This window comes from Brasilonema angustatum, assembly GCF_059505445.1.
Genome location: NZ_JCACKO010000155.1, coordinates 57672 through 114253, shown reverse-complemented (window position 1 = coordinate 114253; position 56582 = coordinate 57672). Strand labels below are relative to the sequence as shown.

The following is a 56582-nucleotide window of genomic DNA, read 5'->3' as shown; positions in this document are numbered from 1 at the left end:
GCTCGGATCTAACAGAGAGGTGCGCGGGATAATACCCGCCATCGACTCTAACCAGTTTCAATCCCTAATAGGGAGAAAGAGAAATTTCAACGGAGTTACGGTCAAGGTACTGCTGGGGGAAAACTCGTTTCAATCCCTAATAGGGAGAAAGAGAAATTTCAACGCCCCACAAGACATTAAATCAGAAAGGACAGGAAAAAGGTTTCAATCCCTAATAGGGAGAAAGAGAAATTTCAACCTAAAACCAGGTGAGACAGTAAATGTAACCATGATGTTTCAATCCCTAATAGGGAGAAAGAGAAATTTCAACTCTCTCTGTTCCTGCTCAAGCTTTTTCAACCTGTTTCAATCCCTAATAGGGAGAAAGAGAAATTTCAACTAATACTGTCTTCCAATAAAAACCCTATATCTGCCGTTTCAATCCCTAATAGGGAGAAAGAGAAATTTCAACTTCACGGTGCGCGTTGTAATAGTTGACAGACCTGTTTCAATCCCTAATAGGGAGAAAGAGAAATTTCAACATTTCTTTGCTTGATTCTGAAGCAGCAATCATTCGTGTTTCAATCCCTAATAGGGAGAAAGAGAAATTTCAACAAAAGTAGCGTTCCCTTTCCCGTATCCTTCCGACCAGTTTCAATCCCTAATAGGGAGAAAGAGAAATTTCAACAGCGGGTCGGTCGCCAATGTACGAGCAAGCCAGATGTTTCAATCCCTAATAGGGAGAAAGAGAAATTTCAACTTTTTTATGTCGTCAAAATCATAAATAGAACGTTTCAATCCCTAATAGGGAGAAAGAGAAATTTCAACGTAAAGTTTGGATGGAACCGAATACGATCGCCGCGTTTCAATCCCTAATAGGGAGAAAGAGAAATTTCAACAAAGCTGGCTGTGATCGCCAGTGCATCCGGCTACCAGTTTCAATCCCTAATAGGGAGAAAGAGAAATTTCAACCTGAGAACATGTCACCGCCGTTTATCACTACATTGTTTCAATCCCTAATAGGGAGAAAGAGAAATTTCAACATGACTAGTGGAATTGAGTTTGCTAAGTTTATTCAGTTTCAATCCCTAATAGGGAGAAAGAGAAATTTCAACGGTCAGGAATACACCCCTGAATTCATCCCACAAGTTTCAATCCCTAATAGGGAGAAAGAGAAATTTCAACCGAAGGTGTTATTACTGCGCTTGAATTACTTGATAGTTTCAATCCCTAATAGGGAGAAAGAGAAATTTCAACACCTCCTTCAAGCGTTATACGACTATCAGTAAAGTTTCAATCCCTAATAGGGAGAAAGAGAAATTTCAACTTATGACAGTCACTTCAGCAAGGGATTGCTAAAAGCAATTGTTTCAATCCCTAATAGGGAGAAAGAGAAATTTCAACCAGGTTAGGGTCATACACCGCAATATTGCAACTTGTTTCAATCCCTAATAGGGAGAAAGAGAAATTTCAACAGGAGAAAAATAAGTCGAGGATACCTTTTGAAAAGTTTCAATCCCTAATAGGGAGAAAGAGAAATTTCAACTACTGATTGAATTGACCAAAGCCAATACTGATGATGTTTCAATCCCTAATAGGGAGAAAGAGAAATTTCAACATCCAGCCAAGGACTTCTTCAGAATTAACCTCAAGTTTCAATCCCTAATAGGGAGAAAGAGAAATTTCAACTGCTCAGACTGAATCCGGCGAAACCTTATATTTCGTTTCAATCCCTAATAGGGAGAAAGAGAAATTTCAACGCACTCAATTGGTTGACCATCCTTAAACCAACCTGGTGACAAGTTTCAATCCCTAATAGGGAGAAAGAGAAATTTCAACAAACAATGGTAGTCGAGTTCAAAAGAGGTATTTTGTTTCAATCCCTAATAGGGAGAAAGAGAAATTTCAACGGGGAATTCGGCGATCGCCTGCGGAAAGCTTCAGCTGTTTCAATCCCTAATAGGGAGAAAGAGAAATTTCAACTTCAACAAACCCGCACCCCAAGTACCGCAACAAGAAAGTTTCAATCCCTAATAGGGAGAAAGAGAAATTTCAACATACAATAAATAAGGGTTGGGGTCGCATGACCTCGTTTCAATCCCTAATAGGGAGAAAGAGAAATTTCAACTTTGGTCGCGGGTTGGTCCGTCTTAAGCAAAACTATCAGTTTCAATCCCTAATAGGGAGAAAGAGAAATTTCAACTGCGGCACTCACAAGAGTGTACCATATAAAGTTTTCAAGGTTCTAAATCGCGGATGAACTAATGATAGCAGAAAAAAAAGTAAATTGATTGACTACAAATAGCTGAAATCCTGTCTGGCTAAGGAGCGCGGATGGTTTATCATCGAATATTCCCTGAAATCCGTGTGCTGTAAGCAATCCAGTCATTTTTTTCTTAACCCTTTTTTGTACACCTACCCATCCGCGCATTCGGCTAAGAAAATCAGTCATCACGAGGTTACCGATGCGGTCAACTTTACCAAAACAGCAGACGCACAGCATGAAATTACATTGAATTTGCCGTAGGTTGGGCTTCTTGATAAATAATTTCCTGAAACTGAATCACGTCTCTAAGAGGATCAGCATGAAGGACTTTCACTAACATCTGTTCGCCTAACTTCACAGAACGTTTAAATAACATTGGCAACTGCAAGCCTAAATCTTCTAATAAAATCAGCGCTAAACCACTATCTTCTCTCAACCACATCAGCACTGTTGCTTCCCAAATTTCATCAGGCTGACGGCGCAGATACTCTAGAGCCCAATATCTATTGGTTTGCCGTTCTACCATTGTCACCTCTTGGGTGATTGAAGATACGGTCATCATGACTTGTTTCAATTGTTCCGCTGAAAAGGGCAACACTTCACCACGTAGGTGTGCTTTAAGTTGAAAGTGAGTCAGTAAATCACTATAGCGACGGATGGGAGAAGTGGCTTGGGTGTAAGTGTCTAAACCTAAACCGGAATGACGCACGGGGGTAATGCTCATTTCGCTCTTAGGCATACAACGACGCATTGCGCAAGCCCGGACAAATCCTGCTGGCATCTGTAACAATTCTTGCTCGGGAGGTAACTCCGGCTGTGGTTGACCGCGAAAGGGCAACGGAATGTTATACTTTTGACCGTAGCGAGCAGCAACTTCGCCAGCAACAATCATCATCTCGGCTACCAATTGCCGTGATGTGGAGTCTTGCAATATATCGATGCTGATACTGTCGCCTTTAACTTTAATCATTGCCTCGGGCATGTTGATGCTGATTGCTCCTTGAGCATATCGCCAAGCTTTACGTCGTCGTGCCCAATTGGCGATCGCCGCAATTTCTGATTCTGCCTGCACACCCAAATCCAACACTTCGTCAACATCTTCGTAGGTCAGGCGATATGTTGGTTTAATGAAACTTGCATGGATGCTGTAATCTTCTACTGCTCCGCTGTCATCTAAAATAATTCCAAAACTTAAGGCATAACAGATTTTTCCCTGCACCAAGCTCATCGGTCCTGTTGCCAGAATTTCAGGGAACATAGGAACCATGCCTGTCGGCAAATATACCGTACTCCCTCGCTTTCTTGCGTCTAAATCTAACTCATCTTCTGGTATCAACCAGCGCGTCGGATCAGCAATATGCACCCACAACCGCTCTCTGCCATCGCCAAGCAGTTCCCAACTTAGACCATCATCTATCTCGGTTGTACTTTCATCATCAATTGTGTACACCTTAAGATGAGTCAAATCCAGGCGGTTAATATCTCTGTCTGGTGGATGTGATTCCAATCGCTGTTGCGACACTTCTAATACCTTGCTAGCGAACTGTACCGGAATTGACGAACGACGTAAAAATAAGTTTTCATAGGGACTCCAGCAACCCAAATCCACTAACAGTTGAAATGCTCCTTGGGGAGTTGCGGGACGTCCCAGCATATTCATCGTTTCCAAGACCAATGCTGGGGGAGGATAAGCACGAGCTAGGGAGTCATAGTTTAATCCTACACGTACAATATCGGCAACTAACGCTGCATATTTTTCTAGGGCTTCTAGGCGGTGGCGATCATAGCGTTGCCACTCAACTGGTTCACCCTTGAGCGCCTGTTCTACTCTAGCCAGGAATTCTTGCTGTCCTTTAGCTTTTAGTGCCTCTATTTCTAGTTGGTGTTTCCGTTCTGCCACTTGAGCCGCACTTCGCGGTTCGTAAGCGTCTCCCTTCTGTTTGAAGTAAATTTTATCATCTGATAATAAAAGGTACGCAGCGTAACAATGAGGTGCTAAGGAAACTGAAAACAGTAGATTTGCCATCTCACAAGGCGTCACTGCTTCCCCGCCTTCTACGAGTAATTCCCAAGCGACTTCTAAACTGGAGGGTTCTAAATAAGGCTTAACTTCCTCCAAGAATCGGGGAATTTGCGAGCTTTTGTAGGTTTCCCCAGTCACTACGTAAGTGATTTGCCGAGGTGCGAGACTGTGGGATTGACCACGTTCATCTACCACAAATAAACGACTTTTGCCGTCTGGACGGTCTACTACACCCAAACGGCGATCGCTACCAAGTCGAAATTCAACTAGCGTCCCCTTCTCCACAAGCCTCGCAATGATTAGTATTTACAATTTTTTTTGATATTTCAGTTATGAGTTAGGAGTTAGGAGTCAATTACTTATTACTCTTAACTCATCACTCTTAACTATTATTAACCTTCAGCATTGATAAACGGCAACAATGCCATAATACGAGCACGTTTTATTGATAATGTCAACTCTCGCTGTTGCTGAGATGTTAGTCCTGTAATCCGTCGAGGTAATATTTTACCTCGCTCAGTGATAAACTTACGCAGCAAATCAACATCTTTGTAATCAATTGGTTCTCCCGGCTTGATCGGGGATAGACGACGACGGTAATAGCTCATTGTTACTTAATTTCCTTGTGAACGGTATGTCTGTTGCAGTTCGGGCAGAACTTTTTCAGTTCTAATCGATTGGTGGTGTTTCGACGATTTTTAGTCGTTGTATAACGCGAAACTCCAGGAGAACGCTTGTCTGAATTTGTACGACACTCAGTACATTCGAGTGTGATTATTATGCGGGCACCTTTGCTCTTGGCCATTATCTTACAAAATGTTGATTCTGACGAGAATTAGCAGTTATTCAGTTATCAGTTACCAGTTATCAGTTATTTAGTTATGAGTTATCAGGGAGGTCAAGAAATCGCTTCTTCTATTCCCTGTTCTCTATATCCTATTCCCTGTTCCCTGTTCCCTATTCCCTGATTTAACACAAATAGCAATTATCTCATATTTCGCCGCCTTTTTTCAACTAACCGCTTAATTTTTATGTCAAGGGAATAGCCACGACGCGACGAAATGACCATAGTCTTGGCATAGCGGTCATGCAAAGCTTGCCGCAGTTGGGTATCAGAAAAAGCTGCACCACAGTCTATTGCCAATGGAATAAATAGCAGTATAGCAGTGGGATTACGTATGATGTTACTCAGTGCGATCGAAACCAGAAGTGTGCCAAGCCCGATTATTCCTTCTCGCTTCAAAAGAGATTGTAAATCAGGAACTCTACCTCGTTCGATTTCTAACACCTTGAGATCAAAAGCATAGTGCCCTAAACTTTGCCCTTGATTGTTGTAAGGTACAATAACCCGCAAAATTACCCAAGCAATAGCAAAAACTAGTATTTGAACAATTTGCACACCGAGTTGAGAACTTCCCAATAAGGAACTCACTATCCAGACACAAAGGAAATCAATGCCTGATGCCATTCCTCTTCGCCCAAAATCAACCTTAGGATAGTGTTTGGGAGGAACTTGTTCAATAGACATATTTTAGATGCGTATTTAGAGGAAGTTTGGAGGTTGGTTTTTTTTCCCTCTAGTTTAATGTTAAAGTTACTTACGCATTCTTTCCCGCAGAGAGCCGATGAGATTTGTGCTTCAAACTTTGTAAATCTGAACCACTTTCAATAAGTTCTAAGGACTGCAAACTTTGATGATTCAATGAAAGCTTGACTGTAAATGTTGTCCCTACTCCCACTTGGCTTTCTAAGTAGATCTGACCTTGATGCAGTTCGACACACTTTTTGACTATCGATAGCCCCAGTCCCGTTCCTGGAATACTACCGACATTGCTGGCACGATGGAAAGTTTCAAACAAAAGTTGTTGGTCTTTGATGGGGATACCAATACCGGAATCTTGGATTTGGAACGTGACGGTATCATCTTGAGAAATGACATCAAATCGAATGACGCCACCTTGAGGAGAATACTTGATAGCATTGGAAAGTAAATTGGTCAAAATGTAACGTAACAGATTTTCGTCCAACAGAACTGGAGTACGTTTTCCCTGAAACCTAAAAATAATCTGGTGTTTTCCACTAGCACTTAATTGTAAAGTTTGTGTCAGTTCGCTACAGAAATGTTCTAAATCTAGGAGTGTAGGTTCATATTGTAGTTTGCCTGCATCACTTCTGCCCCAAAATAAGACTTCATCTAATAATTGCTGCATCTGACGTATAGCAGTTTGAATTTTGCCAAAGTATTTACTCCTTTGCGGGTCAGACAACTGATGGTTATATGATTCGAGTAGTTCTACTGCTGTGCGAATCACGGACATTGGATTGCGAAACTCATGGGAGACCATAGAAACAAAGCTAGATTTCATTTCGTTGAGTTCCCGTTCCTGTTGCCATGCTTTGATCATTTCTGCTTCAGCGCATTTTTGCTCGCTAACATCACAAGCTTCGACAATCAGTAGCACCACTTTTCCAGTTTCATCTTTTAACGGTCTGACGGAAAAGTCAATCCACTGCATCAAATCGTTTGCGCTGCGTAATTGCAATTCATGGCGGAGAAACTCACCATCAGCAGCTTTGGCAATGATACTTTTTAACCACCCTGGATTTACAGAAGATAAATTCCAGCTTTCAAGACCCCACAACGGTTTGCCAACACAATCTTGTTGAGTACGCCACAAATTCAGGGCAGATTGGTTCATTTCCACAATCATCCCCTTACAAGTAAGTAGCACTATCGATTGAGATGTTTGTTCAAAAACTCCCCGCAAGCGATGCTGACATTCTCGTAATTGATTCAGAATTTGTCGCCGCTCGATAGCATATCGAATAACATGTTCTAGTAACTTTGGCGTAATTTGTCCTTTCACCAGATAATCTTGTACACTATTAGCCACTGCTTGTAAAGCAATGTCTTCATCGTCAAACCCCGTTAGCGCCACTGTTGGGATGTTTGGTGCTACAGCAGAAAACTTTGCTAAAGTCTTCAATCCTTGAGAATCCGGTAGAGAAAGATCCAACAAAACTATATCAAAAACGTTTTTACTACAGGCATTGAGCGCATCACTTAAACGCTCCAAATGTACCACATGCCATTTTTCCTTGCCTAAATGCCAAAGTGTTTGCTGCAACAAGTTGGCATCGCTGGGATTATCTTCTACTAAAAGAATGCTAATTGATGCCTTATTCATAAAATTAAGTTATTTTATCGCTGTGATGTGAACTTGGGATAGTTCTTCACAGCGAAACATAATGATGACGTTATTATGATGTTGAACTAGATGTATGAATTGTGCTGTGTCAGTAGTCACTGTTGCTAAGGGGTTATCGGTAATAATGGCATTGCTTTATACAATCTTTATTGAAACTTTATTTAAATATGGCTCCTCAACAGCCGGGGTATAAAATAATAATCAGTGAACGAAAATTTTGAGACTATAACTAATCCGGCAAGTGATCAGCAATTAGTAAACTATTTGCTGCATTTACATTGACCTTTTCACAATGTAACTCATGTCGTCTTAAGGTGACGAGTCCAGACGCTCTTAGTATTTTGATTGTTTTAGTTTTGTGTTTGGGAAGTTTCTTGGTTAGGTTATTACGAGGACGATATTATGCTATCAGTAAGCGATGCAGAAAACATTATTTTCAATTTAGTACAACCCCTGAGTACTCAACAGGATATAGAATTGGTTGATTTGTTATCACCAGGTGATGCTCCTTTGGAGCCGCCCCCTTGGAGCGATAGCTTCGCTGCGCTGCGGAGCGCAGATCGCATTTTAGCATCAGAGGTGACTAGTCAACTGGATTTTCCCCACTGGGACAACTCAGCAATGGATGGCTATGCAGTGCGATATGAAGATGTGCACAACTGTAGTGAGCAAAAGCCAGCAGTCTTAGAGATTGTTGAAGAAATACCTGCTGGGGTTCAACCGGAATCTACGATTCAATCAGGGCAAGCAGCGCGAATTTTTACAGGTGCAGTTATGCCTGCGGGTGCTGATACAGTTGTGATGCAAGAAAGAACACGTCGGGAAGAAAACCGTGTGATTATCCTTACACCCCCAAAGCTGCAGGAATTTGTGAGAAAACGGGGAATGTACTACCGAGCAGGGACGCAATTACTACCAGCAGGTATTCTGTTGAAGGCTTCAGAAATTGCTGTATTAGCTGCATTTCAATGTACCCAACTGAAGGTTTTTCGCCGTCCCCGTGTTGCTATTTTCTCTACAGGAGATGAACTGGTTACCCCTGACAGGCCGTTGCAACCGGGTCAAATTGTAGATTCAAATCGGTATGCCCTGGCAACTTTAATTCGACACAGTGGTGCTGAACCCATAATATTAGGAATTATTAAGGATAAACCAGAAGCACTCAAAGAAGCTATTGCTTACGCTATTGCTCATGCTGATGTCGTTATCTCTTCGGGAGGTGTCTCCGTGGGAGATTATGATTATGTTGAGCAAATTCTAGAGTCACTGGGAGGTAAAATCCACGTTCGTGCTATTGCCACTAAACCTGGTAAACCCCTGACAGTTGCGACATTTGAAAACGATGTACGTCCAATTGTGTACTTTGGTTTACCAGGAAACCCCGTTGCTGCTTTGGTGACTTTTTGGCGATTTGTACAACCAGCTATCAAAAAACTTTCAGGACTTGCTCAAGGTTGGGAACCAGTGTATATCAAAGCGCTGGCGCGTCAGGAGTTATGTTCTGGTGGTAAGCGCGAAACTTATGTTTGGGGTCAGTTGTACGTCAAAAATGGAGTTTACGAATTTCAGCCAGCTGGTGGTCTTCAAAATTCTGGAAACTTAATTAATTTAGCTCAAACCAATGGCTTAGCGGTTCTACCAGTGGGTACAACACTTATTGCAGTTGGAGAACAAGTGCAAGTTTTACAGGTAGGGTCTTGAGACTTCCACAGCTTTGTTAGTAGTGTCCGACTGGCACTATTCGCCACCCGTTATGGATGAAAGAAACACCTGTTTCCCCTTACACCCTTACACCCTTACACCCCCACACCCTTACACACGCCAGATACCTACGGAGGGAAACCCTCCTATGGCACAAAGTGCCACGCTACGCTATCAGTACTGGCTCCCCTACACCCCTGTGTTTCTTGAAAAGATGCTTGCATACAGAGAAAACAGCAAAAAATCGCAAACGCTATCAGCTGTATCTTCGTAGAAGATGATTCGCTAACGCGCTACTTGCTGTCAGGCATAGGCAAATTGTGGTACCTCACCGCAAGACCTTTGATGCTTCAGGTGAATTTTGAATTTTAGGAATAGGAGCAATCATTTGCACAGACCAGTAGCTGAAAACCATGAAAATCAAACCAGATACCACGCCCAAGATTAAGCCAGTCAGTAAAGTCAGTTTTTCAGGAGAAATAGTCTGATCCTTTTCTGATGGTGGAGTAGGGGCAGACTCCTGCGTTGGTGTATAGAGTTTGGTTAGTAACTCCACCATCTCTTGTTCTGAAATATTGTTTGTTTGGTTGTTTAAAAGTGGTACTGATAGGTTGTTCTCAAAAACTTGGTTAACATTCTGCTTAGGAAAAAAATTTTGGTGCTCAAATGTAACATTTTGTGGCAGAACAGTAGGAACCCACTGTTGTGTTGATGTGTAAAGATGAGTCAGTGGCGCAAGCACTTCTAATGCTTCTTTTGCCGAGTGATATCGGTCTTTAAAGTGGTGACATACCATCTTATTGAGTATTAAAGCGAGCTTTTCATTAACTTGAGCTAACTCTTGCCAAAGAATCTCACCTGTATTACGGTCTTCAGGTAATTGTGTCGGATGGACTCCTGTTAGTGCTTGAATTGCAATCATACCTAGGGCATAGATATCACTACTAGGACGTGGTTTGCCTCGTTGTTGCTCATGGGGCATATAGCCCGGTGTACCGATCGCAATCGTTGTATATTCAAGGGGAATGAAGTTTGAAGTTTTTCCTTGATTTATAATCAATTGATTCCAAATTGGCTTGACAGCACCAAAATCAATCAAGACTAACCGATTGTCTTCCTTTCGTCTAAGAATATTACTGGGCTTGACATCTCTGTGGATCAGTCCGCAACTGTGGACAAAATTCAGGATACTCAATACCTCGCACAGTAGTTGAAAAACCTTGCTTTGGGACCAGCGATCACCAGGTGGCAATTCTACACTGAGGGCATGCCCTTCAATGAACTGTTGGACCAAGTAGAACTCAAGATTGTCTTCAAAATGAGCTAAAAGATGAGGAACCAAGTCATAGTTGTCCAGTTTTTTTAGGGCTTCTACTTCTCGGTTAAAAAGTTTTCTGCGTATTTCTACTGATATTGGAAAGTTACTACTAGGTAAGAAATGTTTGACGACACAGGTGGGATAATCCGGGAGGTGGGTATCTTGAACCAAGTAGGTTTGACCGAATAGACTTTTACCTAAAACTTGAACAACCTGGTAACGCTCCCCTTGTAACTTGGTTAACATGTTACGACATACCTGACGGTTGCATTAACTCATTTTACTTAAAAAATCTTTTTTGATCAAAATTATACGCGTGTTGCATTCATATATATCACCTTACCTCACCCCCTGCACGGGGGTGAGGTTTTTGAATTTAGTTTATGTTATAAATGCTAGAAACTGTGAAATTTTACCTTACAAAAGCTGGGGTACATTCCAATCAGGACGCAACTCTGCTGCCTGACGCAAATAAGTATGGTGGATTGGGGTGGAGATTGGCAGATAGGTGTGAACTAAAAACCGGATGCAACGTTTTAAGCTGCCATCAACTTGCATTTCCTGTACATCTAACATAGGTACACTGTCCCAGTAAGGGCGTGAACGTGCAATTGCTGCAGGAAAAGTAGCATTTAAATCGTGTGTTACGGAGAAAGTCACACTAATAATATCTGTTGGATGCAATTGATTTCGTTTTTCTAGTTCATCTAGTAATTCAATTACAGCTTCTCGCATTGCTTCAACCGTATTTTCTGGGACAGTTGTTGCTCCGCGAATAGCCCGCATTCGCCACTCCACTCAAAAATCCTCCTTTTTATAAAAGGTCATTAGTCAAACGACCAATGACAAAAACAAATCACAATTTATGGTCTATACAACCATAGGGGTAAACCACTGGTAGACACTTCGAATTCGACCCAGCCCAGACTAGCCCCAAGTCCTGAAGAAGCTTGACGGCTTCCTGGCAAAATGCGGCTCAACAAAGGTTTGGGTTCTTCAAAGGTGTAAACCGGGGCTTTTTCCGGGTCAAGACCAGCCAGTTGTGCAGCCCAACGCCGAGCATCTTCCTCAGTTCCCAAACGATCTACAATACCTAACTCTAAGGCTTGCTGTCCAGTGAAAATTCGACCATCTGCGAAACTTCTCACAGTTTCTACCGCCAGGGAACGTGCGTCAGCTACTGTCTGAACAAACTGCTGGTAACTTGTATCAATTAATTCTTGCAAAATGCTTTGTTCCGGTTCTGTCAGTTCCCGATCAAACGCCAAAATGTCTTTGTAAGGACCAGACTTTATAACTTTAAAGGAAACACCTACTTTTTGCAACAGACGTTCCAAGTTATTACCACGCAAAATCACACCAATACTACCTGTAATCGTACCAGGGTTAGCCATGACATGTTGCGCTCCCATGCCTACGTAGACTCCACCAGAAGCAGAAATGTTACCAAAACTAGCAACTATTTTTACTTTCTCGCGCAACCGCTTCAAAGCACTGTAGATTTCTTGAGAATCTCCTACTGTCCCACCAGGACTGTCTATCCGTAGCAGTAACGCCGGAAATTTTCTTTCTTCTAAAGTTTTTAGGGCTTCTAGTACTCGCTTGCGAGTCGCGCCAGCAATGACACCCGTCATTTCAATACGAGCAATTTGTTTACGAAAATTGGGCTTAAAAGGCCAAACCATGAGCAGTAAAAAAACCTCCTAACAAACTTAATCATAAAACGTTAAGCGCTCAAACCACTTGCTTTCCCTATGTTAAGAAAAACGAGCAAGTCTTGTGATTAGTTAAAATTTAATAAAAATTTAATAATGTATGTAGATATTGACCTGCTATGATACTGAAAGTAAAGAAAAAAATATAAAATATATTTCAAACACTATAAAGACAACAAAAGTTTATTATTCTTCAAGATAATCCTTAAGAATATATACTTAGAAAATATTAAGTTAGTACAGCCCACCCTACAAAGGCTAAGTCGCTTAATATTTTGTCGGTTGCCTGGAGCATACCGCAATCCAATCTTAACCTCCAGGATCTGGAAGCCCTAACAATGAAAAAGTGTATTATATAGCGTACTAGTATATGCATCACTGTAGCAGCATTCAATACAAATCGTAGTTGATTGATGCCAATTGCAAGTAACGCAGCACTACCAGCCTTTTAATTGTTAAGAAGTCTAGTTCTTAATCCATCAAGACACAAAACAAAATACAAATATCGAAATAAGTAATACAGAAGGGAACTATCGTAACATCTGATACCTATAATAAGCATAAGTATCAAACAGCGCTCCTACAAAGCTGCAAGTTGAACAGATAACAAATAATCCTCCAACAGGAGTACCACTGCCAAATACGGAGAGAAACTCCCTAATAAGACTAGAAACAACTTCTGTAACTTCTTGTAAGCCAGGAATATAGCCAGCCAGGCATAAGGCAAATAATACGCCACCAAACAATAACATGGGAGTGACGAAGCTAAAAATAATCGATAACACCAGTGATCGCAGAAAGTTCATCATAATAGTCATAGGGATAAGCTCCTTAAGTTCACAAGCCAGACAAGTTTAGTCTGGTCAGTTGTCACCTTCTACAATAAGCGCGATCGCCCTGCCTCAGACGATTGTTCAAAAATCTTAAGTTTTTATTAAAGTATATACACAATCTCCCCAGGATATGTTGCTAAATGCAAACAGGGTTTGACACAACCCAAACCCTGAAAAATCAAGCTCTAACCATATCGTTGCAGCTTTTGCTCTAGTGATAAGGCCGCTTGCTAAAGCTTAAATTTCTGAGATTTGCTTTAAACTAAGTTAATCTTTCACGAAAGTAGAGGAGTGAGGCAGTGAGGGATCTCAATAATTTATGACTAATGACCCTTCGGGTTCGCCAGATGCCTGCGGAGGGAAACCCTCCCGCAGCACTGGTCTCACTTATGACTCATAACCTCTTGCAAAAGTGAGATTTTACGAGATCCTGTTCCCTATTCCCTGTTCCTTGTTAAGCGTTCCCTACTTCTGCAACAAGTCTAATAACTAGCTTTGGAATTCGCTATGATGGCGGCAGTTACAGAGTTGAGCTTCAACATTGAGTGAAACGACATCCAAATCTGGTTTAGGAGTATGGACTCAGCGATTGCTGGCAGCAATCTTGTTGGGTGGACAAGTCATAGTTCACCTGCTACGGGGGAGAATCAATCGGCGCAATACGCTAGAGCAAATGGCTGCAGTCGGTCCAGACTCGCTGTTTATTGCCCTAGTAACGGCTGTTTTTGTTGGCGCAGTGTTTACTATTCAGGTGGCGCGAGAGTTTATTAACTTTGGTGCAGGAAACTCCGTTGGCGGAGTACTGGCGGTAGCGCTAACACGCGAACTCTCGCCTGTTTTGACAGCGGTGGTTTTAGCAGGACGAGTTGGTTCAGCGTTTGCAGCAGAAATCGCCACAATGCGAGTTACTGAACAAATTGATGCCCTTTTGATGTTAAAAACTGATCCAATTGATTACTTGGTAATCCCTCGTGTACTTGCTTGCTGCTTAATGTTACCAATCTTAACGCTCTTATCTCTGGTAACAGGTATGCTCGGGGGATTAATTATTGCAATAAATATATATAACTTGTCGGAAAATGTGTTTATAGACTCAGCCCGCAGCTTTATTGGCATTTGGGACATTGTGAGCGCCATGATTAAGGCGTGTTGCTTTGGAATTTTAATAGCCGTCATAGGATGCAGTTGGGGTTTAACGACAACGGGAGGAGCAAAAGGAGTCGGACAATCTACCACAACTGCTGTTGTCACTGCTTTATTAATTATATTTATTAGCAATTTCTTTCTTTCTTGGATTATGTTCCAAGGAAGTGGCAGTGCATCATTGCAAGGGTTGTAGGGGTTTAGGGGTGTAGGGGTTTAGGGGTATAAGGGTGTAGGTGAAGAATCTAGCCCCGATAGAATTAAGATACAAGCCGACGCATTGTCAAGGCAGCGGGAAGTACCCTGTGCAAAGGTGGCGCCCTAGAAAATGAACCAGCCAATGTGAAGGTTAAACAGAAACGGTAAGCCATATACTTATCCCTTACACCCTTACACTCCTACCCCCTTATACCCCTAATTCTTGACAGTTCTTAGTCCCTAGTCTATACACTAGCTCCTAGAATAGAAATAATGTTTACTCACACCAAGCAGGAGTTTTGACTGTGACGACTTCATATACGTCTAACCCGGCATCTACCACCGTCGAGCTTAAGCCTAGTTACAATATACCCTTGGTGTTAGTGGTTGCAGCAATCCCAGTGCTGATTGTACAACCTTGGCTGGCAGGCTTGATGGGTCTTTTTGGCTTGTTTCTCATGTTTCAAGCTGTCACACTGCGTCTGTTGTTTACTCCTACCGATTTGGATATTTACAGAGGTGAAAAATTAATTCGGCGCTTTCCCTACCGGGAATGGCAAAACTGGCGCATATTCTGGAATCGGGTTCCTATTCTGTTTTACTTTAAAGAAGTTAAAAGTATTCACTTTCTGCCGATTTTATTTGATCCTAATACTCTCAAAACTTGCTTAGAAGAACGCTGTCCGCGCATTTAGTTCAAAGAGTCATTTTAAACTTACTCAGAACAGAGCACTCATTGCTCAGAACTATTTTGGACTTAAGACTTTGATAGCAAGTAAATTATATATTGCTGAAAGCTATTTATTCGCGTCATAGGAATGACACTGTTGTTTATGAACCCAGAGGAATTTCAAACACCACAACCAACTGATGAGTCGTTGAAGCACAAAGAACAACCCAAAGTTAAACAACCAGAAAACTCTAAAGTTGAGTCAGTGGTGGAAAAAGTAGCGCAAAACTCCAAAGTTGACACACAAAATCTGCCACCGACGTCGTCGTTTTCTGCTGTGTCTGATTCAGATCCACCACCAGCAGAACAAAATATTATAGATGAGTTAACACCAGAGTCAACTGTCGAGGTTGTGACGCTTTTAGAAGAGGAAATTACCGCGCTGGGATCACAAGTAGAATCAGAATCACAAAATTATCGTCAACAAGAGGAACTCGCACAACAAGTTACACTGTTGCAAAACCAAAAAGAAGCGCTCAAAGAAGAAATAGCAAACCTGCAAGCCTCTTACAAAACTCTTTACAGCCAGTTGGGCGAAACTCAAATGACGATGACGCAACTGGTGCAAGAGGCGCTTTCTGGGCTGGAACAACGTAAAGCAACCCTGCAAATTTCTGTAGAACAGTTGGAACGACGTCAAGAACGGATTCGCAATGAGATGCGAACCACTTTTGCAGGTACTTCTCAAGATTTAGCGATTCGGGTACAAGGTTTTAAAGACTACCTCACAGGTAGTTTACAAGATTTGGCAGCAGCAGCAGAACAGTTGCAACTCGTGCCAAAACCGAAACCAGAACCAGAAAAGCTAGAAGTAAAAGAGGTTAAGCAAGCCCAAGCGCAAAGCGCAACCCCAGAATTTGCTCAACAGCAGTTTCAAGACACGACAAAACAGGTGCGCCGTTTAATTGACCAGTATCGCACGAAACCAGATTACTATGGTCCACCCTGGCAACTGCGCCGCACCTTTGAACCAGTGCATGCAGACCGAGTTTCTAACTGGTTTTTTAGCCAAGGAGGACGAGGTGCTTTGCGGACGACGGGCAGTCGGTTGCAGAATATTCTTATTGCCTCAGCAGTGATTTCGATATTACACCAATTGTATAGCGATCGCCTCCGCACTTTGGTATTAGCAAATACACCAGAGCGCTTGGGTGAATGGCGACGAGGTTTACAGGACTGTTTAGGAATTGGTCGTCCAGATTTTGGACCAGACAAGGGTATGGTATTATTTGAAACTCCAGAAGCTTTAGCACAAAAAGCAGATCGACTCGTAAAAGCCAATCAACTACCTTTGATTTTGATTGATGATTCTGAAGAGCAAATTAGTTTGGGACTCTTGCAGTTTCCTTTGTGGTTAGCCTTTGCTCCTGACCCCAAAATGATGAGAAATTATGATGATGACTATTAATTAGTCATTGGTCATTAGTCACTAGTAACAAAGGATAAAAAACTCATAACTCATAACTCTTAGATATGACTATTTGGTTAAGTTTGTGCGGAGCAATTTTGGTGTTAGCTTATCTGGTGGGTTCTACACCCACTGGATATACAGTAGCTAAACGATTGAAAGGTATTGATTTGAGGGAAGTTGGTTCCGGTTCAACTGGTGCAACTAATGTGCTGAGAACTCTGGGAAAAGGACCAGGGGCTTTTGTTTTAGTGATAGATTGCTTGAAGGGAGTGTTGGCGATCGCGCTGGTTTACTGGTTGTTCAACTTTGCTCCCAATCAAAATCTTATGCCTCCAGAAGTTAATCCCCAATTGTGGCAACCTTGGATGGTCGTTTTATCTGGATTGGCTGCCATACTTGGACATAGTAAATCGATTTTTCTGGGTTTTGCTGGTGGTAAATCTGTTGCTACTGGTTTAGGTATTTTACTGGCGATGAATTGGCAGGTTGGTTTAGCTACGTTTGGTGTGTTTGCTTTTGTCGTGGCGATATCGCGGATCGTCTCTTTGAGTTCGATTGCTGGAGCTGTTGGCGTTTCTCTTTTTATGGTACTTTTACATCAACCTTTACCTTACATCCTCTTCGGTGCTGTTGCTGGTTTATACGTCATTTTGCGACACAGTAGTAATATTGGGCGTATAGTTGCAGGCACTGAACCAAAATTAGGGCAGAACTTACAGTTGGAAGCGGCAGAAAGTGTAAACTCAGCAAGTTAGCTGATGATGAATGGGGAAGCAGCCCAACCACCGCTAACGTGTTATGTCATCTAGGTTTAAGGAGACTTGAAAGAGAATAAAGTGTTGAAGGTAGTAAAGGTCAGGTTATACCCAACAAATGAACAAGAAATATCTCTAGCTAAGTCGTTTGGTTGTGCAAGATGGTTTTACAATTATGTCTTAAATGCTTGTATTCAGCACTACGAAGAAACCGGAAAATCTTTAAAACTAAGTGTTTACAAAGCTTATTTACCTCAATTAAAGGTAGAGCATCCTTGGTTAAAAGAAGATTGTTATTCTGCTGTTTTGCAGTGTGTAGCAATCAATTTAAACAAGGCTTACACCAATTTTTTTGAAGGACGCGCTAAGTTTCCTAGTAGTCCTTAATCGTTAAAACCCGTGTTTTTGTTTTCTGTAAAACGCTTATTCAACGCAAGTTCCATGAGGGATGAAAACACGGTTTTTATAAATTATGTCCTACTAGGTTCAAGTCAAAGCACCATAAGCAATCAATCCAATATCCTCAAAACGTAAAAGTTGTGGGTAATTGTTTGGAAATTCCAAAAATTGGTGTTGTTAAGGCAGTTCTTCATAGACCGATTGAGGGGCAGATCAAGACAGTTACTATAAGCAAGACTCCTACAGACAAATACTTTGCGTCTGTTCTTTGTGAAGTTGATGGTGATGCAGATCAACCAAAAGGCGACAAAATAGTAGGTATTGACCTTGGCTTGAAAGACTTTGCTATTGTTCATGATGGCGAACAAGTTACCAAGCATTCCAATCCAAAACACCTAAAGCGTCATGAGAAGAATCTAGCTAGAAAGCAGAAAAAGTTTGCTCGTAAGGTTAAAGGTAGCAATTCAACAAACAAGTACAAAAAACTCGTAGCCAAGGTTCACGAACGAGTATTGAATTCCCGTCAGGATTTCCTACACAAGCTAAGTAGGAAACTGGTAGACGAAAGCAAAGTCATCGTTGTGGAAAACCTCAATGTCAAGGGAATGGTACGAAACCGGAAGCTATCAAAGTCAATATCCGATGTTGGCTGGGGAATGTTCGTTAACTTTCTAGATTACAAGTTGAAAGCTAAAGATGGACAGCTTGTAAAGATAGGAAGATTTTTCCCTAGTTCCAAAACCTGTTCATCCTGTGGTCATGTTCTTGATGAGTTAACGCTTGATATCCGTGAATGGGATTGTCCCAATTGCAAGACTCATCATGATCGTGATGGTAATGCAGCACTAAACATCAGGAAAGAAGGAATTCGGATATTATCAAATGACGGAGGGAACCCCGTTATTGCCGTGCCGAGGCGGAGTAAGACCAATAAGCCCAAAGGTGGAAAGGCATCTGTCGATGACGCCGGAAGCCTACACTGTACTGTACTCAGTCAGTGTAGGTAGTTCACCCTGAAATCACGGCAATACACTCAATCTCCACCAATACATCCTTGGGTAAACGCGATACCTGTACACACGCACGCGCAGGCGCTGTCGCCTCATCAAAATACTTTGCATATACCGCATTTACCGCAGCAAAATCATTCATATCCGCCAAGAACACAGTTGTTTTCACCACATCCTCAAAACTCGCCCCAGCAGATGTGAGAATTGCTTCTAAATTTGCCATCACCTGTTGAGTCTGCCCTGTTACATTCCCTTCACCAACAATCTTTCCCGTACTGGGATCAAGAGGAATTTGCCCAGCGACAAAAATCATTTCACCAGACGCGACAATCGCTTGATTATACGGTCCCACAGGTGCAGGTGCTTGATTTGTACGAATAACCCTTCTACTCATATCTCTATACTTTGCGCTTTTTGCGTCTTGGTGGTTTAACAGTTAATCCAACCTCGGACGTATCCCATAATGCCGATATCGCCAATAATCCTGCAAAATTTTATCATGGTCAAAGCATAAATTCAGTGGCACACGCCAAGACTCAAAAATTTCTATAGCCTTAGCATCATCCCCTGCTTTGGGTTCTCCCGTTGCTGTTGCCAAAAACACAACACTGAGTGTGTGCTTGCGGGGATCACGGCTGGGATCAGAATACACATGAAATTGTTCAACCAACTTCACCTGCAAGCTAGTCTCTTCCAAAGCCTCGCGCTGTGCTGCTATCTCAACAGATTCTCCGTAATCTACAAAACCACCGGGGATAGCCCAACCTAAAGGGGGATTATGTCGCTCAATTAACACTATTGGTCGATGAGGACGGTCGATTAATTCGATGATGATATCAACTGTTGGAGCAGGATTTCGGTAAGTCATGAGTTATTAGTCATTTGTCATTTAATCAAAGGCAAAGGACAATCAATGTCAGGTTACTGGATGCATCCCCAGTTACTAGTTCTGTGATAGATTCAATGCGATGCTCCCAGAAGGAGCTGCCCAGAGGTAGCATCGCGCATTTGTTCGCTCATTAACAATAGGTTCAGTATGCCTTTTCCCAGATCCAGCGGTATTTTGCTACATCCCACTTCCTTTCCCAGCCGATTTGGCATTGGGGATTTAGGAATCCAAGCTTATGAGTTCATTGATTTTCTCAGAGAAAGCGGCCAACAATTTTGGCAAGTGCTACCTCTAGGACCAACTGGGTATGGTAACTCTCCTTACGCTTCTTATTCAGCAATGGCTGGAAATCAGCTGCTGATTAGTCCAGAAAAATTGGTAGAACAGGGTATCTTATCTGAGGAGGACTTTGCTAATTTACCAGTTTTTCAGGAATCTAAGGTAGATTACGACAAGGTCACGCCCATAAAAATCGAACTGCTAAAAAAAGCCTGCGAGAATTTTAAAGAGAGGGCAACATCCTTACAGCAGAAGGAATTTGCTGGTTTTTGTGACAGCAAAGCCTATTGGCTAGAGGATTATGCCTTGTTTATGGCGCTCAAAGATGCTCATAATGGAACAAGTTGGCATACTTGGGAGCCAGAACTTGCCAAACGTGAACCGGAAGCGATAGAACGGGCACAACAGCAGTTCGGTACGGAAATTTTTTATTACAAGTTTACCCAATACGAATTTTTCCGCGAGTGGTCGCAACTAAAAAACTATGCCAATATGAGCGGTGTTCAAATTATTGGCGATATTCCTATCTACGTAGCCCATGACAGTGCTGACGTGTGGTCCCATCCCCATATTTTTTGCTTGGACGAACAGACGGGAGAAGCAGCACTGATGGCGGGAGTCCCACCAGATTACTTCAGCACCACTGGTCAATTATGGGGTAACCCCATTTATAACTGGGAGGGATTGAAAAACCAGGACTTTAGCTGGTGGATAGGACGCTTTGAGGCGATGCTGGATTATCTAGATGTGATCCGTATTGACCACTTCCGAGGATTTGAAGCTTACTGGGCTGTGAAAAAAGGGGAACAAACAGCTATCAATGGAGAATGGATCAAAGCTCCCGGAGAAGAGTTATTTGAGACAATTAAACAGCGATTAGGTAAGCTACCTGTAATGGCGGAGGATTTGGGAGTCATTACGCCAGAAGTAGAAGCGCTGCGAGATAAGTATGAATTTCCTGGAATGAAAATTTTGCAGTTTGGCTTTGGTTCTGACGCTGCTAATCCATTTTTACCTTTCAACTATTCACCCAATTGTATCGTTTACACCGGAACTCACGACAACGATACAAGTATAAGCTGGTTCAATACAGCCTCAGAAGAGGAAAGGCAAAACTTGTTGCTTTATTTAGGTTGTCAAAGTCCTGAAGGTATCCATTGGGATTTGATTCGACTTGCGATGACTTGTGTGGCGAATCAAGCAATTATTCCGTTACAGGATGTTTTGGGTTTAGGAGGTGAAGCGCGGATGAACTTCCCCAGTAAAGCTGAAGGTAACTGGGAGTGGTGCTATCAAGCGAATGCTTTGACTAAGGAATTGAGCGATCGCCTACAAAATCTCACTAAGTTATGTGGACGTGCGCCGCAACCTAAGTGAGGAGAGGAGAGAAGGAGGGGGAAAGAAGGAGGGAAGGAAGGATATTTTCCCGCACTCTCTGACTCCCTCACTCTCTCCATCCTTCCTCTGCTTAGGATCTAGTATTAGCTGCGATCGTCACTTCTTTGACTGTACCCGGTTCTCCGAGTTGCTTGGCTTGTTGCTTGTTAACACTCATCAACACGCCACCCGCATTACCTGCTTTCACTGTCAGTTGTCCCTGGGCCATCCAAGTGCGTTGAGTCCCCTGTGGGAGTTCACCCTCGTACTGGAGTTTGCCATCGGCTACCACTTTTATCCAAGATGTCTGTTTAAATGTCACACCAATTTGCACCTGCTGCGGTTCTATGGCGTTGTCAGATAATTTACTGACAGCTTGAACAAGTTGTACTTTTTGATTTTGGGTGGTTTGTTGTTGTGCTAGGGGCTGTGTTTGTTCTTTCTGGTTATTTTGGTTATAAGTTGCTTGTAATGTTGTTGCGTTGAGTAACTTAGACAAACCACTGACGGAGCAAAAAATTAAAAATACGTATAGTACATAAAGATGGACAGGGCGTAATTGACTCGCTGATGTCGTTTTCCAACCTAAGTTTTGGCTGAACTGGTCTATATCTGTAGGAAAAGTAGTGGAAAACTCTGCGCCATTCAACCCTAGTGCATCAGCAAATTGCCGTATCAAACCCTGAGTGTAAATTGGCTCTGGGAGTTTAGTCAAATCACCTTGTTCTATCGCCTCTAATAGTCGTTGGGGAATTTTGGTCAAAAGGACCATTTCCTCTAGCGATAAACCCTGTCCCAAGCGTAACGCCAACAGTTGAGCACCCATTTGGGCGAGAATTTCGGCTCTTTGTTGCTCGAATGAAGGTATTGACTCATCCTTGTCTTTCTTTGTTTGCCACGTCATATACTGTTACACTCCTTAACCACACTGAATCTTTAATAGGAAACTGCTGCAATTGCTTTTTTTAAAAAATGAATTTCAAACTCTTCTAGATGACGATACTTACCTTCACCTAAGTGAGCTTTTCCAGGCGTTTGTAATTGAATAGAACCGATAGCAGTGCGATGTAGTTCAATAACTGGGTATCCCAATTGTTGAGCAACACGGCGAATCTGACGATTTCTCCCCTCCTTCAAAATAATTTCTAAGCAGCAAGAAGAAACAAACTTTTCTATCACTCGTACTTGTGCTGGTCGTGTTTTTGTCTCCTCCAATACCACACCCTGACGCCACATCTGTAGCACTTCTTGTGAAGGATGTCCTTTGACCAAAACACGATATGTTTTAGAAATACTGTGACTGGGATGAGTTAGACCAAAAGTAAGATCTCCATCGTTTGTAAGTATTAATGCTCCTGTAGAGTCTATATCTAACCGACCTACTGGGTGAAGACCTTGACCGGAACTTATTTGTTTAGGAAGTAAGTCTAATACAGTAGGTCTGTTTAGTGGATCTTCACAAGTGGTAAGCACTCCGAATGGTTTGTGCAGTAATAAGTAAATAAGGTTAGGGCGCTGTAGGACAGACACTACCTTTCCGTCAACCGTGATAGCATCTGTTTGGGGATCAGCCTTTTGACCCAAATGTGCCAATTCACCATTGATGAGCACGCGTGACTGCCTGATCATTTCTTCAGCTTCACGACGTGAGGCTATACCCCATTGAGAAAGAATTTTTTGTAACCGTGCCTGCATGTGGGAAGTACTGATAATCAATCAAATGATAATCAATCAAAATGTTAATCAGCAAATAATTTTTCTACATTTTCTCATTAGTTGCCCAAAACGCTACATTAACATAGCGTAAAAATTCTAGGTATCTGTCAATTAGAATAATCATAAGCAAAACGGTTAGATGCAAGAGTCTCATTTACACTCGAAAAAATCACACAAAACACGTATTGTCACAAATGTGTTGACAGCAGCACTCAAGCTGTGGCTGAAAACTCAAGTGAGCCAAGTCTCTCAACTGGAAGTGGAAATCAGAGCCAGCGATCGCCAACTTCTGTCTGGTTGCATTCCTTGGGTATCTGTTTTTGCCAGTCATGCTGTATATCGAGGTCTCCATCTTACACAAATTCAACTAGTTGCAGAAAATATTCGTATCAATATTGGCTCAGTACTCAAAGGACAACCACTACGACTATTAGAAACAGTACCAGTAGTTGGTGAATTGATCCAATCACAGGAGGATCTCAATGCGTCTGTATCATCTACCTTGTTATCAACTGCTTTACATGAGGTTGTGGTTGAACTTTTACCAGAACACCACTTCAAATCCGAGTCCATAACTTGGAAAAAAATTGACCTTGACCAGAGTAAAGCAACACTCTTCGCTATTTTGGCAGACGAAGGTAAGCCTACTCATTTAGATATTAGTATGAGTCCGCAGCTAGTTAGCACACAGGAGTTGCAACTCTCATCAATTCAAGTTAAAACCGATACAGGAGGGCTACTTGAGCCTAGTCACAAAGAACTTTCTTTCAATCTGGGATCGGATGTTGATATCCAAGAATTAACTCTTATCCCAGGAAAGTTAGTATGTCGTGGAAGGATTAACGTCAACCCCTAATAATTAAAAATAGAAAAATTAAATCAGTTAATCTTTATATGTAATTATAAATTTAGCCACAAAATTTAGCTAGAAAATGTTTGGTTAATCTGAGTACAGTTTTTCCTTATTCCGTAGCACTGTGGTTTGGCTTGAGATAACCGCACCTTAGCCAATAATCGCTACGAAATTGTGCCATCCTGTACTCAGTGAACAGCGCCTAACACGGGTTCCAGAGGCAGTGCGCCCTTGTGGGCAAACGCCCGAGTTTTAGCACCTGCCGTCCGGTTGTGGCAACTGTGGAACTTTGGAGATTTTCGACAGTTGTTTCTTTAGTTATGAGAAACTACTCGATGATCCTCATCAAAGCATGAGGTCATCAGCTGTTCATCCAAAAACCACAAATGCTTGTCAATGACGCTAGAGATTTCTGCGTAGATGTACGCTGTCTCAGCATCCCCCAAAATAGCAGTGCGGTCAATATTCTCCCATAGCAAAGAGGCATAGATGGATAGACGCTCTGCTAGGGATGCTATGTGTTCTTGACTTTGTGTAAGATGAAAGGGGTATTCAGGTAAGACTGAATGTTTGACAGCAGATCGAGCTGTTCCTCTGGCTAAACCACCAAGAGTTGTTATTCTCTGAGCAAGCATATCAATGTACAACTCTAGTTCAATTGCAATTTCGTGAAATAATTTGTGTGAAGGATGAAAGTTCATGCTTTTCACATTCCAACGGGCTTGCCTGAACTGAGTCTTAAGATCAATAGTAGTTGCCAGCGTTTGGTTGAGGATGTCAATCAGTTGCGCTTGAACTTCTAAAGTTGTACTATGGCGAATAGTATCAGGGCGAGTACAGCGAAGCTTACAATTGTCGCTCATACGCTCTCCTTTATTTCTCCAGATAAGAAAAGGACGTAGTGGTAAAACGTCCAGTAAGCAGTTTTTTGCAAACGTCTCTTTGGAGATGCACCGCAACACTCATCACTCTGATTCGATTTCTCCCAATCCCTTGAATTTGGCAGGACTATTTCTGGGCACCACAACAAGAAATGCGGGGGATAAGGGAGGATGTTATCTCCCAGCTTCTTTGTTTGATCGCAAGAGTTGTTAAATAAACAACCTTGCCGACGAATTTGAGCGGCAATAAATGAGTCCTGTGTTTCCAAGGGGAACTCTTAGGAGAATCTTTTGGATCGAATACCACTAGCCGAGATTAATAGGGACATTGATGTTTATTTAAAGGTATATGAAATCCTGATTACTACTGTCTAGAAGATTCTTGCTATTTTGTGATATTCTTGCTAAATTTTTGCACGAATTTCTTTGGGTGTTACTCCCAGTACGCGCTTGAAGTGACGTGTGAATTGACTTTGATCAGCAAAACCTACTTGTGACGCCACTTCAGAAATTTTTTGTTTATTCTGTAGCAGCAGCATCCTAGCACGCTCAATGCGGCAGTGCATCACATATTGGTAGGGAGAAAGCCCAGTAGACTGCTTGAACAAGCGGCAGAAGTGGTACTGACTTATGCCTGCTTCTTTTGCCATGATGTCAAGGAGTAAATTATCTGCCAAATTGTCGATAATAAATTCAATGACTCGCTGTAGTTTATATTTCGGCAATCCTCCTTGATATTCTGGAAATTTGTGCTTAGGCGCAGAGTAATGCTGCAAGAGATGAGCTGATAGTGCAGTTGCCATTGATTCAGCATAAAGACGGCTAGGCGACCTATCTGATTCCAGTGCTGTCTTAAGGGCAAGCCCAATTTGATAAATTAAGGGATCAGGCTTGGAAAAGTGTGGTATAATCTCCACAACATCCTGATTAACTAAATCACCAGCAATATTTGAGACAAACTCAGAATTTAAGCACAAAGCAATAAATTCTGACTCTTGAGAAGAAGATACCTTGTGGATGGTTTGGGGAGGAATAATCGCCACATCGCCAGGGATAGGACTTTCAGTTTTGTGGCAATCACCAAGCGATCGTTCCAAATGTGATTGACTACGGAGACGAATAGCAAGTGTATAATGGGATGCATAATGTTCAGGGCTTTCATACTCTGGTTGAATGTGATACTCCAAATATAAGTTTTCCCATTTAGCATGGTGGCTAGATAACACAGGTCGTCTAGGAAGTATACGCCTGCCACCTTCTACTCTAGTTGCATCAATCGCTAAAGCTTTCTGCGTTGGCATTAATTTCACCTTATCTGTTGGGCTTTTGCTATTAATCGTGCTAAAAATGTGTTGGCTATAACTTGTAAGCTGTCCCGCATTTGATTTGTATACGGCTATTGGCTAGACTTTCTACAATGACTGGTTTTTTCCCTTGTACATTTTGAATTGATTAGTTACTTGGTGTTGGTAAATCTAACTTTTTGGGCGACTATTGAATTAGCGTTACTCTCTTGAATTAGCGTTACTCTCTACAAGAAATACGCTTAACAGGTGAGACGAGCCCCCGTCTTGGTGAACCAGCACTCTTCGTAGGGGAGGACAGTGCCGTGGGCGGGTTTCCCGACTTGAGACACCTGTCCGTTGAGCCACTGCGTTGGAGAGCCAGCGCTATGCAGGAGGGTCTCCCGACCTAGGCGCTGGTCTCACCTGCTGCATCGTGCTGGTCTTACTAATGACTCATAACAAGAAAATTCGCAGTTTAAATGTATGAGATCTGACAAACAAAATTGCAACCGTTTTCTTCTTAAACGCAAGATAACGGAAATATCTCCTTTGCTTATAAATTTGCCTCAAGGCTAGATACAGACAATATCTTGTTGCTTTTAGTAATGGTCATGATTACTATTGGCACAACACACGACTGCTGCTTTGGAATTCACGCATTCGCTTATCACCGTTAATGCAGGGTACCCGTTAGGGCAGCCGTACCGCAGGCATAGGGCATAGATTGGAGTCTCCTCCAAAAATGCTGCTTTGTATACCTATGGCACGCCTTACGGCTAACACATGATTGCGTGCGCTTTGCGCTTACGAAGATTTCCTGAGCGCTACAAACTTCTCTCAAAATTCAAAAAGCTTGTATTACAAGCTTTTCGTGGATTTTGAATAGTGGTTTTTTTTGGCGATCTCTACTAGGAAGAAATTAAAGTAATTGTTGCAAATACTAATTTAACTATAAATTCCACATTCAGCACCTTGAACAATAACACAGCATAATTACTCATATTTTGCTCTTTACATAGTAATAAATAATCATGCTATACTGAGTCAAATGTTCTTTAAAATACACTTTCTTAGTTGATTGAGTATTTTAGGTAGTATCCTTGCATCTTTAAAAACAGTAAAAACCGATGGTGGCAGTTGAGGGTGCATTTATAGGGGAAAAATATATTTATAAAATTTACAAATTGTAAAGATAAAATTATCAGAGGCAGTATCTGCCGAGGGGACATACGAACAAGTGTTACGCAAGCTTGGGTCTGCCAGTGGCTGTCAGGTAAAAAAACTGTTCAAGATGAACAATTATAGGGAAATATATCAACGTAGTTGTGTTGATTGTCGAGAAAGCTATGCTAAGAGCTTAGCTGCCAAAAGCTCAAATCGCTTTGATCCAAAGCACAGGACAAGCAAAGTTTTTTGTTAGGTTTTTCAATTGTGAGGAATAAACTGTGAAACAGCTTCACGCTAGTGATAGTAGTTTTGTATTAGGTGCTGCTGCAATGATTGTTTTCGCAGCTCAACCAGTATGGGCAGAGACTACTCAAATTACTGGAGTGCAGCTAAGTCCAGTTGATGCTGGAATTAACGTCATATTGAAAACTGCTTTGAGTTCACGCCCACAAATTTTTACGACAAAAAAAGGTAACTCTTTAGTCGTAAATATTATTAACACTCAATTACATTTACCAAAAGGAAATACTTTCCGTCAAGATAATCCTGCTTCAGGAATTGCTTCAGTGACAATTTATCAGCTTGATGCCAATAGCATTCAGGTGATAGTTACCGGAACCAGCAGCGCCCCCAACAGTGAACCCGTGGTGCGACAGCAGAATAACATTATTCTGAGCTTTACCTCAACACAACCAAGACAGGCGAGGACGAATACAGCACAAGCAGTACCAATACAAACTGCGTCCCCTGTTTCTCCCTCACCTCAACCTACACAACCAGCAGCACCAGATTTAGATACGAACCAAACTTCGCCTATCTTGCCAAAAGCGATCGCACCACCTGTAGGTGATATTGCTATCTCCAATCTCGATGCTTCTTTTAACAACATTGACTTAGGAACTCAAGAACGGGTGTCTCGCTTGGTATTGCGAGAAGCCCCAGTACGTGAGGTTTTGTCACTGCTGACTCGTGCTGCTGGTCTTAACCTGGCTTTCGCAGGAAGAGAGACTAAAGAGCAAGCTTCTTCTGGACAGCAAAGTACTACTAGGAGTGACGAACCAACAATCTCGCTAGATATAGAAAACGAGTCAGTTCAAGATGTTTTTAACTATGTCTTGCGCCTGAGTGGTCTTGAAGCAAACCGCAGAGGACGGACAATTTTTGTTGGAACGAAACTGCCTAATGCCGTTCGTGATGTAATTGTACGTAGTGTGCGACTCAATCAGGCAAAGGTGGACACAGCATTAAACTTTTTGGTTGGTTTAGGGGCAGAAAGTGCAGTCAGCCGCGAACGTCAAGTGACTAGTGTTAGTGCTGTACCTGTAAGTGGTATTGTCAACCCCCTCACCCAAAGTCAGACGACAACAGAAACCAAAATTGAACGTTTAAGTCTTGATGACTCCAAATATTCAACACCCTTACTCCGAGGTTTACAAGCACTAGGAGACGAACGCACCAATTCCATTACTTTAATTGGTTCTCCCAAGCAAGTTGAAATGGCGACATCTCAGCTGACTCAGCTTGATATCCGCCGTCGGCAAGTCGTCGTTAACGTCAAAATTGTCGATGTTAATCTACTGAACACAAAAGACTTTAACACTAGCTTTTCGTTTGGCATTGGTAACAACTTCTTTACTAATGATGGCGGTGCAGCAGTTCTCAATTTTGGCGGTTCTAGACCAGCGACCAGTTCTGAAGTGAGTGGAAGTGTATCTAGTTCTCCAACAATCAAAAACCCATTGCCAGAAAATCCGCTTAAGTTTCCTAAACGTTTGCTTGTTAACTTACAAGCTCAGGTACAAAATGGCAATGCTAAGATTTTGACTGACCCCACCTTAATTGTTCAAGAAGGTCAAAGCGCAAGTATTAACCTGACTCAGGAAGTAGTAGGTAATATAAAAAGGCAAATCGTTCGCGATCAGAATTTTGCCACAGAAACAATTGCAGCGGATAAAGAACAAGTAGGTTTAACCCTAGCTGTTAAAATTGAACGGATTGATGACAATGGTTTTGTATCTCTCTCAGTAGCTCCCACTATTGCAGCTCCTCAGGCTCCAGCTGAAATTAACTTAGGTTCGAGTGGTAGCCAAAGAATATTTTTAGTTTCTAAGCGTGTTCTTAATTCTGGCTTAATTCGTCTGCGTGATGGTCAGACATTAATTCTCAGTGGTATTATTCAAGATTCAGAGCGAGTAAATGTCTCTAAGGTTCCTATATTGGGTGACATTCCGCTTCTTGGTTCACTCTTTAGAAGAACAAACAAAACTAATGAACGTAACGAGGTGATTGTATTGCTAACGCCTCAGATTGTAGATGATTCAGAGCGCTCCTCTTTTGGTTACAACTACAACCCTAGCCCTGAAGTACGGCAAATGCTAGAACGTGGTGGTTTACAACTGCCGAAGCGTTAAGGCTGTGTGTTCAAAAATTGTGCGTTCTTATAAAAAACACAAGGGGTGCATCCCAGTTTTTATTTTGTAATCATAAAATAACTTGTCATTGCGAGGAGGGACGACGAAGCAATCCCACAATCTCTCACTGAGCACCAGTTGATAGGATTGCCACGCTCCACTTCGTTGCGTATGCCCTCCGGGCACGCTACGCTAACGCTGCGGACAGGCACAAAAATGGGATGCTCCCAAACACAAGTTTTGATCGTAAAAATACAACCATTACGAGCGATAATAGTATACAGAGCTAAAAGTACTTGAAATGTTGTTAACCACTTCTGCTTGTTGTGCTGTTAGTCTGATTCAACAACAAGATCAAAACAATTATAACCATAAAAAGCAGTCTGCACAAATGCAATGTGTTGATACTCCACTTGACAACTGCAAGAGTATGTCTAAAAATTGCACTGTTGTGGAAAATGGTCGTGTCGTTGTTAAACCAGCACAAACACAATTCTAATACCAATTCTTAATTCAATCCGCTGCCCTGACATTCTTGGTGATAAAACCCACACATGAGTAACGAACAACAACTCAGTCTCTTCGAGGATTCAAGTATTGACTCGAATGACCAAAAAGAGCTGATTCCTAAAGACGCGAAAATTCCCATTCCGACTGGAACCTATGCCAATATGACGGAATTGGCACAGCATTGCGATCGCTGTTACCGTTGTAGTTTGGGAAATACACGTACTCATGCTGTTGTTGGAAGGGGTAATCTTAAAGCACCAATTATGGTTGTGGGGGAAGCACCAGGTCAAACTGAAGACGAAACTGGCTTACCCTTTGTTGGTAAGGCAGGACAGCTTTTAGAGAAAATTTTTGCTTCAGTTAAATTAGATACTGAAACGGACGTTTATATCTGTAATATCAACAAGTGCAGACCTCCTGATAACCGAGTTCCTACGACTGAAGAGATGGAAGCTTGCAAGCCTTATTTATTGGAACAAATTCGCCTGGTTGATCCAAAAATTATTCTTTTTGTAGGTGCAACGGCTGTCAAAGGATTAACTGGTGATAAGCGTGCAATTTCTAAAATTCGTGGAGAGTGGATGGAGTGGGATGGGCGTTTGTGTATGCCAATTTTCCACCCGTCTTATTTGTTACGTAACCAATCCCGTGAAGTCGGCAAGCCTAAGTGGTTAACGTGGCAGGATATACAAGCTGTGCGTGCTAAGTTTGATGAAATGCAGAACAACTAGTAGCTGGTAAGTTTAATTAAATATAAAATGTAGTGCGGGCATCTTGCCCGCGAGCGAGACGCTCGCACTACTGCTATCTACGAATTAATTACGCCTACCTACTTAACATCTGCTGTTTGTAACTATTTTATTTCTGAGAAATCACAGCCTGTAATCTGTAACTCCCGGATTCTCCTGCTTCAAAAGTGTTAGCTAACAGATAGTAGATACCATTTTCAGGCAAAGTCACTGTCAATTTAGCATTAAAATCTTTTGGAGAGATGTCGTCGTTTTCCCCTACTAGCGTCTCTTTAGCAGGAAGCAGTAAGTATAAATGAGAGTCTATTTGTTTACTATCCATCTCAATAGTTACTTGTTGACCTGCTTTCCCTTCAAATGCATAAATGTGAAAATAGCTATTGTTTGGGAGAGTGCGATCGCCTTTTTTTAAAGCTGCTTGTAGAACTTGACCATTCAAGGGTAAATCCTGTTCTTTTGTATTGCTAGGTTTTTGGCGTTGAGTGGCTACCTCAGCGTTACCTCGTTCTACGGCTACCAAAAAAGGCTGGACTATATCTGTAGGAATTGCCAAACTAAGGCCAATAAATCTTTTAATTTCGGTATCATTCAAAATAGCACTATTAACACCAATCACTTGACCACTAGAGTTGAGTAATGGTCCTCCAGAATTACCAGGGTTAACAGCAGCATCATGTTGAATTAAGCCTGATTTGGTGTCAATGCGGCTGATAATCCCAGAAGTTAAAGTATTTTGTAATTTCAGACTCAAGGGAGTACCAATCGCATAGACCGATTGACCAACTCGCGCTGAACGAGGGGAGGCTAAACGCAGGAAGGGCAAATTTTTCTGATTGCGAATTTTGAGCGCTGCTAAATCCAAGCCACCAGATGCAAAACCAAGCACATCAGCTAAGACTTGTCTACCATCAGCAAGCACTACTGCAACAGTTTTCGGGCCATCTTGGACAACATGAGCGTTAGTCAAAACTAGACCATCTGGACTCACAATAAAACCACTACCATGTCCTCTATCTAGAGCGATCGCAACTACAGCCGGACTAGCTTTTTCATAGAGGCGAATCCGGTTTTGTTCTTCAGAGTTGTTTGCTAGGATAATTTTTGATTGTCCTGCTTTAGTCGTTTTACCTAGCAAGGTAGATTTCAAGTCTTGAGGATTTTGAGTAAGAGTTGGCAATTGATAACCCAATACATTCTCGATACCAATTACACTAATTACAGTGGTCAAAATTGTTGAAGTTCCTATCTTTAATAATTTGCTTTTCATTGCAGGATTCCCTTAAAAAGTAATTTATTTACTGTTCATCATCTTATTTGTGTTCACCAAACCAAGTCGGAAATTGAGAAGAAATTCTTCCAGGTGAGACAAGAGTTGATTTTGGTGAAGTTTTTTTCAACAACAGCTAATGCCAATTTGAAAAAAGAATGCAACACATCGGTTAAACTCCTCCCCAAGGCATCGGCTACGGTGTACACACAAGTCATTTGAGATCTTGCACCATAATTCTCGTCCGCCAAGAAATAAATTTCTTGGCTCAAAGTTTAAGTCCGTTAAAACGGACTAAATAAGTCTTTCAGTCCGTTTTAACGGACTTTGGCTATGAGCCTTGAACTTAAGTTCAAGGCGTACTAAAGTCAAGGTGCAAGATCTAAGTCATCCCATCACCCGAAATTTTCTCGGAACCTCACCCTGCCCTATCGGGCATCCCTCTCCTTAGTAAGGAGAGGGAAAGATTTTAGCGCAGCTAAAAGCGAGGGTGAGGTTTTGAGTGAGATGTGTGTACACGGTAAGTTGCTAAGGGGAGCCAGTGCGTCAGGGGTTATCTGTCGCAAACATTTTTTGAATTGGTATAACCTACTTCTTTACTCGCAATGCTTGGATATTAGGATGAGAGAGGAGCTTTTCTCCCTCTGCAATTAGGCGTGTACCCCAGAGATTTTGTTTGAGAACCTCAACATCAGCTAAAGTTTTATCTAAACGCAAGGTAGCTTGTGCCATATTTAGAGCCTTTTGTTGCTCACCTCTGCTATGTAAAACTACTGCAAGTGCTAATTGCGCTCCTGTTAAGTCACTATCAACTTGAACTGCTTTTTGCCACTCTTGAATAGCCCCTTCAACATCTCCTTTTTCATATTTGATGTAGCCAATTTTTGTGTTAGCTGCGGCAAATTTTTCATTTTTGACAAGCGCCTGAGCATATTCTGATAATGCAGCGTTATCGTCTCCTTGCTTTTGGTAAACAACACCCCGACAGTAGTAGCCCACGGCATCATTCGGTTGAAGTTTAATTGTTTGATTGCAATCTGCTAGTGCTGCTTGATAATCTTTTAACTCTTTGCGAACAAAACCCCGCCAGTAGTAGCTCTTGGCATCATTGGGTTGAAGTTTAATTGCTTGATTCAAATCTGTTAGTGCAGCTTGATAATCTATCAAGAAATAGCGGACAACACCCCGCTGGTTGTAAGCGTTGGCATTATTGGGTTGAAGTTTAATCACTTGGTTATAATCTGCTAGCGCTGCTTGATAATCTCTCAACAAATAGCTGAGATCACCCCGCTGGTAGTAAGCGCTGGCATTATTGGGTTGAAGTTTAATTGCTTGATTGTAATCTGTGAGTGCTGCTTGATAATTTTTCAACTCTTTGTGGACATTACCGCGCAAAACGTAGTATCTGCTATTATTGGGTTGAAGTTTAATTGCTTGATTGTAATCTGTGAGTGCTGCTTGATAATCGTTCAACTCTTTGCGGACAATGCCCCGCGAAACGTAGTTGTCGGCATTATCAGGTTGAAGTGTAATCGCTTGGTTGTAATCTGTGAGTGCTTTTTGATAGTTGTTCAACAAAAAGTGGACATTACCCCGCTGCTGATAGGCGTTGACAGCATTGGGTTGAAGCTTAATAGCTTGGTCGTAGTCTGTTAGCGCTGCTTGATAATCCTTCAAATCTCGGTGGAAATTACCCCGCAAAGAGTATTTAACATAATTGGGTTGAAGTTTAATCGCTTGATTGTAATCTACTAGGGCTTCTTTATACTTGTTCAACTCTTTGTAGACACTAGCCCGCAAAACGTAGTAGTTGCTATTGTTGGGTTGAAATTTAATCGCTTGATTGGCATCTGCTAGCGCTGCTTGATAATCCTTCAAATCTTTGTGCAAATAACCTCGCCAGTAGTAAGCCTTAGCATTATCAGGTTCAAGTTTAATCGCTTGCTTGTAATCTGCTAAAGCTGCTTTGTTATCTTTAATCTCAACATATAAATTACCTCGCGAAACGTAAGCATCATAATTATCAGGTTCAAGTTTAATCGCTTGCTTGTAATCTGCTAAAGCTGCTTGATGCTTTTTCAACCTAACATGGATATCACCTTGGAGAACGTAGTTATTGGCATTATCAGGTTGACGTGTAATCAATTGTTTAGAATCTGCTAGTGCTGCTTGATAATCTTCCAACTGATAGAGGACATAAGTCCGTATTAAGTAGTTGATCTCAAGATCCTGAATCTTAATCGCCTCGTTAATTGCTTCTAGTGCCTCTGGATATCTATTTAATTGAATTAATATGGACGAACGAAACAAATAAAGACTAAAGTCTTTATCATCTTTCTCACTGTACTCAATAGCCTTGTCAACTGCTGCTAGAGCTAATGGATATTTTTCCAAACCCATTAACACATTACTTTTATATTTCCATACTTCATAAAAATTTGGTTGGAGAGTAGTTACTTTCTCAAAAGCAGCAAGAGCTTCCTTATATTTATCTTTTTCATTCGTTAGGACTAAACTAAGTACAAAATGAGCTTGATAATAGTTTGGTTGAGACTTAACTATTTGCTGCAAAATATCAGCAGTTTCTGCAAAATTTCCGATTCGCCATATTTTATTAGCATATTGTAATAACTCATAATCATTAGCATTGGCTGCTGGCTTTTGGATAGCAAATAATGGATGTTCCCACAATGAATTAATTTCTGAATATTGTATAGTTTGTGGTTGAGATTTATTACTATTGTTGACGAGTCTTAACAATTCTTTATTGAGTCCTGCTTTTGTCGCTAAACCCAGAAGTGTATTGCTGGGTATTCCTAAACCAAAACCAATTTTAACTGGGCTTTGATTTGTATTATTACTATCAATTTGATTAAGCTTTCTAGGATCAGCACCTAAGTTAATCCCAATTACTTCACCCATAATATTTAGTACTGCTCCCCCACTCATTCCGGGTAGTGATAAATTGGAATAACGCAATTCGTGACCAAGGTTAAGTAAATTGTTTACATAATAAGGTATTGGTACTTCATTGCTGTCTACATCCAAAAATAAATCTTCTTTTACTGTAAGAAACCCTGCAGTTAATTTATGCTTTCCCCTATCTACTGCAGGAAAACCAGATACAAATACCAACATCTTTTTTTGGTTAGTGTTATCCAAAGCAGAGCGATTTTCTTTAGAGATAGTTGCAATTGTGTAGTTTTTATTGCTAGTAAACTTTATGAGGGCTGCGTCAGTTCCCTTTGAATTAAAGTTTTCTGGTTGCACTGGTTGTACTGCATATCGTTCGCCATCTGAGGTAAGAATTTCATAAGAGTCTGACTTTTCTACCACATGACGCGCCGTAGCCACATAATAAGTTTGTCCTTGTTGAGCAATTATGACTCCGGAACCATTACCATTATTTTTCGAGTCAATCCTTACAGTAATCTTTTGAGCAATGTTATTAACGTTATTGATTTTATCAGCTAATGTATTACCTACTGGCGGTTTTTCAGCTTGCTGCTTCTTCTGCCATTCTGCGGGAATAACTGCTAAATTTGGGGCGACTTTCGCTAAAGTTTGAATGGGAACAGCAAAACTAAATTTTTTCAATCGCTGAATTTCTTCTGCATTGGGAATCGTCCCATTTTGATATGTGTAAGTTTCGTTTAAAATTGCATTGTTATGTAAACCATTTATCCCGATTAATTTACCTTCTTGATTTAATAGTGTTCCTCCACTCATTCCTTGTCGAATTTCATTGGTATACCCGATTTGATACCCACCAATTAATGGTTGAGGAGATACCAGAGATATTTTGCCATTGGTGATGACTAATTCTTTGCTATCATCGGGGAAGCCAGCAGCTAAGACTTCTTGATTTTCGGATAAATTAGAGTTGGTTGCTAAAGGAACAATTTGGTAGTTTTCTTGAGCTTGAAACTGCAAGACAGCTAAATCATTACCTGATAAAGAATCACCGCGACTAATAACTGTAGCGTTATGAGTTTTACCATCAGGTGTTTGGATATTATGAGTTGCTTTGGCACTAATAACATGGGCGTTGGTTAGAATCGTGTAAGTGCGTCCTTGTCTGCTTATTAATACTCCACTTCCACCTTTATTAGAGCTAAAGACTTTAACAGTGACAGCTTGAGCTAGTTGACGAAGTTTTTCTAGAGTTAGGGTATTATTTGCAAGTATAGAAGTTGGTTGATTAGATACTTGCTGAGATATTTTAGCGGAGGCGCTAGAGAGGATGAGGAAACCACTTAAGCAAGCGATCGCAATAATATTAAAGCGTTTCATTTTTTCAATTGATTAAAGTAATGTTGAGTAAAGCCAGAGATAAGAAAAATGCTCGTAGTCAGCACTTTAGCTATTTTTGTAGGGTGGGCACTGCCCATCGAAACCGCAAACTCTCATTTTAATGCTGGTAGGCAGTGCCCACCCTACGTTTGTTGAGAATGGTGCAAGATCTCAGTAGATAAGAAAAATGCTCGAAGTAAGCACTTTAATGCTTCTTAATTAAAGAGAAATTATGGTAAGCATCTAAGTTTTACCTGGCGCTGAAGCGCCTACTACGAGCATATTTCCTGACACAATAGCGGTGTGGTATCAGCCAGACTTGAGATTATTCCTTTTCTACAGGCGCTGTTTGCAAGAACTTATTAATATCAATTTTGTAGTAGACTGGACGTTGTTTAGAACTATGCTGTATCGGTGTAGTACTCCGTCCTCTAACGAGTTCTTTGAGTTCATCAAGAATCTCTAAAGGCTTATCTTCAGGTCGTAAAGTTAGCAGTACGGTATCGCAAGCCCCATCATTTTGACGGGCTGTGCAAATTACATTTTGACCATTGACTGTGCTATTGGTGATGTAAGACAAGCTTTGCTTGTTATAAGCAGTCTGGAATTGTGATGATACATCTTTACACCGTTTGTCAGGAGTAATAGTTTGACTGTTAAACCAGGGGTATTTCCAACGGATAACTGCAATTTTTCCTCGTGGTGTCCAAGCGTAAGTTGTGGGGAAGCGTTTATCAGTTTGTTTGTCGTAACCTGAAGCACAGATAAAGCGAACTTCGTCATCAGCTTTGGCTTGACTAATCATAGAAGTTATGCAGGTAGCAGTCAGGACGCAGCCAGTGAATAGCGAAATGATTAATTTGAGGTTCATATTTTTTCTCCTTCAACGGTTTTGGTCTTATCACCAACTGTATTGAGTTATTTTTTCAAAAGCAGCAAAATCAATCAATGCTAAAATTCTTGTCTTCGCTTTGTTAATAGTCATCTTAAAATCTGACTTCTATACGGCTCCACATTTGAGAAGAAATTCATCAATTTCAATTCAACATCTGTGTTGATGAAGTTTTCTTCAACATTGTTAATGTCTGTCTGACTGTTGCTAAAGTAAAACTGGTCAGTCAGTTTATAAATTAACTATTAAATTTATGTATCATGTGTTCTTGTACTGATAGACTCATCAGCTTTTACTAACTAAACACACAAACAAAAACTCTCACCAGCGCAAAAGAAATCTGGCACGTTACATTAATTTACGCACCCTTTATGTACGCTTTCTGCACCTGAAAAATTGAAGATATTTAATTTGTTTTTTTATTTGGATAAAACGTGAAAAGATAGTATCATTCTTAGCAAACACCAGTCAAGATGGTTATATTTTTCAATAAAATAAAAAGATTGCAGATCATCACATCTTTACTCAAGACTGCTCATAGTCCACTGATTATACAAGCACCTTAAGGATAAAAAATCAAGTTAGTCATCAAAAGACACATGAATCAACAAGCTTTTGAACACATATATCAATACGAATTAACTCCGAAGCAGAAGAAGGTATTGCCATTATTTTTAAGTGGACAGACAGATGAACAAATAGCCAGAGAACTTGGCGCTACGCATCGTTCTACTGCTAGCCATCAACTTAGAAATATATCTACTAAATTTGGCTTTCCTCCTGAAACTGAACCAGATTACCGTTGTAACTTAGTTGAAATATTTGCTAAATATAAGCCGGAGTTAGTCAGTGTTAAAGCTTTAGAAAAATGCGGACAGATCATTCAGAATATACGGTTTCCAGAAGGACCAGAGCCAGTTAACTCTGCCTTTTATCAAGAACGCTCTTCTATTGAATCTCGTTGTTATAGTGCTATCAAAGAACCAGGTGCGCTCATTCGGATTAAAGCTCCCAAGCAGATGGGTAAAACTTCGCTTTTAAAAAGAATTAGGGCGGAAGCTAAGAAGAGTGATTATAATACAGTGTACTTAAATTTCAGTTTAATAGAAACAAATAAATTTACTAATGCCAATGATTTTTTACGCTGTTTTTATGCTTATGTAATTAATCAACTATCTTCAGCGCCTCCACTACAAGTGTGGGATTTAGATACTCCCAGTATGGTTAATTGCACCCTAACATTTAAAAATCTGCTAAAAAAATTAGATGGTGTTTTAGTTCTCGCTTTAGATGAAGTAGATAAATTATTTGAATACCCGGAAATTTATGAGAATTTCTTCCCGATGTTGCGTAATTGGAATGAAAATGCCAATGAATCAGAAACATGGGAAAGATTGCGATTATTAGTATCACATTCTACAGAAGATTATGGACGTTTAGATATTAATCAATCTCCTTTTAATGTTGGTTTGCCAATTAAATTAGAAGAATTTAATGAGGAACAGGTGAAAAGTTTAGCTATTCGACATGGTTTGGATAGTAAAAAGATTCTTCCCATTATGTCTTTAGTAGGAGGACATCCTTATTTAGTGCGACTGGCGCTTTATTATCTAGTACGTCAGGATGTAACTATTGAACAGTTAATCAAAGAAGCAACCACAGATACGGGAATTTATACTGAGCATTTACGCCGACATTTGGAGACTCTCCAAGAAAATCAAGAATTAGGAAGTGTATTTAAAGCAATATTGAATACTGATGAAGTCGTTAAATTAGAGTTTAAAAATCGCCAAATCTATCAATTAGATAGTATGGGACTAATTAAAATTACCAATAATATTGTTATACCACGCTGCCGTTTGTATCATGAATACTTTTGCGATCGTCTCTAATGAATGTGGATTGAATAACTGCAACTCTTAATTTGGCGTGAATTAGGCTTGTCGTAACGCACCAGTAACGCGGAAAGGTTGCGTTAGCTGAGATCTTGCACCATTTTTAATAACTGTAAGGTGGGCACTGCTGTCAACGTAAAAATAGCAATTGAGCGCGAACGGTAAGCAGTACCCACCCTACTCTACTAAAATTACTGGAATTGTGATGATACTTGTTTACTGAGATCTTGCATCATTTTTAATAACTGTAAGGTGGGCACTGCTCACAACGTAAAAATAGCAATTTCAGTGAACGGTAAGCAGTGCCCACCCTACTAAAATTGCTACGAGAAGAAAGTTTTACACCTGATTAAATTCGCGTTTTTAAATAAATCTAGATTTTTCATATTTGGACTAGTGTAAAAAGAATGAAATTTGACAACTATTATAAAGTCGGTGGTAGTTTAAATGCGAATCATCGCACTTATGTATCTCGAAAAGCCGACGCACAAATCTTTCAATTACTGAAGGCTGCGGAGTATTGTTTTGTATTTAACTCGCGACAGATGGGGAAATCTAGTTTGCGAGTCCAAGCAATCAAAAAACTCAGATCAATAGGAATCAAATGTGCTTCTATTGATCTGACTATCCTTGGTAGTCATGTTAGCCCCGAAAAATGGTATAAGGGATTTGCGAATCAATTGTTAACTAGTTTTGAAATTGATGATATAGATTTTAATAGTTGGTGGTTACAGCATGACTCTTGGACAGATGTGCAGCGATTAAATTTACTGCTTGAGTCCTTAGTGTTGAATAAATTGTCAGCCAATATCATCATTTTTATTGATGAAATCGATACTTTGCTCAAAACTGAATTTAAAGATGATTTCTTTGCTTTAATTCGTGCTTGTTACAATCAACGTGCTGAATCTCCCAAATATGAACGTCTAACTTTTTGTTTGCTAGGAGTAGCCACACCGTCTGATTTAATTCAAGAGAGAGAACGCACACCGTTTAATATTGGTAGTTCCATAGAATTAACTGGATTTAGTTTTATCGAAGCGAAGGATGCATTAATTCCAGGGTTGGCAGACACAGTAGAGCATCCAGAAGCAGTTTTACAAGACGTGTTGCACTGGACTGGTGGACAGCCATTTCTTACACAAAAGTTGTGTAGTTTAATTGCCCAGGAAAGAACAAACAGCTATCTGAATGTTAATGAATTAGTTGATAAATATATTATAAATAATTGGGAAGCTCAGGATGAACCAGAGCATTTAAGAACTATACGCGATCGCCTACTCCGTAATGAACACAAAGCAGGTAGATTATTGGGATTATACCAGCAAGTTTTGCAACTAGGTGAGAAGGTAGTTGTAGATAGTAGTCAAGAGCAAACAGAATTAAGGCTATCAGGCTTGGTCGTCAAAAACAACAATTATTTAAAAGTATATAACCCTATATATCAAGTTGTGTTCAACCAGAATTGGATTGAACAAGAATTAAATAGACTTCGCCCGTACAGTGAAGCAATTAATAACTGGTTAAAATTCCAGCATCACCAATCTTGGCTATTGCAAGGAAAAGCTTTAGATGAGGCTTTAACATGGGCAGTTGGTAAAAATCTCAGTAATACAGATTATGAATTTTTACAAGAAAGCCAAAAAATTACTACAGAATTACAAATTGAAGCTAATCATAAATTGACTGAAATTAATCAGGAATTAGCATCAGCTAATGAAATAGCTAAGCAAAAACTGACCGAAACCAATCAGGAATTAGCATCAGCTAATGAAATAGCTAAGCAAAAACTGACCGAAACCAATAAAAAGGCAAAGCAACAATTAGCTAAAGCTAATAAGAAAGCGATATATATCATTTTGAGTGCAGGAATTCTTGCAATTATTATGGTTTTTTATGGACAAAAGCAACTACATAGAGCCAAGGAAGATACAAGACTTACACAAGTTGGATATAATGCTGATCAACAATTCAAATCTAAACAAATTGAAGCTTTATTTTTAGCTATGAAGGCTAGTCAAGATTTAAAACCCCTTGTGCAAAATCAATCTTCTTTAGGTGAATATCAAACAACTACCCCGTTATCTGCTTTACTGAATATCCTCGTCAATATTCGTGAATATAATCAATTTGACATTGGTCAAAAAATAGGAGATTCTGCTGTGAGTTTTAGTCCCGATAGTAAGCTCATAGCTTTTGCTAATGATGATGGTGCTATAAAACTCTGGAACCGAGATGGTACTCCCATCAAAACCCTCTCTGGTCATACAGATAAGGTGAAAAGCTTGAGCTTTAGCCACGATAGCCAATTCATAGCTTCTGCTAGTAATGACCGTACTGTTAAACTCTGGAATCGAGATGGTACTCCAATTAAAACCCTTGCTGGACATCAACGTTCGGTAGTCAGTGTGTCATTTAGTTCTGATAATACTATTGTTTCTGCCAGCAAAGATGGAACTATAAAACTTTGGCAATTGAATGGGACTCTGATTAAAACTATACCTGTGAAAATGCAGAGTAATTTAATGACAACTGCTGCAATCAGCCCTAATGGGGAAATTATTGCTGTTGCTAGTGAAGAAGGAAATATTGAACTTTGGAACCGCAACGGAACCTTGCTTAAACTTCTGTCTGGGCATAAAGGTTGGGTAAAAAGCGTCATTTTCAGTCCGGATGGAGAAACAATTGCTTCTATTGATGATAGAACTATCAAACTTTGGAAATTTAATGGCACCCTAATCACAACTATCAAGGAGGATACAAATAGAGATAAGGAGGATACAAAAACAAAGAAATATATAAATACTGTTAGTTTTAGCCCCAATAGTAAAATTATTGCTTCTGGCAGTAATGACCAAACTATCAAACTCTGGCAACTGGATGGTACTCTAATTAATACCCTTGTTGGACATAGCGATTCAGTAGCCAGCGTCAGTTTTAGCCCCGACGGAAAAGCGATCGCTTCTGTTGACAGAGATGGCAAAATTAAACTTTGGCACCTAGATTTATCTGTGATAACTAAATTAACCGCACATAAAGGTAGGATAACAGGTATTCGTTTCAGCCCTAATGGCAAGACAATAGCTTCTGCTGGCAAAGATGGCACTGTAAAACTTTGGCGGCGGGATGGAACTTTAATTGATACCTTCAAAGGACATAAAACTTTGGGAAATAGTCTCAGTTTTAGTCCAGATGGTGAAACTATTGCTACTAGTACTGAGCAAGGTACTACTAAACTCTGGAAACGGGATGGGAAGCTAATTAAAACTCTCCCTGGTTATGAAGATTTGCTAACAAGTATCAGTTTCAGCCTTGATGGTAAAATCATAGTTTTTGGTACCGACAAAGGAAGTATTAAAATCTGGAAGTTGGATGCTCCTACTCTAATTTCATCCCACCCTAAAGATAGTCATAAAGGTTGGGTAAAAAGTGTCAGTGTGAGTCCAACTCCCCTTTTTAAGGGGGGCGAAGGGGGGATTGTTGCTTCTGGCAGTGATGATGATAGAACTATTAAACTTTGGCGTCTAGACGGGACTTTAATGACTACCCTCAATGGACATAGAAAAGATATTAATAGTATAAGTTTCAGCCCTGATGGAGAAATTATTGCTTCAGGGAGTACAGATCAAACTATTAAACTTTGGAAACGGGATGGAACTCCGATTTATACCCTCACTGGACATAGTGGTTCAGTAACAAGCGTCAGTTTCAGCCCTGATGGAAAAATCCTTGCTTCTGGTAGTGATGACACAACTATCAAACTTTGGAAACGGGATGGAACTCCCATTACTACCCTCACAGGACACAGCAAGCCAGTGACAAACCTTATTTTTAGCCCGGATGGCAAGATTATTGCTTCTGCTAGTGAAGATGGCAAAGTGATTTTGTGGAGTTTGGATTTAGATGATTTACTAGCACGGGGATGTCAATGGCTTCAAGATTATTTTGTTACTCATCCAGCAGAACGTAATCAGCTAGGTTCATGTAAGTAACGTTTTTTAATATGTCTTATGACTTTGACGGCGGTTGCGACGGTGGAGGCGGTGATGGCGGTGGCGGCGCTTGTGATGGTGGCGGCTTTTGAGACGAACCTTTCAAACTCCGAGAACGCAGGCGCACACTTCCCGCTTGACAATCTCGTAACCAAGCAACAACTGCTTGAGCAACGATACCATCACTACTATCTCGTGGCGGTGTCGGTGGCTGATTCTTGGGAAATGAACCAATTTGGGAAAACATCATCACAAAACGCCAATCACTCTTTGTTTTTGTGAGAAACAGCCAGTGGAATTCCTGTAATTGAACTGGTTTACCTGCAGTATATTGTCGCTCTAAAGTCGTAAAAAAAACTTGCTCTACTTTTTCGGAAGCAGTTTTGACTGAATCTGCCGTGTATCCACTAGGATCAAGAGGTAGCGGTGTAAACTCAGGTCTTCCCGCCACTACCATATAACTATAAACGTCAGTGGCCCTGCTCAAGCGACGGGCGCGTTGACTTGCTCTATTAGCATAATTTGGTAAATCTTGCAAGAGTTGAGTCGTTAGTGCTTCTAGATTTTGGTTTGAGCAAGAAAACCTATTAGCATCAATCGGTTTCCCCTCCGATTGGGTGGAGGGGTGGGGAGTGATTTTTTTAGCTTGTATTGGGGTATCTAGAGCATTTGATAATAGCCAGAAGACACAACAAAGAAGCCACAAGCTTTTATTTTTCTTTTTCACTCCTGAGTTCATCTCACCGCCGTATCATCAGATAGCCCAAAAACGGAGCGCAACGGATTGTTCTGGGAGAAATCAGACGTTTTTAGTATCAGGGTAAAGGGATACATTCTTAAAATTGCTGCTTTTTCACTGTTAAGCAGGGTTCTTGCTCGCTTGGGGCGAATTGGGTTTAGTGGTTGCTTGTTTGTATCAACAATGAAAACGTAGTTTTGCATTTTCTTCTTGTTAGGAACTCATTGGTAATGTTTGCCTCGATCAGTTAATCTCTCGGTACCCTTACGGGTTCGTCAGTCACCTACGGCGGGAAACCCGCCTGCAGTGCTGACTCACTTTCTCAATAACACTGACGACGCTAATGAACAAATTCGTCTGTTTAATTATTGAGTTGTAGAGCCTGGGACTGGCTTGAATCTAAGTTAATTCGACATCCCAGGGTACGAACTTTAACACTTGTGAGATAACGGCTACTCTTACTTAAGGAGTGATCTGGAGTTGCCCGTATTGCTACGGATTGTTACGGTTTGCACCGTTTAGCGGCAACCCACTAATTCCTCACAAATCCTTTTCCAAGCTAACTGTGGATCGGCAGCTGCGGTGATCGGACGCCCAATCACGAGGTAATTTGCTCCTGCAGCCAAAGCTTGTGCAGGAGTGAGCGATCGCGCCTGATCTCCTTTTTGCGCCCAAATTGGACGTACCCCCGGACAAACCAGCAAAAAATCATCTGCACAACTTTGTCGCAGTTGGGCTACCTCAACAGGAGAGCAAACAGCCCCATCTAAACCCATCTCTTGAGCCATTAGAGCCATCTCCAAAGCATATTCTGGTAATTCTAGAGGTATTTTCAACTCAAACGCCAACTGTCTGGAAGAAAGACTCGTCAACAGCGTAATCGCAATTAACTTTGGCGGTTTCACACCCGCATCTGCTGCTCCTAGTTGTACCGCTTCAGCTGCTGCGCTCAGCGCTTCTTTACCAGATGTCGCATGAATTGTCAATAAATCAACGCCATAACGAGCAGCCGCACGACAAGCGCCAGCAACAGTGTTGGGGATATCGTGAAACTTCAAATCCAAGAAAATACGTTTCTGCCGAGATTTTAGCACCTCCAGAATTTTTGGTCCTGTGTTTGTAAATAACTCCAAGCCCACCTTGAAGAAAGTGACTGACGTAAGGCGTTCAATAAGGGCGATCGCCGCTTGTTCATCCGCTACATCCAGAGGTACAATTATTTGCTCTTGGGCGTTCATCAGCTTTTCTCCCCTACGGTATCAGTCGGACAAACTTGTTTTTTCCCAGCTGCAAAACACGTCCATGCAATTCACTTTTGTCACTGAAAGTCGTTTCAATATCAGTGATGCGATCGCCATCTAAGCGCACCCCACCTTCTTGAATTTTCCGCTTACCTTCCCCGCCACTTTTGCACAAGCCACTGACATTCAGAATATATGGTAATTTTGCAGGAAACTGGACATCAGCTAGAGAAAACTCTGGTACGTCACCCGCCTCAATCTCCTTGATAGCTTGTTCGCCATGATATTGCTTGACGATTTCTTGTGCTAATAGTTTTTGGCGATCGCGTGGATTTTCCGGTAGCTGATCCAATGGAAAATCCGTAAGTAGTGTAAAATAGTCTTTCAGCAGATGGTCTGGAACTTGTTGCAGCTTTTGGTACTTTTGAGTTTGGTGTTCTAACAAAGCCACATAATTACCTAAAGACTTAGACATTTTTTGTACACCATCCAAGCCAATTAAAATTGGCAGCAGTACTCCGTACTGTGGTTTTTGCCCAAAATGGCGTTGTAAATCCCGCCCGACAGCAAGATTAAATTTTTGGTCTGTCCCTCCTAATTCCACATCTGCCTCAATAGCAACAGAATCATAGCCCTGCATCAGCGGGTACAGGAACTCATGAAGGAAAATAGGATTCTCTTTTTTATAGCGCTCAGCAAAACCCTCTTTAGCAAGCATCTGCCCTACTGTCATTGTCGAGAGTAACTCCAAAATTTTGCCCAGGTTCAACTTCGAGAGCCATTCTGAGTTGTAACGTATCTCCAACCTTCCTGGTGTATCAAAGTCTAAAATAGGTCGCACCTGCTCAAGGTAAGTCTGGGCGTTTCGCGCCACATCTTCTTCCGTAAGTTGGCGACGTACCTCAGATTTTCCAGTCGGATCACCAATGCGAGCGGTAAAATCACCAATAATCAGTACTGCGGTATGACCAGCATCTTGAAACGCTCGTAGTTTTCGCACTGGTATACTATGACCGAGATGAATATCGCTACCCGTTGGATCAATTCCCAATTTCACCCTAAGAGGTCGCTCAGTTGTTGCTAAACGCTTTTCTAAACTTTCAACGTGAGTATCAGAATCAGTCGGTTGTGGGAAAATTTCAACAATACCACGACGCAGCCAAGAAAAATCCTGCGTCATACTACTAGGAGATTGACTGTTAACTATGCTTTGCACTATCAAAGTAGGATTGGTTATGGTCACTGACAATTTGTATGACTTTCGTTTGCCAAACTAATATCATTGCAAAAAATTAACCGCCTTGCTTAATCCAAGACATTACACTATATATTTACTAGTGAGGAAGTAAAACCACCGTGTCGTCAAGGACTTTTGAAGATAAGCAGCCACAACCTCGAGCGTCTGGCTCAGGTTTTGAGTTTCTTAAAGGAGTCGGCCAGGTAGCTGGCGGTACTCTACTTTCCGCCACGATGCTGACAAGTTCTATTGTAGCGGGAGGACTCGTTGGCTTAGCGGTGAGTTTCCGCAACTTGCCAGATGTGAGACAGTTACGCAGCTTCTTGCCATCAGAAACGACTTATATCTATGACATCAAAGGTAAACTGTTAACGAGTATTCACGGAGAAGCCAACCGTGAAGTGATGCCATTAGATAAAATTTCTCCAGATCTCAAGCGAGCAGTATTAGCCAGTGAAGATAGCGACTTCTACTATCACCACGGAATTAATCCCAAAGGCGTTGGACGTGCAGTAGTCACCAACTGGTCAGCAGGCGGCGTGCGAGAGGGCGGTTCAACCATCTCCATGCAGTTGGTGAAAAACTTATTCTTGTCTCACAAGCGTGCTTTTACCCGTAAAATAGCCGAGGCAGTACTGGCAATTCGCTTGGAGCAAATTCTTACCAAAGACCAAATTTTAGAAATGTACCTCAACCAAGTTTATTGGGGTCATAACAACTATGGTGTACAAACAGCAGCACGCAGTTACTTTAACAAATCGGCAGAATATTTAAACTTGGCTGAGTCGGCGATGATGGCTGGTTTAATCCAAGCGCCGGAAGACTATAGCCCCTTCATTCACATGAATAAGGCAAAAGAGCAGCAGAAAGTAGTTTTAGGTCGAATGAAGGAATTGGGCTGGATCACGCAGGAAGAGTACGATAAGGCTCTCAAACAACCAATCAAACTTGGTAAAATTAAATCTTTCCAAGGAAGCGCCTTGCCTTACGTGACAAACGCTGTAGCCCACGAAATTGCCAAAAAGTTTGGTCGTGAGGCGCTGCTCAAGGGTGGAATGCGAATTCAAACCACAGTTGATACCAACTTCCAAAACATGGCGGAGGACACTGTCAAAAACTGGCATGATATTTTGAGGGGGCAAGGGTTATCTAGAAACCAAATTGCTCTGGTTGCCATTGATCCCCGTACACATTTTGTCAAAGCTCTGGTAGGTGGCGTAGATTCTAAAACCAGTGAGTTTAATCGTGCAACTCAAGCTTTACGGCAACCTGGCTCTGCTTTTAAACCATTTGTTTACTACACTGCTTTTGCAAGTGGTAGGTACGATCCAGACACAACGGTCTACGATACCCCTGTGGGTTATCGAGATGGTGACAGATGGTACTACCCACGCAACTATGACAATAGCTATGGCGGGGCTATGTCAATCCGCTATGCGTTGATGCAATCTCGTAATGTTCCCGTCATAAAGGTTGGTAAGGCTATAGGGATGAATAAGGTTGTCGAAACCTGCCGCACCTTAGGTATTATGAGTCCGATGGAACCTGTAACTTCTCTGCCATTGGGTGCTATTGGTGTCACGCCGTTGGAAATGGCAGGTGCTTATGCTACCTTTGCCAACTATGGCTGGCAATCTCCAACGACGATTATTGCCCGTGTGACCGATAGTAGTGGCAATGTCTTACTTGACAATACCCCTAAACCCGTACAAGTTCTCGATCCGTGGGCATCAGCAGCAATTGTTGATACCATGCGCTCTGTGATTAATGAGGGTACAGGTAAACATGCTGCAATAGATCGCCCTGCAGCAGGTAAGACAGGAACAACTTCCTCTGAGAAGGATATTTGGTTTGTCGGAACCGTACCTCAATTAACAACTGCTGTTTGGGTTGGTCGAGATGATAACAGAAGTTTGGCTACTGGTGCAACGGGCGGGACTATGGTTGCTCCAATTTGGCGCAATTTTATGATGAAGGCGCTTAAGGATGTACCTGTGGAAAAATTCAAGTCGCCTTACCAGTTTCCTCGACCGAAATCAAATTAAAGTTAAAAAAGTTAACATAGTAAAAAATGAAGAGTTTGGTGTCAATTTCAAACTCTTCATTTTTGCTTTCAAAAAAACACGCTTAATAGGGAACAGTCAACAGTCAACAGTCAACAGTAAACAAGGGGTGAACGAGTCCGTTTCCTACCTGATAACTGATAACTGATAACTGGTAACTGATAACTGATAACTGATAACTGATAACTGATAACTGATAACTTGTTTATCGGAAGGGGGGAGGGGGAGTAAGATAAATATGTTACACTTGTATGATGACAATGGTACTCGCTACCAAACTTAACAAAAAGTAGCTCAAAGTCAACGGCGACAGCGTTAACAACTTGCAGCTAAGTTGAGAGAACTGGGAATTTACCCTAATGGATATTAAAAAGTTCCGTGACGTGTTTACTCACGGCAATGAGGGTAGGCTTTCCACACGATCGCGCGAAGGAAGTTTTATGATTGTTGTTCTAGTTCCTTTTTCATCCGCTGTAGGGTGAGATCCATTTGGTCAAACATTTGTTGCGGAGTTACACCAAACTGACTTAACTGTGTCTTAAGTTGCTCTACAGTCATTTGTGCCATGAAATCTTCTGATAGCTCAAAACGCTTCATAAACACCCGATAGCGATCCATCATGGCTTCCATCTGCTCAATAAACAGCTTTTTGCCATCGCGGTCAAATTTACCATAGTTACCGCCAAGCTTGATAAGTGCTTGATAGTCTTCAAACAGTTGCTTGGCTTCTTGCTGAATTATGTCAGAATCAAAAAATCCCATTTTGGTTACACCCCACTGAGTGATAAGGCTCAGTAGCTCTCTTAATTGATGCCTTTTGCTTATTATAGTTTAGGGACATAATCTAGAAAAGAAACTTCGGTTTGAGTACGGTTTGTTACCGCAATTTCAACACTTGACTTGCGCAACTTAAAATTGAAAAGTCCAACTTCACACAAGATAGTGCGACTTCCTCGCTATGCTTCTTGTTTCCCCTCTGCTCGGATCCTGCCCATTTGTATTAATCTTAAAATCAAAGGGTATTAGGCGTGGGGCAGGCATAGTCTTTGTCGGAGTAGTTCATCAGATAGGATTCAGTTACTATAACAGCAATGCTGAGTTTATGATGGTGCTTTAGTTATGTTTAATCAACGAAAAAGCCGGAGCATTGCCGCTATTTTAGCTTTGTCTGGTACAGTGGCAATTTCCGGATTACATAAGTTTTATTTAGGACAGCCACTTTGGGGTGTGCTTTATGTGTTGCTTTCTTGGACACCCATTCCCAAGGTAGCGAGTGCTATTGAAGGAGTTTGGTTTTTAGCGCAAGACGAAGAAGCTTTTGATCGTCATTTTAATTTAGGTAAATCAGCCATCAAAAACTCACAGTTCGCCAGCAATCAAGTTAGTACGATCGCTCAAGGCTTGCGAGAGTTAGAAAGTTTACGTCAAGATGGATTGATTTCTGAGTATGAATTTGAGCAAAAGCGCCGCCAGTTGCTAGACCATATTTCCTAAACCAAGCAACACTATGAAAAATTGGCTACCTTTAAACTCTAAGTTACAAAAACTACGCTATAAGTTACTGAACGACCCATATTATCGACTACAATCAGCAGAAGAGATAGCGATCGCCGCGCAACTGGGTATCCACATTGATGCCAATCAAGCAACTGTTGATGATTGGTTACGGCTACCAGGGTTATCGATTCACCAAGCGCGATCGCTTGTACAACTTTCTCGTGCTGGTGTCAAATTTTACTGTATTGAAGATATTGCCGCAGCCTTAAGTTTACCAGTACAAAGGCTAGAGCCACTCAAGCCAATTCTGAATTTCAGTTATTACGATGATCAATCTTTAACTCTTGGTAGCCATAAAATCAACCCTAACACGGCAACAATTGAAACTCTAGCAAAAGTGCCATTTATTGATTTATCCCTGGCGCAAGCAGTGGTTGAAAATCGCAGTTTAGCGGGAGCTTATCTTAACTTAGCAGATTTTCAGCAAAGGTTAAATCTTTCGGGTGAAACCATTGCCCAGCTTATGTACTACCTACGATTTTAATAGACTTCGTGGCAGTTGTAGGGAACAGGAAACAAGGAACAGGGAACTCTTAATTCTGAACGTTTAACTCTTAACAGAACCTCGTAAAATCTCACTTTTGCAAGAGGTATAATGTAGACGTAGCGATGCTACGTCTTTAGAATTAAATCACGCCAATCCTATCAAAAGGCCAAAAGCGGAACACTGCCCGACCAATAATATTTTCTTTGGGTAAAAACCCCCAGTAGCGAGAATCGTTACTATCGTTGCGGTTATCTCCCATAACAAAGAATTCGTCAGCAGGAACTTGTCGCTCTTGCATGGGTAAAATTGGTGGCTCAGCTATATAATCTTCTTGTATTGGTTGCCCATTAATGTAAACCTTTCCACCTGCGATACGAATTTTCTTTCCAGGAGTGCCAATAATACGCTTAATGAAAGCCTGGTCTTTGGGATATCCTCGATGTTGTAGTTCTTCTGGTGGCTGAAAAACAACGATATCGCCAAACTGTGGAGGATGAAACAAGGAAGAAATTTTTTCCACAACCAGGCGATCGCCCTTATGTAACGTTGGTAACATCGAGTCTGAGGGAATGTAGCGGGGTTCAGCAACAAAAGTCCGAATGAGGAGTGCTAAGAATAAGGCGATCGCAATCAAGATGAGATTTTCCCGTAAAGTTCGCCATCCTCGCGACGATGCAGAGGATTCTTTCGCTTCACTTTTCTGATGAGTCATAGCAAGCTGATTAATAAGTTAGACGAATTCTAGATTATTTTGATCCTAAAAGGACATTTGTAATGGCTTAGCCATACTGTCAATACTTTGTTTCGATATCATATAACTGACACAGGTGGCGGAGCTTATGCTTGAGGCGATCGCGCATACTTAATGGTGACACAATCACGCACTCATCCCAGTAACGTGCTACTTCTCTAATCAGCCAAAAAGGATTTACAACTCGTCGTACCACTTGACGTACATCTCCAACGATCTCATCATTAACGTCATCGTCTTTAGATTGATAGCCTTTTTTTAACCAACCATAAAAGTGTAGGTGCACTTCCAGAGAATCTAGTTTCCCTCGCCAATTTCCATTAATAGGTACAGCTGACTTAATGCTGTTATAGGTTAAACAGCGGTTGTGCCAAAGTTCTGGTAATTCGGGAATATCATTTTCCACATCATGAGTTTCTTCGCACCAGATCAGGAGGTAAAAGCGGTTATCGAAAGAGCGAGGTTCCGCATGACGAACTGTGTATTCCAGTTCTTGACCTTGAGAATTCCGGTAGAGGATGTAAAACGGCTGCTGCTTTTTCATCCAGTCTTCAATTTGAATTCGCCACCCTTGAGTGGATTGGCTAATTTGTTTCATGAGAGACTGACGCAAGGGCGGTTCGAGATTACCTCGCTCTAGTAAAAGTGCAAGTACAGTTTGGGCTTCCCCGATACGACCTATATCATTCAAGGCTTTTATTGCCCGTTGCAAGGCATTAACCTGGTTGGAATCAAGAGTAAAGGGCTTACCAAGCTCCAGAGTTTGTTGAGCAATGGCTACTATTAAGCCGGAGATACTCGGTTCTTTGCCCCATAGGATATCAAGGCTGCGGGCGATTTCCTCCAACTTTTCCTTAGTTCCCGGTGGAATTGACAGTGTAATCGTGTCTTTTTTTCTGGGCATTGCTTAAATGTACTTGCACTTAAAAAAATATTGTGCGATAGTCGTAATTGTAATTATAAATTATCTGCTCGCAGGTAAGTGCAGTGACATCGTCTTGAGACAGTATTCTTTATTGCGGATATACCTAACTCACAACTTTGTGCTGAGCGTATGTCAGTCATGGAAAACAGTGATAAGACGCCAGAATAAAACTCTCATAACAGCAAAAGGTCAGGTAAGTGACAATCTTAAGAATTTGCTTTGTAACCTAGACTCAATTTTGAATTGAAGTATTTGTATATGTCGAAGCGCACCCGGCTTTTGAATCGTCCTCCGAAAACTTTGGAGGAACGTTATTTTAGTGAAATTCGCCCCCTATTCTACGAACGCTTGGGGACTCATCATCAATATGGGGTGAGGAAGGGAACAACTCTTGCAGAACACTTGGACTCTGCGTGTCAGTTCATGTTGACAGTTAGTCGGATAGCTGGAGTCCCTGAAGATAAACGACCTGTGTTATTAGCAGCAACTGCGGTTCACGACTTAAATAAATTAGACTCGTTAGAACGTAAGGTGAAAACCTTAGCTAGAGATAAGAACTTTTTACGAGAACAGTTTGAACTTGCAGGTGTAGTGAGTTTTGTTTCAAGTGAAGAAGATTTTGAGTTAGCCAGACGGCTTATTGAACGCCACTCTGGGCATCATAACACCGATGGCGCGAGATTTTTACCGGAAGATCCTACTATTGAACGGTGGGCGGCGATGATAACCGCTGCTGACTTATTTGATTTAGGAATTCCCGATGCAGAGCGTTTTCGCAAAGTTGAAAACGAATTGACAGTTGCATTCAACCGTTCTAGCAATCTTTTCAGAGTGCGCTTATCTGAGGATAGAGGTTATATCACTGCACTTTTGCTGGGGGCTTGTGAAGAAGTTTTGACAAGGTACGGCTTGACACCTTTAGCGATTTTTCCTGATGGCGAACTTTTTGAGGGAGAAGCGATACCAAAGGCAGATTTAGTGACAGAAATAGCTAATGTTTTGCAAAGAAAGATTGACGAAGTATTTGGAAATAATATTGAACGACTTGTCAGACTTACTAAAGATGGAATTAAGATTGCTCACCAAGCGATTCAACAAAATCTTGAAGAGGTGTTGGTAAATGTAGAAGCACTATTAGAAAAGAAAAAAGCGGGTTACAAATCAGACAAAGTTGCAAAAGATATATTAAAGTGGAGCAATGCTGCTGGTACTGAGGCTGTAAAGAATGCAGTCAATTTGGAATTACTACCTGTAAGCAATGCAGAAGAATTTGCAGTTTCTGAAGGGTTAAAGGCTGCATATCTCAGCTATCGACAAGTAGGCTTCAACCCCAAAGACGTTTGGGAGAAAATTGCTCATCATGTCGGAATTTCTGAACAGCAACGTACAGTATTAGAAGCATTTGACGGACAATATGGACGACCTTTGTTTGCAGCAAAGGCAGCAGTGAAAGGTATCGAAGGCATTAAAGAGGCGTTGCGAGAATCTTTCCAATTAAGAATGGAAAGTACACAAGCAACAGAAGCATCAGAAGAAATGATTGCTGTCATCAATCGAATGTTAAATTTACCTATTCCATCTAAGTTGAATGGGCTAAAAGAATTAGATGCTTATATAGAAGCTAATCCTAAACAAAGGTGTTCTCTTGGTTCTACTTCCAATGAGATTGAGGAACTCATTTCTGACACTATGCCTCCTGGTACAAAAGTACAGGCTTTTTCTAACCGCTTACCAGGTGGAATCAGCGCCGAACCAAAAAGACAAGCAGATTCAATTGCAGCTTTAGCATATCAATTGATGACGGTTGGAGCTAATTTTCCTGCTGTTAAAAAACAAGATCCACTGTATCTACACTTTGCATTACCTAAAGGTTCAAATTCTGAACTGTTAAGACTGTGGCGAGAATACTTAGAAAGACTTGCTGCTACTAATGCTGAAGGTGGTACGGTTACAGTTGATGAATTACAACTGTATCGAGAAAATTCTCTAGACTTTAAACCTAACAAAGTTGTAGGATTTGCTTTTCCAAAACGTCGTGATTTTGTTCATACAACGCTCATTATTCCTCTTGTTTGGGGAGATGCAAATGCTTCTTTAGCTTTACTAAAATCACTACGTCTAGCTTTGGAACTTTCCTTATCTTTAGAGTTTGGATTTCCTTTTACTATAAGTGAAAATCTGGAAGTAGAGTTATCTAACGATATTTACGGGCGAGTAGAAGGTATTCCTGCTTCATTACAACCTTTATTAGGTAATGGTCAATATAAACGCGAAGATTCAGAAAAAATTCTTGAGCGTTTGCGTTGTCTCGGAAAACTTGCAACATCCGTCGCCAGTATTCAGAAAGTAGATGATTGTCTATATGATTTAGCCCGTGCTTGTGCAAGACCACTTGAACTTTACTATGTCTTACTACGTTGGTTCTTGCGAGAACAAGATGAACCAAATTTCAGTGTCATTTGGAGTCGAATTTGTCAGCCATTAAATACTTTACTGGAGAGTCTTATGCCTAATGATAACTCACTCTTAACTCAATATCTTAAAGAGGCGGCACAAGTCGCAGCTGAAGGGAAAATATGGGGAAGTTCTTTTAAGAGAACTGCACAAGCTGAACCTTTTACAGCTTTTCTTGCAGCTATTCGCTCTCAAAAACCTCATTTAGGTTTAGATGTTGTTTTTGCTGCTTTAATTCAGCAATATCATACTCGCTTAGATCGCATCCGAGAACATGGCGTTGGTCAAACAAAGTATGAGCAAATTACACGATATTACGAAATTTTACGAAAACTATATGAGGATGTTTATCAAGCTCGTCCTGAAAAGTTATTAGCTGATCAAAAAACATTGGAAGCTGCTTATCTATTCTTCCTTGAAGAAGCACGACAGCAGCTTAAAGGCAAACTAGAAGAAAATTCGGTTGAAGTTACTACATCTATTTAATTAGGAGGTTATCATGTCAATTAAAAAACTTTCTTCAGTTCTTGCTCAAACCTACGAAAACTTTCCCAAAGGACGGTTTATCACTTTCGTTGTTCTCAGAAAAACTCAATCTGAAACTATTTTTCGTACAGAAGGTTCTGGTGAACCTATATGTAGCGAATTTGTACAAGCAGGTATCAACGATGAGACTATTATCCAACGTTTAGTTATGACTAAACGCAAACAAGTAGCACCAGAAAGACGTTATGGACGAGAACATTTAAGAGCGCATGAACTGTTGTATAACAGTAAAGATGGTTCTCTTTGTTCTTTGAACACAAACTCTCCTTGCGAGATGTGTGTGGACTGTTTTCTCTACGGTTTTGCTGCTGGTGGCGGAGGCGCACAGAAAAGTAGGATTTGGACTGAAGATGCTTTTAGTGTTTTACCTGCGACTGAAGTTTTAGGAGAAAGAACGATTAATGCTATCTATGAAAATGGCACAATGCGTGACCAAAATGGTAATGCTTCAACCGCACTAAATACCAGTGAATATATTAAACCCGGAGTTCATTTTCTTGATGTCGTAACCCTCAAAGATGTCACTGCTGATGAGTTACGCTATATCATTGGCAATATTCTTTACACCAGTCGCTATGGTGCTGTTTCCAGTCGTGTTGGACGTATGGAAAATGCAATATTGGGCATCTTTGGTAGTATTGCTGAACTTCCCAGTTCTTTGCAACTTGTCCAAGCTGTTTATGATGGTTTGGATAAACCTTTAGAACATCCCATGAATACTAAGCGCCTGATAGAAAAAGCTAAAGAAATGCTTTCAACTTGGAAGAATAAGCGAGGCGTTTCTATGCATTTCTCTGATGAAGAATTAGCAAGTGTAATGACTGATGTTGATAATCATTGGTCAGAAGCGGAACGAGATAATTTCTTAAAGCGGTTAAGTCAATCTTACGAACCTTTCCGTCAAGTTCCTGCTGAGTCTAAAAAAAGCAAAAGCAAAGGTAAGAAAGCAACAGTTGAAGCAGAGAGTTAGATGATGTCAATAATTCCTTTTCAACAGGCAAAGTTTGTGGAGTTAGTGTGTTTAGAACCAGTCTTTTTTGCCTCTAGGGAGTTGTCGGATACCTACTACACTGAGGGGACAATTGGGAATTATGCTCTAACCTATGCTTTGGGTTTGGTTAATTCCGCTTATCGTCTCCAAGGACAGGCTACAGGACGACCTACCTACAAAGAAGATTTTGAAGCGATCGCACAAACATTCTACATATTACCCGCCTCACCTACTCATGGTCGAGTGACTTTCCGGTTTGAACGTTTTAATGCTCTTTCTGATGCTTATTGGTATGCGATGACTAATAACAGAGTCGCTACAGCACGTGAAGATTTACCATTTTTCAGGAGAACAGGTAAAAAACCAAATTCATTTAGAGCAAGTAATTTTCCTCAAACAGGACGGTTCCGAATGATTGAACGTGGGAATAAATTCCAAACTGTC

The 56582-nt window shown here is 41.1% G+C and carries 46 protein-coding genes and 1 CRISPR repeat array (1 of these 47 only partly in view); of the genes, 20 read left to right on the top strand and 26 right to left on the bottom strand.

Annotated features, from left to right (window positions below; translation table 11 throughout):
• Positions 1–54: 54 nt before the first annotated feature.
• Positions 55–2182: a CRISPR direct-repeat array (repeat unit 37 nt; unit sequence GTTTCAATCCCTAATAGGGAGAAAGAGAAATTTCAAC).
• Between the two features lie 304 nt (positions 2183–2486).
• The 5 genes from AC5JM2_RS34665 to AC5JM2_RS34645 form a co-directional block, all read right to left on the bottom strand.
• A complete protein-coding gene (locus AC5JM2_RS34665; protein WP_495840552.1) occupies positions 2487–4553 on the bottom strand; it encodes a ribonuclease catalytic domain-containing protein in 2067 nt (688 codons plus the stop codon).
• A 107-nt stretch (positions 4554–4660) separates the two neighbouring features.
• Complete coding sequence (gene rpsR, locus AC5JM2_RS34660) at positions 4661–4876, bottom strand: 30S ribosomal protein S18 (RefSeq protein WP_048869186.1); 216 nt, start codon at positions 4874–4876, stop codon at positions 4661–4663.
• A 2-nt stretch (positions 4877–4878) separates the two neighbouring features.
• On the bottom strand, positions 4879–5073 hold the full coding sequence (gene rpmG / locus AC5JM2_RS34655) for a 50S ribosomal protein L33 (RefSeq protein WP_169154513.1): 195 nt from the start codon (positions 5071–5073) through the stop codon (positions 4879–4881).
• A gap of 180 nt (positions 5074–5253) precedes the next feature.
• Positions 5254–5796, bottom strand: a complete 543-nt coding sequence (locus tag AC5JM2_RS34650; RefSeq protein ID WP_495840549.1) for an RDD family protein — start codon at positions 5794–5796, stop codon at positions 5254–5256.
• Between the two features lie 70 nt (positions 5797–5866).
• Positions 5867–7456, bottom strand: coding sequence for a PAS domain-containing sensor histidine kinase (locus AC5JM2_RS34645; RefSeq protein WP_495840547.1), 1590 nt, complete (start codon positions 7454–7456; stop codon positions 5867–5869).
• 423 nt (positions 7457–7879) lie between these two features.
• Here AC5JM2_RS34645 and AC5JM2_RS34640 point away from each other — a divergent pair, with 423 nt between their 5' ends.
• Positions 7880–9178 (top strand): molybdopterin molybdotransferase MoeA, encoded by a 1299-nt coding sequence (locus AC5JM2_RS34640; protein WP_495840545.1) that lies wholly within the window; start codon positions 7880–7882, stop codon positions 9176–9178.
• A 328-nt stretch (positions 9179–9506) separates the two neighbouring features.
• On the opposite strand, the gene AC5JM2_RS34635 is transcribed toward AC5JM2_RS34640, so the two are convergent.
• The 4 genes from AC5JM2_RS34635 to AC5JM2_RS34620 form a co-directional block, all read right to left on the bottom strand.
• Positions 9507–10742 (bottom strand): protein kinase domain-containing protein, encoded by a 1236-nt coding sequence (locus AC5JM2_RS34635; RefSeq protein ID WP_495840543.1) that lies wholly within the window; start codon positions 10740–10742, stop codon positions 9507–9509.
• 171 nt (positions 10743–10913) lie between these two features.
• Positions 10914–11282 (bottom strand): chorismate mutase, encoded by a 369-nt coding sequence (gene aroH / locus AC5JM2_RS34630; RefSeq protein ID WP_495840566.1) that lies wholly within the window; start codon positions 11280–11282, stop codon positions 10914–10916.
• 77 nt (positions 11283–11359) lie between these two features.
• Positions 11360–12181 (bottom strand): signal peptide peptidase SppA, encoded by an 822-nt coding sequence (sppA, locus tag AC5JM2_RS34625; RefSeq protein WP_495840541.1) that lies wholly within the window; start codon positions 12179–12181, stop codon positions 11360–11362.
• Between the two features lie 560 nt (positions 12182–12741).
• On the bottom strand, positions 12742–13029 hold the full coding sequence (locus AC5JM2_RS34620; RefSeq protein WP_495840539.1) for a hypothetical protein: 288 nt from the start codon (positions 13027–13029) through the stop codon (positions 12742–12744).
• Positions 13030–13585: 556 nt separating this feature from the next.
• Between AC5JM2_RS34620 and AC5JM2_RS34615 the strand changes: the two genes are divergently transcribed.
• From AC5JM2_RS34615 to AC5JM2_RS34590, 6 genes are all read left to right on the top strand, one after another.
• The gene (locus AC5JM2_RS34615) at positions 13586–14383 is read left to right on the top strand and encodes an MlaE family lipid ABC transporter permease subunit (RefSeq protein ID WP_495840537.1); all 798 of its coding nucleotides are present in this window, start codon (positions 13586–13588) and stop codon (positions 14381–14383) included.
• Positions 14384–14690: 307 nt separating this feature from the next.
• Positions 14691–15080: a DUF3119 family protein gene (locus tag AC5JM2_RS34610; protein ID WP_495840535.1), complete on the top strand. Its 390-nt coding sequence runs from the start codon at positions 14691–14693 to the stop codon at positions 15078–15080.
• 138 nt (positions 15081–15218) lie between these two features.
• Positions 15219–16523, top strand: coding sequence for a DUF3086 domain-containing protein (locus AC5JM2_RS34605; protein ID WP_495840564.1), 1305 nt, complete (start codon positions 15219–15221; stop codon positions 16521–16523).
• A gap of 65 nt (positions 16524–16588) precedes the next feature.
• Positions 16589–17281, top strand: a complete 693-nt coding sequence (gene plsY, locus AC5JM2_RS34600; RefSeq protein WP_495840533.1) for a glycerol-3-phosphate 1-O-acyltransferase PlsY — start codon at positions 16589–16591, stop codon at positions 17279–17281.
• Between the two features lie 66 nt (positions 17282–17347).
• Positions 17348–17668, top strand: coding sequence for a helix-turn-helix domain-containing protein (locus tag AC5JM2_RS34595; protein WP_495840532.1), 321 nt, complete (start codon positions 17348–17350; stop codon positions 17666–17668).
• 152 nt (positions 17669–17820) lie between these two features.
• Positions 17821–18687 (top strand): RNA-guided endonuclease TnpB family protein, encoded by an 867-nt coding sequence (locus AC5JM2_RS34590; protein ID WP_495840530.1) that lies wholly within the window; start codon positions 17821–17823, stop codon positions 18685–18687.
• A gap of 1 nt (position 18688) precedes the next feature.
• On the opposite strand, the gene AC5JM2_RS34585 is transcribed toward AC5JM2_RS34590, so the two are convergent.
• Positions 18689–19084 carry a RidA family protein gene (locus tag AC5JM2_RS34585; RefSeq protein WP_495840528.1) on the bottom strand — a complete coding sequence of 132 codons (396 nt, stop codon included), beginning with the start codon at positions 19082–19084 and terminating at the stop codon, positions 18689–18691.
• 42 nt (positions 19085–19126) lie between these two features.
• Positions 19127–19558 (bottom strand): NUDIX domain-containing protein, encoded by a 432-nt coding sequence (locus AC5JM2_RS34580; protein WP_495840526.1) that lies wholly within the window; start codon positions 19556–19558, stop codon positions 19127–19129.
• Positions 19559–19726: 168 nt separating this feature from the next.
• On the opposite strand from AC5JM2_RS34580, the gene malQ reads away from it, so the two are divergent.
• Positions 19727–21235, top strand: a complete 1509-nt coding sequence (malQ, locus tag AC5JM2_RS34575) for a 4-alpha-glucanotransferase (RefSeq protein ID WP_495840525.1) — start codon at positions 19727–19729, stop codon at positions 21233–21235.
• Between the two features lie 91 nt (positions 21236–21326).
• On the opposite strand, the gene AC5JM2_RS34570 is transcribed toward malQ, so the two are convergent.
• Both AC5JM2_RS34570 and AC5JM2_RS34565 read right to left on the bottom strand, forming a co-directional pair.
• Positions 21327–22139, bottom strand: a complete 813-nt coding sequence (locus AC5JM2_RS34570) for a helix-turn-helix domain-containing protein (RefSeq protein WP_495840523.1) — start codon at positions 22137–22139, stop codon at positions 21327–21329.
• Between the two features lie 32 nt (positions 22140–22171).
• The gene (locus AC5JM2_RS34565) at positions 22172–22930 is read right to left on the bottom strand and encodes a pseudouridine synthase (RefSeq protein WP_495840522.1); all 759 of its coding nucleotides are present in this window, start codon (positions 22928–22930) and stop codon (positions 22172–22174) included.
• Between the two features lie 160 nt (positions 22931–23090).
• On the opposite strand from AC5JM2_RS34565, the gene AC5JM2_RS34560 reads away from it, so the two are divergent.
• The gene (locus AC5JM2_RS34560) at positions 23091–23807 is read left to right on the top strand and encodes an LmeA family phospholipid-binding protein (protein ID WP_495840520.1); all 717 of its coding nucleotides are present in this window, start codon (positions 23091–23093) and stop codon (positions 23805–23807) included.
• Between the two features lie 311 nt (positions 23808–24118).
• Here the strand turns inward: AC5JM2_RS34560 and dps are convergent, their stop codons facing one another.
• Both dps and AC5JM2_RS34550 read right to left on the bottom strand, forming a co-directional pair.
• Positions 24119–24667, bottom strand: coding sequence for a DNA starvation/stationary phase protection protein Dps (gene dps / locus AC5JM2_RS34555; protein ID WP_495840518.1), 549 nt, complete (start codon positions 24665–24667; stop codon positions 24119–24121).
• 422 nt (positions 24668–25089) lie between these two features.
• Entirely contained in the window at positions 25090–25986 is an 897-nt protein-coding gene (locus AC5JM2_RS34550) for a helix-turn-helix domain-containing protein (protein ID WP_495840516.1), read from the bottom strand.
• Between the two features lie 1430 nt (positions 25987–27416).
• Here AC5JM2_RS34550 and AC5JM2_RS34545 point away from each other — a divergent pair.
• The 3 genes from AC5JM2_RS34545 to AC5JM2_RS34535 all read left to right on the top strand — a co-directional run bounded on the left by AC5JM2_RS34545 (position 27417) and on the right by AC5JM2_RS34535 (position 30790).
• Positions 27417–29549 (top strand): secretin GspD/PilQ domain-containing protein, encoded by a 2133-nt coding sequence (locus AC5JM2_RS34545; RefSeq protein WP_495840514.1) that lies wholly within the window; start codon positions 27417–27419, stop codon positions 29547–29549.
• A gap of 301 nt (positions 29550–29850) precedes the next feature.
• Positions 29851–30048: a hypothetical protein gene (locus AC5JM2_RS34540; RefSeq protein WP_495840512.1), complete on the top strand. Its 198-nt coding sequence runs from the start codon at positions 29851–29853 to the stop codon at positions 30046–30048.
• A 55-nt stretch (positions 30049–30103) separates the two neighbouring features.
• A complete protein-coding gene (locus AC5JM2_RS34535) occupies positions 30104–30790 on the top strand; it encodes a uracil-DNA glycosylase (protein WP_495840510.1) in 687 nt (228 codons plus the stop codon).
• A gap of 127 nt (positions 30791–30917) precedes the next feature.
• Here the strand turns inward: AC5JM2_RS34535 and AC5JM2_RS34530 are convergent, their stop codons facing one another.
• The 4 genes from AC5JM2_RS34530 to AC5JM2_RS34515 form a co-directional block, all read right to left on the bottom strand.
• Positions 30918–32075 (bottom strand): trypsin-like peptidase domain-containing protein, encoded by a 1158-nt coding sequence (locus tag AC5JM2_RS34530; RefSeq protein WP_495840508.1) that lies wholly within the window; start codon positions 32073–32075, stop codon positions 30918–30920.
• Positions 32076–32128: 53 nt separating this feature from the next.
• Positions 32129–32347 (bottom strand): hypothetical protein, encoded by a 219-nt coding sequence (locus AC5JM2_RS34525; protein WP_495840506.1) that lies wholly within the window; start codon positions 32345–32347, stop codon positions 32129–32131.
• Between the two features lie 316 nt (positions 32348–32663).
• On the bottom strand, positions 32664–36368 hold the full coding sequence (locus tag AC5JM2_RS34520; RefSeq protein ID WP_495840504.1) for a tetratricopeptide repeat protein: 3705 nt from the start codon (positions 36366–36368) through the stop codon (positions 32664–32666).
• Between the two features lie 325 nt (positions 36369–36693).
• Positions 36694–37239, bottom strand: a complete 546-nt coding sequence (locus AC5JM2_RS34515) for a COP23 domain-containing protein (RefSeq protein ID WP_495840502.1) — start codon at positions 37237–37239, stop codon at positions 36694–36696.
• Between the two features lie 620 nt (positions 37240–37859).
• On the opposite strand from AC5JM2_RS34515, the gene AC5JM2_RS34510 reads away from it, so the two are divergent.
• Complete coding sequence (locus AC5JM2_RS34510; protein ID WP_495840500.1) at positions 37860–39152, top strand: AAA-like domain-containing protein; 1293 nt, start codon at positions 37860–37862, stop codon at positions 39150–39152.
• A 410-nt stretch (positions 39153–39562) separates the two neighbouring features.
• Positions 39563–43147, top strand: coding sequence for a WD40 domain-containing protein (locus AC5JM2_RS34505; RefSeq protein ID WP_495840499.1), 3585 nt, complete (start codon positions 39563–39565; stop codon positions 43145–43147).
• Positions 43148–43163: 16 nt separating this feature from the next.
• On the opposite strand, the gene AC5JM2_RS34500 is transcribed toward AC5JM2_RS34505, so the two are convergent.
• From AC5JM2_RS34500 to tyrS, 4 genes are all read right to left on the bottom strand, one after another.
• The gene (locus tag AC5JM2_RS34500) at positions 43164–43874 is read right to left on the bottom strand and encodes a hypothetical protein (protein WP_495840496.1); all 711 of its coding nucleotides are present in this window, start codon (positions 43872–43874) and stop codon (positions 43164–43166) included.
• 8 nt (positions 43875–43882) lie between these two features.
• The gene (locus AC5JM2_RS34495; protein WP_495840494.1) at positions 43883–44089 is read right to left on the bottom strand and encodes an RRXRR domain-containing protein; all 207 of its coding nucleotides are present in this window, start codon (positions 44087–44089) and stop codon (positions 43883–43885) included.
• A gap of 315 nt (positions 44090–44404) precedes the next feature.
• A complete protein-coding gene (gene pyrF, locus AC5JM2_RS34490; RefSeq protein ID WP_495840492.1) occupies positions 44405–45124 on the bottom strand; it encodes an orotidine-5'-phosphate decarboxylase in 720 nt (239 codons plus the stop codon).
• 13 nt (positions 45125–45137) lie between these two features.
• Complete coding sequence (gene tyrS / locus AC5JM2_RS34485; RefSeq protein WP_495840562.1) at positions 45138–46307, bottom strand: tyrosine--tRNA ligase; 1170 nt, start codon at positions 46305–46307, stop codon at positions 45138–45140.
• Positions 46308–46483: 176 nt separating this feature from the next.
• Here tyrS and AC5JM2_RS34480 point away from each other — a divergent pair, with 176 nt between their 5' ends.
• Positions 46484–48409 carry a transglycosylase domain-containing protein gene (locus AC5JM2_RS34480; protein WP_495840491.1) on the top strand — a complete coding sequence of 642 codons (1926 nt, stop codon included), beginning with the start codon at positions 46484–46486 and terminating at the stop codon, positions 48407–48409.
• Between the two features lie 456 nt (positions 48410–48865).
• Here AC5JM2_RS34480 and AC5JM2_RS34475 read toward each other — a convergent pair whose 3' ends face one another.
• Positions 48866–49189, bottom strand: coding sequence for a DUF1825 family protein (locus AC5JM2_RS34475; protein WP_169267757.1), 324 nt, complete (start codon positions 49187–49189; stop codon positions 48866–48868).
• Between the two features lie 357 nt (positions 49190–49546).
• On the opposite strand from AC5JM2_RS34475, the gene AC5JM2_RS34470 reads away from it, so the two are divergent.
• The gene (locus tag AC5JM2_RS34470) at positions 49547–49921 is read left to right on the top strand and encodes an NINE protein (protein ID WP_495840489.1); all 375 of its coding nucleotides are present in this window, start codon (positions 49547–49549) and stop codon (positions 49919–49921) included.
• 13 nt (positions 49922–49934) lie between these two features.
• On the top strand, positions 49935–50468 hold the full coding sequence (locus AC5JM2_RS34465) for a ComEA family DNA-binding protein (protein WP_495840487.1): 534 nt from the start codon (positions 49935–49937) through the stop codon (positions 50466–50468).
• Between the two features lie 142 nt (positions 50469–50610).
• Here the strand turns inward: AC5JM2_RS34465 and lepB are convergent, their stop codons facing one another.
• A complete protein-coding gene (lepB, locus tag AC5JM2_RS34460; protein WP_495840485.1) occupies positions 50611–51183 on the bottom strand; it encodes a signal peptidase I in 573 nt (190 codons plus the stop codon).
• 79 nt (positions 51184–51262) lie between these two features.
• Positions 51263–52126: a transcriptional regulator gene (locus tag AC5JM2_RS34455; RefSeq protein WP_495840483.1), complete on the bottom strand. Its 864-nt coding sequence runs from the start codon at positions 52124–52126 to the stop codon at positions 51263–51265.
• A 279-nt stretch (positions 52127–52405) separates the two neighbouring features.
• Between AC5JM2_RS34455 and AC5JM2_RS34450 the strand changes: the two genes are divergently transcribed.
• The 3 genes in view from AC5JM2_RS34450 to cas5d are tightly spaced (at most 13 nt apart) and all read left to right on the top strand, a layout consistent with a single transcriptional unit that may run on beyond the window.
• Positions 52406–55087 (top strand): CRISPR-associated protein Csc3, encoded by a 2682-nt coding sequence (locus AC5JM2_RS34450; RefSeq protein WP_495840481.1) that lies wholly within the window; start codon positions 52406–52408, stop codon positions 55085–55087.
• 13 nt (positions 55088–55100) lie between these two features.
• Positions 55101–56117, top strand: coding sequence for a type I-D CRISPR-associated protein Cas7/Csc2 (gene cas7d, locus AC5JM2_RS34445; RefSeq protein ID WP_495840479.1), 1017 nt, complete (start codon positions 55101–55103; stop codon positions 56115–56117).
• Positions 56118–56582, top strand: partial view of a type I-D CRISPR-associated protein Cas5/Csc1 gene (gene cas5d, locus AC5JM2_RS34440; RefSeq protein WP_495840477.1) — the 5' portion only. Its footprint extends 303 nt past the window's final position; the window shows 465 of its 768 coding nt (coding positions 1–465); its start codon is at positions 56118–56120; its stop codon lies off the right edge, out of view.

Bases quoted from the DNA above. Each gene is read 5' to 3' on its own strand.
- rpsR (WP_048869186.1), bottom strand. From the start codon at position 4,876: ATGAGCTATTACCGTCGTCGTCTATCCCCGATCAAGCCGGGAGAACCA.
- rpmG (WP_169154513.1), bottom strand. From the start codon at position 5,073: ATGGCCAAGAGCAAAGGTGCCCGCATAATAATCACACTCGAATGTACT.
- AC5JM2_RS34650 (WP_495840549.1), bottom strand. From the start codon at position 5,796: ATGTCTATTGAACAAGTTCCTCCCAAACACTATCCTAAGGTTGATTTT.
- AC5JM2_RS34645 (WP_495840547.1), bottom strand. From the start codon at position 7,456: ATGAATAAGGCATCAATTAGCATTCTTTTAGTAGAAGATAATCCCAGC.
- AC5JM2_RS34640 (WP_495840545.1), top strand. From the start codon at position 7,880: ATGCTATCAGTAAGCGATGCAGAAAACATTATTTTCAATTTAGTACAA.
- AC5JM2_RS34635 (WP_495840543.1), bottom strand. From the start codon at position 10,742: ATGTTAACCAAGTTACAAGGGGAGCGTTACCAGGTTGTTCAAGTTTTA.
- aroH (WP_495840566.1), bottom strand. From the start codon at position 11,282: ATGCGGGCTATTCGCGGAGCAACAACTGTCCCAGAAAATACGGTTGAA.
- sppA (WP_495840541.1), bottom strand. From the start codon at position 12,181: ATGGTTTGGCCTTTTAAGCCCAATTTTCGTAAACAAATTGCTCGTATT.
- AC5JM2_RS34620 (WP_495840539.1), bottom strand. From the start codon at position 13,029: ATGACTATTATGATGAACTTTCTGCGATCACTGGTGTTATCGATTATT.
- AC5JM2_RS34605 (WP_495840564.1), top strand. From the start codon at position 15,219: ATGAACCCAGAGGAATTTCAAACACCACAACCAACTGATGAGTCGTTG.
- plsY (WP_495840533.1), top strand. From the start codon at position 16,589: ATGACTATTTGGTTAAGTTTGTGCGGAGCAATTTTGGTGTTAGCTTAT.
- AC5JM2_RS34585 (WP_495840528.1), bottom strand. From the start codon at position 19,084: ATGAGTAGAAGGGTTATTCGTACAAATCAAGCACCTGCACCTGTGGGA.
- AC5JM2_RS34580 (WP_495840526.1), bottom strand. From the start codon at position 19,558: ATGACTTACCGAAATCCTGCTCCAACAGTTGATATCATCATCGAATTA.
- malQ (WP_495840525.1), top strand. From the start codon at position 19,727: ATGCCTTTTCCCAGATCCAGCGGTATTTTGCTACATCCCACTTCCTTT.
- AC5JM2_RS34570 (WP_495840523.1), bottom strand. From the start codon at position 22,139: ATGACGTGGCAAACAAAGAAAGACAAGGATGAGTCAATACCTTCATTC.
- AC5JM2_RS34565 (WP_495840522.1), bottom strand. From the start codon at position 22,930: ATGCAGGCACGGTTACAAAAAATTCTTTCTCAATGGGGTATAGCCTCA.
- AC5JM2_RS34560 (WP_495840520.1), top strand. From the start codon at position 23,091: ATGCAAGAGTCTCATTTACACTCGAAAAAATCACACAAAACACGTATT.
- dps (WP_495840518.1), bottom strand. From the start codon at position 24,667: ATGAGCGACAATTGTAAGCTTCGCTGTACTCGCCCTGATACTATTCGC.
- AC5JM2_RS34550 (WP_495840516.1), bottom strand. From the start codon at position 25,986: ATGCCAACGCAGAAAGCTTTAGCGATTGATGCAACTAGAGTAGAAGGT.
- AC5JM2_RS34540 (WP_495840512.1), top strand. From the start codon at position 29,851: ATGTTGTTAACCACTTCTGCTTGTTGTGCTGTTAGTCTGATTCAACAA.
- AC5JM2_RS34535 (WP_495840510.1), top strand. From the start codon at position 30,104: ATGAGTAACGAACAACAACTCAGTCTCTTCGAGGATTCAAGTATTGAC.
- AC5JM2_RS34530 (WP_495840508.1), bottom strand. From the start codon at position 32,075: ATGAAAAGCAAATTATTAAAGATAGGAACTTCAACAATTTTGACCACT.
- AC5JM2_RS34520 (WP_495840504.1), bottom strand. From the start codon at position 36,368: ATGAAACGCTTTAATATTATTGCGATCGCTTGCTTAAGTGGTTTCCTC.
- AC5JM2_RS34515 (WP_495840502.1), bottom strand. From the start codon at position 37,239: ATGAACCTCAAATTAATCATTTCGCTATTCACTGGCTGCGTCCTGACT.
- AC5JM2_RS34510 (WP_495840500.1), top strand. From the start codon at position 37,860: ATGAATCAACAAGCTTTTGAACACATATATCAATACGAATTAACTCCG.
- AC5JM2_RS34505 (WP_495840499.1), top strand. From the start codon at position 39,563: ATGAAATTTGACAACTATTATAAAGTCGGTGGTAGTTTAAATGCGAAT.
- AC5JM2_RS34495 (WP_495840494.1), bottom strand. From the start codon at position 44,089: ATGCAAAACTACGTTTTCATTGTTGATACAAACAAGCAACCACTAAAC.
- pyrF (WP_495840492.1), bottom strand. From the start codon at position 45,124: ATGAACGCCCAAGAGCAAATAATTGTACCTCTGGATGTAGCGGATGAA.
- tyrS (WP_495840562.1), bottom strand. From the start codon at position 46,307: ATGACGCAGGATTTTTCTTGGCTGCGTCGTGGTATTGTTGAAATTTTC.
- AC5JM2_RS34475 (WP_169267757.1), bottom strand. From the start codon at position 49,189: ATGGGATTTTTTGATTCTGACATAATTCAGCAAGAAGCCAAGCAACTG.
- AC5JM2_RS34470 (WP_495840489.1), top strand. From the start codon at position 49,547: ATGTTTAATCAACGAAAAAGCCGGAGCATTGCCGCTATTTTAGCTTTG.
- AC5JM2_RS34465 (WP_495840487.1), top strand. From the start codon at position 49,935: ATGAAAAATTGGCTACCTTTAAACTCTAAGTTACAAAAACTACGCTAT.
- lepB (WP_495840485.1), bottom strand. From the start codon at position 51,183: ATGACTCATCAGAAAAGTGAAGCGAAAGAATCCTCTGCATCGTCGCGA.
- AC5JM2_RS34455 (WP_495840483.1), bottom strand. From the start codon at position 52,126: ATGCCCAGAAAAAAAGACACGATTACACTGTCAATTCCACCGGGAACT.
- AC5JM2_RS34450 (WP_495840481.1), top strand. From the start codon at position 52,406: ATGTCGAAGCGCACCCGGCTTTTGAATCGTCCTCCGAAAACTTTGGAG.
- cas7d (WP_495840479.1), top strand. From the start codon at position 55,101: ATGTCAATTAAAAAACTTTCTTCAGTTCTTGCTCAAACCTACGAAAAC.